At 66.1% G+C, this 57671-nt stretch carries 49 protein-coding genes and 1 tRNA gene (2 of these 50 only partly in view); 24 read left to right on the plus strand and 26 right to left on the minus strand.

All coding sequences use genetic code 11. The features are described from left to right. From LZC94_21955 to LZC94_21985, 7 genes are all read left to right on the plus strand, one after another. Positions 1 to 418, plus strand: the end of a protein-coding gene (locus LZC94_21955; GenBank protein WXB19876.1) for a type I 3-dehydroquinate dehydratase. It extends 1112 nt beyond the left edge of the window; the window shows 418 of its 1530 coding nt (coding positions 1113–1530); the start codon falls outside the window, past its left edge; the stop codon is at positions 416 to 418. A gap of 17 nt (positions 419 to 435) precedes the next feature. Continuing rightward, complete coding sequence (locus LZC94_21960; protein WXB19877.1) at positions 436 to 936, plus strand: hypothetical protein; 501 nt, start codon at positions 436 to 438, stop codon at positions 934 to 936. Beyond that, positions 914 to 1393: a hypothetical protein gene (locus LZC94_21965; GenBank protein ID WXB19878.1), complete on the plus strand. Its 480-nt coding sequence runs from the start codon at positions 914 to 916 to the stop codon at positions 1391 to 1393. Before LZC94_21960 ends, LZC94_21965 begins: the two co-directional genes overlap by 23 nt. A gap of 7 nt (positions 1394 to 1400) precedes the next feature. After that, positions 1401 to 2585 (plus strand): acyl-CoA/acyl-ACP dehydrogenase, encoded by a 1185-nt coding sequence (locus LZC94_21970; GenBank protein ID WXB19879.1) that lies wholly within the window; start codon positions 1401 to 1403, stop codon positions 2583 to 2585. Positions 2586 to 2801: 216 nt separating this feature from the next. Further along, on the plus strand, positions 2802 to 4496 hold the full coding sequence (locus LZC94_21975; protein ID WXB19880.1) for an amidohydrolase: 1695 nt from the start codon (positions 2802 to 2804) through the stop codon (positions 4494 to 4496). Between the two features lie 746 nt (positions 4497 to 5242). Beyond that, positions 5243 to 6697: a hypothetical protein gene (locus tag LZC94_21980; protein WXB19881.1), complete on the plus strand. Its 1455-nt coding sequence runs from the start codon at positions 5243 to 5245 to the stop codon at positions 6695 to 6697. Positions 6698 to 6716: 19 nt separating this feature from the next. Next, the gene (locus tag LZC94_21985) at positions 6717 to 7574 is read left to right on the plus strand and encodes a methyltransferase domain-containing protein (protein ID WXB19882.1); all 858 of its coding nucleotides are present in this window, start codon (positions 6717 to 6719) and stop codon (positions 7572 to 7574) included. Here the strand turns inward: LZC94_21985 and LZC94_21990 are convergent. From LZC94_21990 to LZC94_22005, 4 genes are all read right to left on the minus strand, one after another. Beyond that, the gene (locus LZC94_21990) at positions 7548 to 7949 is read right to left on the minus strand and encodes a hypothetical protein (GenBank protein ID WXB19883.1); all 402 of its coding nucleotides are present in this window, start codon (positions 7947 to 7949) and stop codon (positions 7548 to 7550) included. The genes LZC94_21985 and LZC94_21990 overlap by 27 nt on opposite strands. A 15-nt stretch (positions 7950 to 7964) precedes the next feature. Beyond that, positions 7965 to 8327, minus strand: coding sequence for a 6-carboxytetrahydropterin synthase QueD (gene queD, locus LZC94_21995; protein ID WXB20226.1), 363 nt, complete (start codon positions 8325 to 8327; stop codon positions 7965 to 7967). A 17-nt stretch (positions 8328 to 8344) separates the two neighbouring features. Further along, complete coding sequence (locus LZC94_22000) at positions 8345 to 8776, minus strand: dihydroneopterin aldolase (GenBank protein WXB19884.1); 432 nt, start codon at positions 8774 to 8776, stop codon at positions 8345 to 8347. Positions 8777 to 8907: 131 nt separating this feature from the next. Next, on the minus strand, positions 8908 to 9717 hold the full coding sequence (locus LZC94_22005) for an SDR family oxidoreductase (GenBank protein WXB19885.1): 810 nt from the start codon (positions 9715 to 9717) through the stop codon (positions 8908 to 8910). 298 nt (positions 9718 to 10015) lie between these two features. Between LZC94_22005 and LZC94_22010 the strand changes: the two genes are divergently transcribed. Both LZC94_22010 and LZC94_22015 read left to right on the plus strand, forming a co-directional pair. Continuing rightward, positions 10016 to 11410 carry a DEAD/DEAH box helicase gene (locus tag LZC94_22010; GenBank protein ID WXB19886.1) on the plus strand — a complete coding sequence of 465 codons (1395 nt, stop codon included), beginning with the start codon at positions 10016 to 10018 and terminating at the stop codon, positions 11408 to 11410. Positions 11411 to 12235: 825 nt separating this feature from the next. After that, positions 12236 to 12688: a hypothetical protein gene (locus LZC94_22015; protein ID WXB19887.1), complete on the plus strand. Its 453-nt coding sequence runs from the start codon at positions 12236 to 12238 to the stop codon at positions 12686 to 12688. A 120-nt stretch (positions 12689 to 12808) separates the two neighbouring features. Here the strand turns inward: LZC94_22015 and LZC94_22020 are convergent, their stop codons facing one another. Together LZC94_22020 and LZC94_22025 are read right to left on the minus strand one after the other, a co-directional pair. Continuing rightward, positions 12809 to 13570, minus strand: a complete 762-nt coding sequence (locus tag LZC94_22020) for a hypothetical protein (protein WXB19888.1) — start codon at positions 13568 to 13570, stop codon at positions 12809 to 12811. A gap of 17 nt (positions 13571 to 13587) precedes the next feature. Then, positions 13588 to 14028 (minus strand): hypothetical protein, encoded by a 441-nt coding sequence (locus tag LZC94_22025; protein ID WXB19889.1) that lies wholly within the window; start codon positions 14026 to 14028, stop codon positions 13588 to 13590. A 477-nt stretch (positions 14029 to 14505) separates the two neighbouring features. Between LZC94_22025 and ilvD the strand changes: the two genes are divergently transcribed. Then, positions 14506 to 16362: a dihydroxy-acid dehydratase gene (gene ilvD, locus LZC94_22030; protein ID WXB19890.1), complete on the plus strand. Its 1857-nt coding sequence runs from the start codon at positions 14506 to 14508 to the stop codon at positions 16360 to 16362. On the opposite strand, the gene LZC94_22035 is transcribed toward ilvD, so the two are convergent. Together LZC94_22035 and LZC94_22040 are read right to left on the minus strand one after the other, a co-directional pair. After that, the gene (locus tag LZC94_22035; GenBank protein ID WXB19891.1) at positions 16274 to 17008 is read right to left on the minus strand and encodes an HINT domain-containing protein; all 735 of its coding nucleotides are present in this window, start codon (positions 17006 to 17008) and stop codon (positions 16274 to 16276) included. The two genes, ilvD and LZC94_22035, sit on opposite strands and share 89 nt — an antisense overlap. 541 nt (positions 17009 to 17549) lie before the next feature. Next, positions 17550 to 17702, minus strand: a complete 153-nt coding sequence (locus tag LZC94_22040; GenBank protein WXB19892.1) for a hypothetical protein — start codon at positions 17700 to 17702, stop codon at positions 17550 to 17552. A 39-nt stretch (positions 17703 to 17741) separates the two neighbouring features. Between LZC94_22040 and LZC94_22045 the strand changes: the two genes are divergently transcribed. Both LZC94_22045 and LZC94_22050 read left to right on the plus strand, forming a co-directional pair. Then, complete coding sequence (locus LZC94_22045) at positions 17742 to 18482, plus strand: hypothetical protein (GenBank protein WXB19893.1); 741 nt, start codon at positions 17742 to 17744, stop codon at positions 18480 to 18482. A gap of 107 nt (positions 18483 to 18589) precedes the next feature. After that, positions 18590 to 20116, plus strand: a complete 1527-nt coding sequence (locus LZC94_22050) for a hypothetical protein (protein WXB19894.1) — start codon at positions 18590 to 18592, stop codon at positions 20114 to 20116. A gap of 81 nt (positions 20117 to 20197) precedes the next feature. Here the strand turns inward: LZC94_22050 and LZC94_22055 are convergent, their stop codons facing one another. Then, positions 20198 to 24412 carry a tetratricopeptide repeat protein gene (locus LZC94_22055; GenBank protein WXB19895.1) on the minus strand — a complete coding sequence of 1405 codons (4215 nt, stop codon included), beginning with the start codon at positions 24410 to 24412 and terminating at the stop codon, positions 20198 to 20200. 524 nt (positions 24413 to 24936) lie between these two features. Here LZC94_22055 and LZC94_22060 point away from each other — a divergent pair. Beyond that, on the plus strand, positions 24937 to 25818 hold the full coding sequence (locus LZC94_22060; GenBank protein ID WXB19896.1) for a hypothetical protein: 882 nt from the start codon (positions 24937 to 24939) through the stop codon (positions 25816 to 25818). 176 nt (positions 25819 to 25994) lie between these two features. Here LZC94_22060 and LZC94_22065 read toward each other — a convergent pair whose 3' ends face one another. Then, positions 25995 to 26504 (minus strand): hypothetical protein, encoded by a 510-nt coding sequence (locus LZC94_22065; GenBank protein WXB19897.1) that lies wholly within the window; start codon positions 26502 to 26504, stop codon positions 25995 to 25997. 250 nt (positions 26505 to 26754) lie between these two features. On the opposite strand from LZC94_22065, the gene LZC94_22070 reads away from it, so the two are divergent. From LZC94_22070 to LZC94_22085, 4 genes are read left to right on the plus strand one after another with little or no spacing between them, the layout of a single operon-like run. Then, positions 26755 to 27960, plus strand: a complete 1206-nt coding sequence (locus LZC94_22070; protein WXB19898.1) for a TolC family protein — start codon at positions 26755 to 26757, stop codon at positions 27958 to 27960. 25 nt (positions 27961 to 27985) lie between these two features. After that, positions 27986 to 29203 (plus strand): efflux RND transporter periplasmic adaptor subunit, encoded by a 1218-nt coding sequence (locus LZC94_22075; protein WXB19899.1) that lies wholly within the window; start codon positions 27986 to 27988, stop codon positions 29201 to 29203. Between the two features lie 47 nt (positions 29204 to 29250). Beyond that, positions 29251 to 32301, plus strand: a complete 3051-nt coding sequence (locus LZC94_22080) for a multidrug efflux RND transporter permease subunit (GenBank protein ID WXB20227.1) — start codon at positions 29251 to 29253, stop codon at positions 32299 to 32301. Between the two features lie 7 nt (positions 32302 to 32308). Next, a complete protein-coding gene (locus LZC94_22085) occupies positions 32309 to 35422 on the plus strand; it encodes a multidrug efflux RND transporter permease subunit (GenBank protein WXB19900.1) in 3114 nt (1037 codons plus the stop codon). A gap of 412 nt (positions 35423 to 35834) precedes the next feature. Here the strand turns inward: LZC94_22085 and LZC94_22090 are convergent, their stop codons facing one another. The 8 genes from LZC94_22090 to LZC94_22125 all read right to left on the minus strand — a co-directional run bounded on the left by LZC94_22090 (position 35835) and on the right by LZC94_22125 (position 43870). Next, entirely contained in the window at positions 35835 to 37070 is a 1236-nt protein-coding gene (locus LZC94_22090; protein WXB19901.1) for a VWA domain-containing protein, read from the minus strand. Positions 37071 to 37737: 667 nt separating this feature from the next. Beyond that, positions 37738 to 38433 carry a ribosome biogenesis GTP-binding protein YihA/YsxC gene (gene yihA, locus LZC94_22095; protein WXB19902.1) on the minus strand — a complete coding sequence of 232 codons (696 nt, stop codon included), beginning with the start codon at positions 38431 to 38433 and terminating at the stop codon, positions 37738 to 37740. Beyond that, positions 38430 to 40175 carry a murein biosynthesis integral membrane protein MurJ gene (gene murJ / locus LZC94_22100; protein WXB19903.1) on the minus strand — a complete coding sequence of 582 codons (1746 nt, stop codon included), beginning with the start codon at positions 40173 to 40175 and terminating at the stop codon, positions 38430 to 38432. Before murJ ends, yihA begins: the two co-directional genes overlap by 4 nt. Then, positions 40175 to 40531, minus strand: coding sequence for a DUF971 domain-containing protein (locus tag LZC94_22105; GenBank protein WXB19904.1), 357 nt, complete (start codon positions 40529 to 40531; stop codon positions 40175 to 40177). Before LZC94_22105 ends, murJ begins: the two co-directional genes overlap by 1 nt. A gap of 1 nt (position 40532) precedes the next feature. Then, a complete protein-coding gene (locus LZC94_22110; protein ID WXB19905.1) occupies positions 40533 to 41423 on the minus strand; it encodes a carbohydrate kinase in 891 nt (296 codons plus the stop codon). Continuing rightward, the gene (gene recO, locus LZC94_22115; protein ID WXB19906.1) at positions 41420 to 42139 is read right to left on the minus strand and encodes a DNA repair protein RecO; all 720 of its coding nucleotides are present in this window, start codon (positions 42137 to 42139) and stop codon (positions 41420 to 41422) included. Before recO ends, LZC94_22110 begins: the two co-directional genes overlap by 4 nt. Before the next feature lie 55 nt (positions 42140 to 42194). Continuing rightward, a complete protein-coding gene (locus LZC94_22120) occupies positions 42195 to 42650 on the minus strand; it encodes a helix-turn-helix domain-containing protein (GenBank protein ID WXB19907.1) in 456 nt (151 codons plus the stop codon). A gap of 380 nt (positions 42651 to 43030) precedes the next feature. Next, positions 43031 to 43870 (minus strand): Crp/Fnr family transcriptional regulator, encoded by an 840-nt coding sequence (locus tag LZC94_22125; protein WXB19908.1) that lies wholly within the window; start codon positions 43868 to 43870, stop codon positions 43031 to 43033. Positions 43871 to 44130: 260 nt separating this feature from the next. Here LZC94_22125 and LZC94_22130 point away from each other — a divergent pair, with 260 nt between their 5' ends. Continuing rightward, the gene (locus LZC94_22130; protein WXB19909.1) at positions 44131 to 44589 is read left to right on the plus strand and encodes a hypothetical protein; all 459 of its coding nucleotides are present in this window, start codon (positions 44131 to 44133) and stop codon (positions 44587 to 44589) included. A 9-nt stretch (positions 44590 to 44598) separates the two neighbouring features. On the opposite strand, the gene LZC94_22135 is transcribed toward LZC94_22130, so the two are convergent. From LZC94_22135 to LZC94_22170, 8 genes are all read right to left on the minus strand, one after another. Continuing rightward, positions 44599 to 46053 (minus strand): S1 RNA-binding domain-containing protein, encoded by a 1455-nt coding sequence (locus tag LZC94_22135; protein WXB19910.1) that lies wholly within the window; start codon positions 46051 to 46053, stop codon positions 44599 to 44601. Positions 46054 to 46223: 170 nt separating this feature from the next. Then, positions 46224 to 46307 (minus strand) — tRNA-Leu (locus tag LZC94_22140). A 55-nt stretch (positions 46308 to 46362) separates the two neighbouring features. Then, positions 46363 to 47586 (minus strand): ATP-binding protein, encoded by a 1224-nt coding sequence (locus LZC94_22145; GenBank protein WXB19911.1) that lies wholly within the window; start codon positions 47584 to 47586, stop codon positions 46363 to 46365. 213 nt (positions 47587 to 47799) lie between these two features. Continuing rightward, positions 47800 to 49119 carry a hydroxymethylglutaryl-CoA reductase, degradative gene (locus tag LZC94_22150; GenBank protein ID WXB19912.1) on the minus strand — a complete coding sequence of 440 codons (1320 nt, stop codon included), beginning with the start codon at positions 49117 to 49119 and terminating at the stop codon, positions 47800 to 47802. Between the two features lie 54 nt (positions 49120 to 49173). After that, a complete protein-coding gene (locus LZC94_22155) occupies positions 49174 to 50073 on the minus strand; it encodes a hypothetical protein (protein ID WXB19913.1) in 900 nt (299 codons plus the stop codon). Continuing rightward, positions 50070 to 51062 (minus strand): diphosphomevalonate decarboxylase, encoded by a 993-nt coding sequence (gene mvaD, locus LZC94_22160; GenBank protein ID WXB19914.1) that lies wholly within the window; start codon positions 51060 to 51062, stop codon positions 50070 to 50072. The genes LZC94_22155 and mvaD overlap by 4 nt, the downstream gene beginning before the upstream one ends. Beyond that, complete coding sequence (mvk, locus tag LZC94_22165) at positions 51059 to 52210, minus strand: mevalonate kinase (protein ID WXB19915.1); 1152 nt, start codon at positions 52208 to 52210, stop codon at positions 51059 to 51061. Before mvk ends, mvaD begins: the two co-directional genes overlap by 4 nt. Then, the gene (locus LZC94_22170; protein WXB19916.1) at positions 52207 to 53298 is read right to left on the minus strand and encodes a polyprenyl synthetase family protein; all 1092 of its coding nucleotides are present in this window, start codon (positions 53296 to 53298) and stop codon (positions 52207 to 52209) included. The genes mvk and LZC94_22170 overlap by 4 nt, the downstream gene beginning before the upstream one ends. 242 nt (positions 53299 to 53540) lie before the next feature. On the opposite strand from LZC94_22170, the gene fni reads away from it, so the two are divergent. The 6 genes from fni to LZC94_22200 form a co-directional block, all read left to right on the plus strand. Further along, entirely contained in the window at positions 53541 to 54602 is a 1062-nt protein-coding gene (fni, locus tag LZC94_22175; GenBank protein ID WXB19917.1) for a type 2 isopentenyl-diphosphate Delta-isomerase, read from the plus strand. A gap of 14 nt (positions 54603 to 54616) precedes the next feature. Further along, positions 54617 to 55534, plus strand: a complete 918-nt coding sequence (locus LZC94_22180; GenBank protein ID WXB19918.1) for a GAF domain-containing protein — start codon at positions 54617 to 54619, stop codon at positions 55532 to 55534. Then, positions 55531 to 55914 carry a response regulator gene (locus LZC94_22185; GenBank protein WXB19919.1) on the plus strand — a complete coding sequence of 128 codons (384 nt, stop codon included), beginning with the start codon at positions 55531 to 55533 and terminating at the stop codon, positions 55912 to 55914. Before LZC94_22180 ends, LZC94_22185 begins: the two co-directional genes overlap by 4 nt. A 103-nt stretch (positions 55915 to 56017) precedes the next feature. After that, positions 56018 to 56668: a Uma2 family endonuclease gene (locus LZC94_22190; protein ID WXB19920.1), complete on the plus strand. Its 651-nt coding sequence runs from the start codon at positions 56018 to 56020 to the stop codon at positions 56666 to 56668. Continuing rightward, on the plus strand, positions 56665 to 57291 hold the full coding sequence (locus LZC94_22195) for a phosphoribosylanthranilate isomerase (protein WXB19921.1): 627 nt from the start codon (positions 56665 to 56667) through the stop codon (positions 57289 to 57291). The genes LZC94_22190 and LZC94_22195 overlap by 4 nt, the downstream gene beginning before the upstream one ends. A 54-nt stretch (positions 57292 to 57345) precedes the next feature. Further along, positions 57346 to 57671: the 5' portion of a hypothetical protein gene (locus LZC94_22200; GenBank protein WXB19922.1), read on the plus strand. Its footprint extends 181 nt past the window's final position; only the first 326 of its 507 coding nucleotides appear in the window; its start codon is at positions 57346 to 57348; its stop codon lies off the right edge, out of view.

A 57671-nucleotide genomic window follows, 5' to 3' on the forward strand; every position in this document is an offset into this window, starting at 1 on the left:
CGGGGCGGGTCGCGCGGCGGCGTGGACGCTCCTCAAGTCCGGCGTGCGGCCCGACGTGATCAACCGCGGCGCGGAGCGCGGTCACTACGCCGCGCAGCTGCTCGGGCTCACCTACGTTCCCCTGCGGAATTTCGCGCCGGAGAACTATTCGCTCATCGTGCACGCTACCACCTTGCGCGACGAGGCGCCGTTCGCCGTCGAGCAGCTCTCGGAGGGCACCGTCCTCCTCGATATGGGCTACGGGGCCAAGGAGACCGCGCTGGTGGCGGCGGCCCGCGCGCGGACCGATCGGCGGCTGGTGATCATCGACGGCTGGGCGATGCTCTCGGCCGACGCCGCCGAGCAGTTTCAAAAGATGACCGGGCGGCGCATGCCCGTCCGCGATGCCCGGATCGTGCTCTCGAGCAATGGCAACTGAAGAAAGGAATTCCACCCATGGAAACGAGTCGTGTAGACGTCCCAAAGGCACAGGTCGATGGGCTTGCTCTGCCCTTTCTGCGGAGCGAGGATCTCCCGGCGAAGGCCGGACCTCACGAGATGCGACCCCCTTCGGAGCTCGATCGGAGCCCCATCCTCGGCATTTGGCAAAACGCCGACGAGGGCGAGTCGGGCGGGATCCTGCGCATGGATCTCACCGAAAAAAAGGGCGGTCTTCGGGTGCGCGCGCTCGGCACCGGCTCGCCCGAGCCCAAGGATTGGGGTGAAATCGAGGCCGTGGCGTACGCCCCCGACGTGTCGTCCCGCGAGGCATGGGGTTTTACGGCCACCTACGATTTCGGTTTTCTGCGAACGACGATTGTCTCGTACATCAAATTGGGCGATTTGGTAACGACCACCTACAACGTATTCCTCGATCGCAGCGGTCGCGCGGATTATTGGACCCGCGAGTTCTTTTATCTGACGGAGGTGCCGCATGCATCCCAGCCATCCCGTTGATCCTGCAAACCCCACGGGCCCCGCCGGCTCCGTGAGCCGGGAGCGCGATCGCTTCGCTCGCCCCGTGCACATCGGCACCAACCGAAGAGAGACGGGCCCCGTGATCGAGCTCGCGCCGCTGCTCGGCACCTGGGTCAACTTCGATCGAACCTCGCGCGGCATCCTCCGCGCCGAGCTCGCGCGCGCGGGCGACGCGCTCACCGTTCGTCCTTTTGGCGCGAGCGACAGCGGCCTGCTCGAATGGGGCTCCGCCGCGGCCACCGTGCTCTCCGACGATGTCGCGCGCACGCGGGCCATCGGCCTCATCGCCGCCTTCGATCTTCGATTCCAGCGGGTGGTGCTCTACGGCTATGTCAACCGGGGTCTCTTGACCTTCGAGGCCGCCACCACCTTTACCGACGACAGCCCCCGCGCGCGCTACCTCACGCGGCAACACTTCTACCGTCTACCGCGGTGAGGACACCATGATCGCCAACATCCACGAGGAGCACGCGCGGCTCCTCCGACGACTCGGCTCGCTCACCAAAGCGTTTGCCGCGCGCGCGGACGGTTACGACCGAACCGCCTCGTTTCCCAAGGAGGACTTCGACGATCTGTTCGCCGCCGGCTTGCACGCCCCCACCGCGCCCCGCGAGTACGGCGGCCTGGGGCTCGGGCCGCTCCAGGGAAATACGTATGTCCTATGGAGGATGACGCGGCTGCTCGCGACCGCCGATCTTTCGCTGGCCCGCTGCTGGGAGGGGCACGCCAACTCCATGGTGCTGCTGGACGCCATGGCCTCGAGCGGCCAGAAAGAGCGCTGGTTCCGCGGCGTCGTGGAGCGCGGCGAAACGTGGGTCGCCTGGAGCGGGGAGCCCAAGCCTGGCAAGGGCGAGACGCGCCGCATCGGCACACATGTTCGCCGGGAGGGCGACGACTGGATCGTCGATGGAACGAAGATCTTTGCCACCAGCGCGAACGGCGCCAACTGGGCGATCCTCTTGGTCGACAGCGCAGGCCCCGGCGGGGCGCGTCACTCCGAATCACCGGAGACGGTATTCATGCTGGCATGTGATCTGTCCGATCCCAGCATCTCCGTGGATGGCTCGTGGTGGGACCCCATCGGCATGCGCGCCACCGTGAGCCATCTCGTCCGCTTTCACCAGACGCGCATTCCCGACGCCAACCGCATCGGCGAACCTGGAGCGTATATGCGCGAGGGATGGCAAACCGCCTTCATACCGCATTATGCCGCGAGCTTCCTCGGCGCGGCCGAGGCGGCATACCGCGAAGCGTTGCAGTACATTGCGCAGCAAGACAAGAGCAGCGATCCGTATGTCCAACAGCGTGTGGGTGCCATGTCGGTCGCGGTGGAGACGGCCGATTTATGGCTACAGCACGTGGCCGATCTCTGGGACCGAGGGCCGCGCGCCGAGGCGCAGCTCGCGGGCTCCCGCGCGCGCCACGTGGTGGAGCACCTGGCGCTGCAGACGGTGGAGCACTGCATCCGCGCGTGCGGCGCGCGCTGCTTGATCCGTCCCAGCCCGGTCGAGCGCATCCTTCGCGATTTGTCCTTTTACGTCCGCCACGACAACGACGATCACATTCTCGCCACCATTGGCCGCGCGCGTCTCGGCAAAGCCCACGATCTCTCCTTCTACAAGCCATAGCCGTCGCAATCGCAGTGGCACTCCATCGCATTTCCGATTAGGTACGAAAGGAGAAACCTCAACGAGATCGGAATAGCCGCTGCAATGGTACCTACGCAACCACATGCAACGAGCAGCACCTCCTTTTCCACGCGCGCGCGGTCGGTCCTGGGCATTGCGCTTTCGCTGTCGACGTTATCGACGCTGCCGTTGGCCGGCTCTCTCGGCTTGCTTGGCGTGCTGGCTAGCGGCTGCGAAGGCCAAACCGCACCGACGGGGACCCCAACGGAGACAATCGCCACGCGCCCGGCTTCGCTCGACCCGCACCCCGCGGGCGGCGGAGCCGCGTGCACCTTGTACCACCATGGCCGGATCTTCACGGGGGATCCGCGGCAGCCGTGGGCCAACGCCCTCGGGGTGTGCGGGGAGTGGATCGTGTTCGCCGGCTCGGACCACGGCGCGGACGACGGCGCGCGCGGATCGTGGTTCGAGCGCGTGGATCTCGAGGGGCGAACGGTGGTGCCCGGGATCCATGACGCGCACACGCACGTGCTGGGCATCCCCGGCAAGCGCCTGAACGACACCAGCTTCGTACCGGGTCCCGGGCCACGCCTCGATGCCGTGCTCGCGCTGGTGCGCGATGGCGTGCGCGCCAACCCGCCGGGGACCTTGCTGGTGGTCATGATCGGGGATGCGATCCTGGCCGATCCGACCGCCACGCGCGCGGCGCTCGATCCGGCGTCGCCCGATCACCCCGTGATTCTTCGCTCGTGGACGGGGCATGGAACGGTCATCAACACGGCGGCGATGCGGATGCTGGGCATCGACGAGACGGAGCCCGATCCCTTTGGCGGCCGCTATCTGCGCGCCCCGGGGACCCAGGTGATCACGGGCGTCGTTCAGGAATATGCCGAGCATGGGTTGAATCGACGATTGTTCGACCGCATGCGCGACGACGAGCTCTTGACCGTATACCGCACCTACGCCGAGCGCGCCGTGCAGTTGGGTTACACGAGCATTCAAGACATCCCATTGGGGCTCACCCATGCCCGCACGGCGAGCGTCCTGCGCGCGGCCAATCTTCCGCTGCGCGTGCGCTCCATCTGCTTTCCACTGACCCCGAACGAGCCCTGCGAGACGGCGCCGTCCGACGCGCCCCGCGGCAGCAAGCTGACGTGGGGCGGATTGAAATGGATCACCGATGGAACACCGCTCGAGCGGAATGCCTTCTTGCGCGAGCCCTATGCCGACGCGCCGGACTTCTTCGGCATCTTCAATTTCTCGGAGAGCGCGCTGCACACCCAGCTCCGGCGCAGCCTCGGGCACGATCGCGCGCGCGACCAGCCGATCTTCCACGCCGTGGGCGACGCGGCGCTCGACGAGGTCCTCGACGCGGCGTCGCGTTTTGGCGCGCGCGCATGGCGCGGGCGGCGGTTTCGCATCGAGCACGGCGATCTCATTTATGCGGATCACATCGCGCGATTGCGTCGCTTGGAGGCCATCGTCGTTCAGAATCCCCTTCATCTCGGCATTCCGGATTTGATGCACCAGCGCCTCGGGCCGGCGCGCGCGGAGATCATGCAGCCTTTGCGCACCCTCCTTCGCACCGGGGTCGGGCTCGCGTTTGGAACGGATGCCATCGGCGCGGTGCAAACGCCGTGGCTCGATCTACTCCTCGCGATCACGCACCCCACGAACCCCTCCGAGGCCCTCACCCTGGAGCAGGCCCTGACGGCCTATACGCGCGGCGCCGCCTTCGCCGAGTTTACCGACGATCGCAAGGGGACCCTCGCCCCCGGCATGCTCGCGGACTTCGCCGTTCTCTCCCAAGACGTATTTCGCGTCACCCCCGCCCAGCTCCCGGCCACGCGCAGCGTGCTGACCGTGATTGGCGGAAAGGTCGTATGGGACGCGGGGGCGTTGCATCGTTAGCCTATCGTTCCGATCGCACGAATCCGACTTGCAGCGCGCAAACACGCCATTCAATCTTTTTCTCGACTTCGCATCTTCGAATCCATCGACGTAGTCCGATATCCATCGATCGCTCCGCTCCGTCCCCCACGGGATCCGTGAGCGATGGGATCGCGCCTGAGGTCGCGAAGAACCCACGCCGGCCCGATCGAGCCAGCCGTGGGTCTTCGCGGAAACGCTCCCGGACGTGCGCTCGAGCCGGTCGAAACGGATGGGCAAAGCTGGACTCGTCGATGTGCAAAAACGATTCGATGCATCAATAACATCCAGCATCTCCAATCGGCATATCCAACGTCCACGAAGTGCAGTGAGCGCGTCGGCCGGTGATCCTGCAAACGTCACCGGCGCGTGACGTTAGGCAAGTAAGCGGCTCAGGTTCCCGATTGCGCGGAACGCAAGCAAGATGTCTTGCGTTGCACGAATTATCGAACTACGGTGCTCGCGAATCTGCTTGCGACGTTTATCGTTCTCGTTTTTCGTTTTCTCGCTGCAGCCCGGGGGCCTTACGTTCGAACGAACGATGGGCGCCCGTTGCCGTGAGCACAGGTTTCGTGAAGCGCGCGTACGACGCTGATTCGATTTGGCTGGCTTTGCGCCCCTGTCGAACACCCCGAGCGACGTAGGCTCGAATTCATCCCGCCCCTGGGCAGTTTTGCGTTCGATGTCGATTCGCGACCACCAGAAAGGTGTCAACGACCATGTCTCGCATGTCGACTCTCCTGATGCATGGCGCAGCGCGCGACGAGGGGCTCTTTGCGTCGTCCCTCGTTTCGGATATGCGCCGTGCTCCACCGGTCGCGCTGTCCGAGCTCTTCACGCTCGTCACGGGGGACCACGCGCAAAAGTCCGAGAAGGCGCCGTCCATCCTCGGTCCCATCGGCCTGGGTACCTCGGCGGCCCGAGTGGTTCGCGCCGCACACGGCGAAGCGGCGCCAATCAAGCCAACCAAGCCCTCCACATCACCCAACGCGTTCGGTGCGCCCGGTGCACCCGCCATCACCGGCCCCCGGGGTCTGGGGGGTCTGGGAACCTCGGCGGCTCGACTGGTTCGGAGCGCGCAGGAGCAGGCCGCGGCGGCCGACGGCGGCGAGCCCCTTTCCAAACTGGAGTTATCTGCGCGGTGGGTGAGCCCCCATCAGCCGGAGAGCCCCGAGCTGTTCTGTCCGGGCCCCGTGCGCGACGATCCCGCATTGGGGCAGCTGGTCAACGATCAGCTGGTGGCATGGGCCGACCAAATGGGGATATACCACGGCCAACTCGATCATTTGCGAAAGTGTGATTTTGGTCGGCTCATGATGCTCACGCACCCCGCCACCAACGATCCGGATCGATTGCTGGCGGCCGCGAAGGTGGTCGTCGCCGAGTGGGCGTCCGACGACTATTACCTCGACGAAGAGAAGCTCGGCGCCGACCCGACCAAGGCCGCCGCCCGATTCGGGCTGCTCTACGGGGTGGTGGACCCCGTCGCGCTCCCCGTGAAGTATGCGCCGCAGGTCGACGAATACATCGCGAGCCACCCCATTGCGCGCGCCTTCCGCAGCGGCATGGAACATCTCGCCAGGTACACCACCATCGCGCAGTTGGGCCGGTTTCAGCACCAAATGGCCATCTTGTTCACCACCCTCGACCAGAACGCCAGCTGGCGTCTGACCGGGGAGCACCCGTCCGTGTGGGAGTATTTGGTGCACCGGCAACACAACAGCTACCTGCCCCCGATGATTTTGGTCGACCCCATCGCGGGTTACGAGCTGCTGCCGCACGAGTTCTATCACCCCGGGGTTCGGCGCGCGGTTCTGATGATCGGCCTCGCCGCGGTCTTGATCAACGACATCCACTCCGCGGCCAAAGAGTCGGACGACGATCTCAGTCTGCCCGAGGCCATCGTCGCCGAGGAGAAGTGCACGCACCGCGAGGCCATCGCCCGCACCGTGGAGATCCACAACGAGTTGATGCGGGCCTTCGTCGCCGAGGCGGGAGCGCTCAGCCTGGCCGGCTCGCCCAACCTCCGCCGCTTCTTCGCCGATCTCTGGGCGTGGTGCGGCGGCAGCCGTCAATGGCACGCCACCACCCTTCGTTACCACTCGAACGACGCGAAGCAATCCGCGGATAAACCGCACCAGGCCGACAGCCCAGCACCAACGGATACCCGCTCCGGTTCCTAGAGAAAGGACAGCAGCCACGATGACAACGACCACCGAAACCCGTCCCGTTCTGCGAACCGCCTACCAGAAGTCCATCGCCGCGTATTGGAACGCCGAGCGCGATCCGGTCAACATTCGGCTCGGTGAAGTGGACGGCCTTTTCCATCACCACTACGGCATCGGCGAGGTCGATCCGTCGGTGTGGGAGGCCCCGGAGAAGACCCGCGACGAGCGGATCATCACGGAGCTGCACCGGCTCGAATCGGCGCAGGCCGATTATCTCCTCGACCACCTCGGCGACATCGGGCCGTCCGATCGCCTGCTGGACTCCGGATCGGGGCGGGGCGGCACGAGCTTCATGGCCAACCGGCGATTTGGTTGCCGGGTCGACGGGGTCACGATTTCCACCAGCCAGGTGGAGTTTGCGAACAACCAAGCCGGGCAGCGCGGGGTGGCCGACCAGGTGCAATTCCACTTTCGCAACATGCTCGACACCGGCTTCGACTCGGGCTCGATGCGCGCCATCTGGACCAACGAAACGACCATGTACGTGGACTTGTTCGAGACATTTCGCGAGTTCGCCAGGCTGCTCAAGTTCGGCGGCCGCTATGTGTGCATCACCGGCTGCTACAACGACCTTACGGGCGGGCGCTCCAAGGCCGTCATTCAAATCGACGAACGCTATACGTGCAATGTACACGCACGCAGCGAATACTTTCGGGCGCTCGCCGCCAACAACCTGGTGCCCATCAATGTGGTCGATCTCACCGCGGCGACCCTCCCCTATTGGAAGCTGAGGGCCAAATCGTCGGTGGCCACCGGGGTCGAAGACGCCTTCCTCACGGCGTACCGCGAGGGCAGCTTTCACTACCTACTCATCGCCGCCGACCGCATCTGACCGAATCCCCGCCGCGCGCGCGAGGTGCAAAAGCGCCCCCGCAATGCTCGTGGAGAGCTCCGCCAACGGCGGCCCACCGGGACGCTCGAAGACCAGGTAATCCCGGGCGATCACGTCGTATCGACCGCGGTGGCGAAGCATGCACAGTGCACGTCCATCCCCGAGCTCGATGCGCGGTCCGCCCGGCACCACGCCCTCGGCGAGCGGCTTTCCGTAGCGCGCCATCACCTGCTCCAGCACGGCGATGGGGAGCTCGTGGTCGAGGGCACCATCGACCACGAGCCGAAGCGCGCGCCCCTCGTCTGCCGCCGAGACATGGGTTCCTACCCGGCTGCCGTCGGGTAGGAAGTGCTCGTCGATGGTCAGCGGTACCACGGTTACGTGCCGCGCCTACTTGCCACGATAAATGCAACCGGACGTGCAGGTCTCGCGCACCACCACGTGGCTCAAGCTGCCGAGCCCCGGCTTGAGGTGGTCCCAGATCCAGCGCGCCAGGTTCTCGCTCGTGGGGTTCTCGAGCCCCTCGATTTCGTTCAAATAGCGATGATCGAGCCGCGCATGCAGGGGCGCGAAGGCCTCGGTGATGTCGGCGAAGTCGGCCACCCAACCCTCCGGCTCCACCAGCGGCCCCTCGATGTGGATCTCCACCCGAAACGAGTGACCGTGCAACCTCCGGCACTTGTGTCCCTCGGGGGTGTTCGGCAGACGATGCGCGGACTCGAACCGAAACTCTTTGAAGATCTCCACGTTGATTTCTCCATTCCCCGCGTTCAGCCAGGCTCCGCCCTGCGTTGAAGGTCGGGCGTCCCGAGCGCCGCACCGTGGCGCTCGATCTCGATGCCCGCCGTCGAATCCGGAAAAACGTCCAGCTTCTCGAGCCGGACCCGCGCAAGGTGAACGCGCGCGTCCTCCAAGCAAATGGCCATGATTTGCTCGGCCAAGGTCTCGAGCAGCTTGACATGCGCATTGCGAACGCACGCGCGCGTCTTCTTGACGATCTTTTCATAGTCGACCACCGAGTGAAGCTCGTCGGCCAAAGGTCCGGGCTCCTCGCGCACCGCCAGATCGAGGTTGATCCGCAATCGCTGCGCCTGCTCGCGCTCGGGCGCGGGCACACCGATGAAACAAGGGACCATCAGGTCACGAATGAACACGTGACGGAGCCTTTGCCGTGCGTCGGCCAATGTCGTTCGTTCATCCATCGTGGCTTCGTCCTCGTTTCATTCGACTCTCGGTCTTCTCGGCCTTCGCGTTCTTTTCGGTCTTCGCGTCGTTCGCGTTCTCGGTCGTCGCGATTCACCGTTTGCTTGGTTGGGGGCGGGATCGAGCGCGGTCAATCGCGCGCGGCATCGTCCGGCCCCGGTTGCGCCCACCCCAGATGCTGCCCCCCGTCCAGGGCGATCATTTGCCCCGTCATGGCCGGGGCATCGAGGAGAAAATTCACGGCGTGGCTGATCTCTTCGGGGCTCGCCCCCCGCTGGAGCGGCAGCCGCTGAACCTGACGCGCGAACTGCTCGGGCGACTGATGGACGCTCGGCAAGGTCGGACCCGGGCCGATGGCGTTGACCCGAATGCGCGGCGCCAGCGCCAGCGCCATGGTTTGCGTGAGCGTCCACAGCGCGGTCTTGCTCACGGTGTACGAGACGAAGTGCGGGGTCAGGTTCCAGACCCGCTCGTCGAGCACATTGATGATGCAACCCGAGTGGGCGGGCGGGAGCTCCCGCGCAAAGGCCTGCATGAGCACGAAGGGCGCCCGCAGGTTGGTCTCCAGGTGCAGATCCCACGAATCGCGGGTGGCGCTGAGCGCGCTGTCGTACTCGAAGCGCGAGGCGTTGTTCACCAGGCAGCCGATGGGCCCCAGCGCCTCGATGGCGCGCTCGAGCAAGGTGCTCACCTCGGCCTCGCGCCCCAGATCGGCCCCGAGCGCCACCGCCTTTCCCCCCTCGGCGGCGATCTCGGCCACGACGGCCTCGGCCTCCGCCTGCGATTGGCCGTAGTGCACGGCCACGCGAAACCCGCGCCGCGCGAGCCCCAAACCAATGGCTCGACCGATGCGCCGACCTCCCCCGGTGACGAGCGCAGCGCTCGGCGTCGTGCCCTGCACCTGCGGCTGCGGCTGCGGCTGCGGACCTGTCTCGTGCATGGCGCAGGCATATAGCATCCGCCGGTGGCGAACGGGACCCCTCGTGCGCCCAAGGATGCCGCGCCGCGCTACAGGCCCCTTGACGGCGGCTGTGCCGTCGGTTAAAGGGAGCGCGCAGTATCTCGCTGGCGCGGGCGGTTTTCTTTGCCCGCTTCCATCGCACCCGTTTCGCGAGGCTTGCGCTGGGTCAGCAGGATGTGACGTAGCCATCGGGCTACTGTTACCCCTTTCCCATGCGGTGGCTCCGAGGGAGCCGCACCCGCGCCCCGCATACCAACAGAGAGCGAGTCATTCTCCATTGAGTTTCCACAGTTCCCGTCGCGACCACCGTCCCCATGGCACGGGCGGTCGCGCTGCACGCCGCGCCCACAACCACCACGACACCGATCCCCAAGCCGCCAAGGCGCGCGGCGCCCTCGCACCGCGCGAGCCCGTATGGGCCCCGAGCCCCATCACGCCCGAGATCGCGCAAGCCATCGCCGCCTCTCCATTCGCAGCGCTGGGCCTCTCGGAGCCCATCGTTCGCGCCATCGTGGACGAGCGGTACGAGAGCCCCTCTCCCGTTCAAGCGGAGGTCATCCCGCACGTGCTGGCAGGCCGTGACGTGCTCGCGTGCGCGCAAACCGGCACCGGAAAAACCGCCGCCTTCGTTCTGCCGATTCTGCAGCGGCTCGCGGCCGAGGCCCTACCGCAAGGCCCAAAACCCATCCGCGCCCTCGTTCTCACGCCCACCCGCGAGCTCGCGGCGCAGATCACCGAGCGCGCCACCGTCTACGGCCGCTACCTTCGCTTGCGGCACACCGTCGTCTACGGCGGCGTCAACCAGCACCGTCAAGAGATCGCGCTGCGCGCGCAGCCGGATCTTCTGGTGGCCACCCCGGGCCGATTGCTGGACCTGCTCCGGCAGGGCTTGGTCAAGCTCGACGGCGTGACCCACTTCGTGGTGGACGAGGCCGACCGCATGCTCGACATGGGCTTTCTGCCCGACGTGCGCCGCATCTTCGCCACCTTACCGAGCGATCGTCGCATTCTGCTCTTCTCGGCGACCATGCCGGCCACCATCGAAGCGCTCGCCAAGACGATGCTCCGCGATCCCGTGCGCATCGCCATCGCGCCCACGGTGACCACGGCCGAGAGCGTCGATCAGTCGGTCATGTTCGTGTCCCGCGCCGACAAGCGCGCCCTGCTCGAAACCGTCCTACGGGACGACTCCGTCCAGCGCGCCCTCGTCTTCACCCGCACCAAGCATGGCGCCAGCCGCCTCTCCGAGCAGCTCGACCGCGCGGGCATCACCGCCCTGGCCATTCACGGCGACAAGACCCAGAGCGCCCGCGAGCGCGCCCTCGACGCCTTCCGCCGCGGCAGCACCCGCGTCCTGGTGGCCACCGACGTCGCGGCCCGCGGCATCGACGTCGATGGCATCTCCCACGTCATCAACTTCGACCTCCCCAACGTCGCCGAAAGCTACGTCCACCGCATCGGCCGCACGGGCCGCGGCGGCGCCGTCGGCCGCGCCATCTCCTTCTGCGACCGCGAGGAGCGCTCCCTCCTGTCGGACATCGAGCGCTACATCCGCCGGCGCCTCCCCGTCAGCGGCGGCGAACCTCCGCCGGAGCCCGCGGCCACCCCAACGCCGTCCCCGGCGACAAACGCGCGGCGACCAAGGCGGTATCGCGGCACGCGCTTTCGCTGATTTTCGAGGCGCAAAACGGGGGGCGGTCCGGATTTCCGGCGGATGCGGCGGGCGCTCCGGATTCGGGCACATGCAGCTGCGGACACGCTCCCGCCTCCCAAGGGGCGGGTTGGGCTGTTGGAGCCGCACGACCGGCGAAGCACCAAGCTAGGACGAATTCGCCCAGCGAAGGTTCCTATGTGATTCGTGTGCGAATCATTTGATGATCTCGCCGAACACCCGCATGTGATTCGCTAGCAAACGATTTTGCTCCGCCGGAGCACAAGCGTCTCGCCCGATGCGCCCGCATTCGCCCATCGCGGGCCACATCATTCGTATGCAAACGATTCTGCCCGGCCGGAGCACAAGCGTCGTCGGCGCACGAACGCCATTTCCGCCGGAGCCGGCGCGCGCCGTATCCCAGCCCATTTCCTGCTACGGCGAGCCGACGCTGTCGGCCCAACGAACGATCGTTCGAGCATGGTTTACCGAGTTTGAATCGGTAGCACGCCGGTTGAAACCATTTCAATCCAATTTTGGGGATTCCACGACATCGAGCGACCTCGCAATCGCCCTCGAGCTCGAACCCACGGCGCGCGCCCCCGGCGTCATCAAGCCATCTACGAAAAGTAGAGAGCGCGCGGAACCGATCCCAACGAGCGAGGACCAGGGCCGCGAACTACGATAACGACGCGAAAAACGCGATACCCGATCATGAAAATGGATTTGTCGCGCCACGGCGCGCGACGCGACGCACGCGCTTCCAAAAAGAAGCGTATTGAATTTTTATTTCACGTATCCATATTTGCACGGTATGCATCATCACTTCTCGCAAGGAGGTATTCGATGAATCTTATGCATTTTGCGAACTTCGGAGCCGTGGGATCGTCGCTCAAGGTGGCCGCTCTCGCAGCTGTCGCAGCCACGCTCGGCCTCTCCGCCTGCGCCGCGCAATCGGATTCGCCCGAAGGGCAATCGCCGGCCGCCGACGAAAAAACGGCCGCAGCTTCGTCGCAGCAGAATGTCGAAGCGGCCGCCGCTCCCTGCTGGCAAAGCGGCGGCAAATGGTGGTGCAACAACCGTGTTCCCACGTACCTCTATCAGAACGACGCCCGCGTGGATCAGCTGAACACCAATCCCAGCTGGTTCTACTGCCGCAAAGAGGCTGGAAGCTCCGGCGGCGGCCCGCACCCGAATCGATGGATCAAGACCATCGGAGACGTCGCCGGCGTCGTCGGGTACGCGCGCGACATCGACATTGCGAGCGAGACCAACTCGCTCCCCGTATGTAACGAATAGCGCTCGCGCGGCCCCAATCCGCACCAGGGCTCGGAGCGCCCAACTCCGAGCCCTTGTCCTGCGAAGCGCCCGACCGTCACCGGCCGCGTAGATTCCCGGAGGCGCGCCGGGAGAGACGCCTCACCAAAGTGCGAATTGGCCGTCGAACGCTCGGAAGTGCCACGTAACCGAAATGCCCATGCCATAACTGCGGGGGTGGATCACATCTTTTGCCACGTACGCGCTCCACGAGACGTTCTGCGTCGCCCAGACGTCGGCCGCGATGCGCGGCTCGATCACGAGCTGGACCGCTTCGGATTGCACCTTGTTGCCGTCGATGCGTTGCCTCAGCTGCACCCAACCGGCCCCCCCGAAGATCTCCGCGCGGAGCGAGAGGAGCCCGAGCGGCAAGCGATAACCGACGTGGGTGCCGAAGGTGGCCATGGTCATATCCAAGGTTCCGCGACGGCCAACGCGGTGCTCGTCCACCGTGAAATCGTCGGCATGCGATGCGCCCCACATCACGGCCCCGTCGCCTCCGACATAGAGTTGGTCGCTGACGAAACAACTCACCGCGAGCTCCGCACCGAGCCCGCGAAACGACGAAACGCCGAGCGCGCGACCGGGATACGTGTAGTCGTACCGATCGAGTCGCTTTTCGTGCACCGTCCCTTCGAACGTCATGTTGTCCGGGGTCATTTGGCTACCGCGCATCCCGAACCGCACGACGAACGGCGGCAATCGTTGGATCGACCACTTGGCGCCATACCGAGAGCAGCGCTGCTCGCCCACGATCGAGCTGACCTCGACGCACGCCTCCGACGAACCTTCGGGGGCCGCCTTTGCCTCGGGGGCCAGACACCAAAGGCCGAGCGCCATCACCGATGCCCGAAGCCGATTCACGACGACGAATCTCCCCATCACGTTCCGCTCCCGGATGACAAACAAATGGGCGCAGGGTGCGCGTGCGGCGCATCCGGCGCGATGGCCGAGACATCCAGGCACACCTCGGGTCCCAGCTCTGCCCCCTCCCCCACGTCGAGCCGAATCTGCTCATGGCCCCGCGTGCACCCGCCGACATCCAACTTCTCGATCTCATGGCGCGGATCGTGGAGCACCACGGACACGGCGCGCCCGTCCGCCTGCGTCGTCCCTATCCGCAGCTTCGTCAGATCGAGCGGATGGGGTTCTTTGCAGTGATTGCCAACATGAAGATCGAGCAGCCCGCCCTCCGGCCGCCGGGTTACCGCGAAGCCCACATCGAGGCATCCCAAATTGCGAACCGCCGCGGGCGCGAGCTCCTCGGCCAGCCTGCCTTGAAGGTAGGGGCTCGCGGTCGCGATGCACGCGAGGCCCGGCATGAAAAGGAGCCCTCCCACGAGAGCGCGCATCCACATGCCCGCGCACTCAGCGGGAAGCGTGCCATCGCTCCCATTTGGAAATCCGTTCCGCAGCATCCGGCGAAGGACGCCACGCCACCCATCAAATCGGCATTAATGGATTCGCCGCCGCACCGCCTACATTGGGAATGCACGCGATGAAGGTGCGGCCCGTGTACCCGTGTGGTGCGGGGGGCACGTGTACCACGGTCGACAGGCCACGCCTGCCGAGCCATGTCGTTCGTCGTCCGCGGATCCCAGCTCTGGAGATGGGTGGACCACCTCCGTCGTGAACGCGAACGGAGACCAAAGCTCGGCGAACGCCTCGTCTCACTCGAACAAAAGGGCCGAGCCCGCCCCCATGGGTTCCAACGACAAGCTCGTCCGATTCGGCGGCCCGCACGCGGCACCCGATGCGCTCGCGTGGCGCGAAAATGGGCTAGTCTAGAGCCACCCGACATGCCCCAATACCGCTCCCGCACCTCCACCGCCGGCCGCAACATGGCCGGCGCCCGCGCACTTTGGCGTGCAACCGGAATGAAAGACGGCGATTTCGACAAGCCGATCATCGCCATCGCCAACTCGTTCACCCAGTTCGTTCCTGGCCACGTGCACCTACAGGATCTCGGCCAGTTGGTAGCGCGCGAAATCGAGCGGGCGGGCGGCGTCGCCAAGGAGTTCAACACCATCGCCATCGACGACGGCATCGCCATGGGCCACGGCGGCATGCTCTACAGCTTGCCCAGCCGCGACCTCATCGCCGACTCGGTCGAATACATGGTGAACGCCCACACGGCGGACGCGCTGGTGTGCATTTCCAATTGCGACAAGATCACCCCCGGCATGCTCATGGCCGCCTTGCGCCTCGACATCCCGGCCGTCTTCGTGTCGGGCGGCCCCATGGAGGCCGGCAAGGTGAGCTGGGGCGACAAGACCCGCCACCTCGATCTGATCGATGCCATGGTCGACGCCGCCAACCCCAAGGTGAGCGACGAGGAGGTCGCCGCCGTCGAGCGCTCGGCCTGTCCGACCTGCGGCTCGTGCTCGGGCATGTTCACCGCCAACTCGATGAATTGCCTCACCGAGGCGCTCGGCCTCTCGCTGCCCGGCAACGGCTCGGTGCTGGCCACCCACGCCGATCGCAAAGAGCTTTTCCTGCGCGCCGGCCGCCTCGTGGTGGAGTTGGCCAAACGCTATTACGAACAAAACGATGCATCGGTATTGCCGCGCAACATCGCCACCTTCGAAGCCTTCGAAAACGCGATGAGCCTCGACGTCGCCATGGGCGGCTCGACCAACACCGTGCTTCACCTCTTGGCCGCCGCCTTCGAAGCCGGCGTACCCTTCAAAATGGCCGACATCGATCGCGTCTCCCGCCGCGTGCCCTGCTTGGCCAAGGTCGCTCCGGCCACCGCGAAGTACCATATGGAGGACGTGCACCGCGCCGGCGGGGTCATGGGCATCCTGGGCGAGCTCGATCGCGCGGGCCTCCTGCACCGCGACGTGCACACCGTCCACAGCATCTCCATGGGCGCCACCCTCGACGAATGGGACGTGATGCGGCAATCCGCGGACTCCCCGGCCGTCACCTTCTACCGCGCGGCCCCCGGCGGCGTACCCACCCAAACGGCGTTCAGCCAATCGAGGCGCTACCCCACATTGGACACGGACCGCGCCGCCGGCTGCATCCGCAGCAAGGAGCACGCATACTCGCAAGACGGCGGCCTCGCCGTGCTCACGGGCAACATCGCCGAGCGCGGCTGCATCGTCAAAACCGCCGGCGTCGAAGAGTCGATCCTGAAATTCTCCGGCCCCGCCCGCGTCTACGAGAGCCAAGACGCCGCCGTCACCGGCATCCTCTCCGGCGAAGTCGTCGCCGGCGATGTCGTGGTCATCCGCTACGAGGGCCCCAAGGGCGGCCCGGGCATGCAAGAGATGCTCTACCCCACCTCCTATTTGAAGTCGCAAGGCCTGGGCAAAGCCTGCGCGCTGCTCACCGACGGCCGCTTCTCCGGCGGCACCTCCGGTCTATCCATCGGCCACGTCAGCCCCGAAGCCGCCGAAAAAGGCACCATCGCCATCGTCGAAAACGGCGACACCATCGAAATCGACATCCCGAACCGCACCATCCGTTTGGCCATCTCCGACGAAATTCTCGCCGCCCGCCGCACCGCCATGGAGGCCAAAGGCCGCACCGCATGGAAACCGGCGCACCGCGACCGAGTCGTCAGCCCTGCGCTGCGCGCATATGCGGCCATGACGACCAGCTCCGATACGGGCGCCGTCCGTGACGTGAGTCAGGTGGAACGGGAATAATGTATGGACGCAGAAGCTGCTGCACCTTATTCCAACCACCTGGACCTACGTCGTGAATTGCACCATCAGGCAGGTTCGCCATCCTAGCTACGCCCAAGGTACGATTGTTTAGCGTCACCCACTGCCCATTCAACTCCATGACTTTCAGGGTGAGACCTGCCGGCAAGCGTTGGTGCAATCGCGCCTGCGCTACCGCATCCTCCAGGCTTCGCCCTGCCCAATCGCCGTTACTGAACGTTGGCCCATAGCTGTCCTGCGTGAACAACACGTCATATGGGTCGACGTTGTGCACGAGAACCGGTGTATTCCCTGCAACAACGAAGAACGTGTGCGTCCCCTCGACGCTCAGGTTGAACGTTGCCGCGTCGCGCGATTCCGCCGCGATCGAGCGAATGAAGACAGAACGTCCCTCGTCGTCCATCAGCACATCGCTCGTCGTAAGTTCTTCCGCGACAGTCCAACCGCGTTGAGTCCAGAACGGGTGACGGCCTGTCGCAACGACTTCGCCGTTGCTTGCCCCGACTATCTCAATGTGAAACAGTCGATATGTCGCGTTGCGATGAATCTGAATCACTCGATGCGCGTCCGCTCGATCCGCATCTTGGGGGTTCGCATCGCGGGCCGCAGGAATCGACTTACTCATCATTACGGAAAAGACATCAACGACGGCATGCTGTTACGCCGGCATCGTCCCGTACCTCGACACCCCACGCCCGACGGAGATGCACAGCGTCAGCTTGAATGCGGCGTTTCGACTCTCCGGACCTGCGGCTCCTCATCGCGATTTTCACTGTCGGGTGCCGTCGAGAGCCTTTCGCCCCCCGAGGGAACCTGATTCGCCGAGTTGCTCAGAGCGCCGAGGACGCCGCCAAGGGCATGTACGCGGCAGTCGCACACGAGCTTGCGCAAGCATCGTCCTTCCGCGGCGCCGCGACTCAACGTCGTCGTCATCCGCTACGAGGTCCCCGTGGCGGCCCGGGCGTGCCCGAGACGCTCTACCTCGCCGCGCCACGATCGGGAGGTTCGAGCGACGTGTTGCACCGCTGCGCCGTCACGCGGCGTGCTCGTGGGCGCTCTCCGGTTTGCCCGAGCGGGCTTGCCCCACCTCTTTTCTTCACAGGATCAGGAGCGCGTCACCGAAGCGATAAGAGTTTCCTGAGTCGTTCCGGATCCCACTTCGGCGATTCTTACATGTCGTCGAAGCACAGTTGGCCCGAGAGCCCATCTTCGGGTGACATCAGGGTCGAGTGGGATCGATCGAAATGCAGCCCTTCGGTAAACTCCAATGTTCTTGGCCGCAGCAGCTCGCCCTCGTATTGTTTGCCGCGGGGTGCCATCACGAGGCATCCGTACGCCCCGATGAGCCCAGTCATCACGCCATGATGGGGATCGACGCAGCGGCGCCTACGATGGGCGATGCCCGCGACGTCGCGGGCGATGCAAAAGACGGCGGCAGGCCGCAGGCCAAACCTCCTCGGCCCAACGTGTGCGCGAAACCCAACGGTGCTCCGCAGAACGCAACGTGTGAAGGCTGGGCTCATTATCTCGTCGGGGCATTCAACCCCGCGCAGCCCTGGAGGGGCGCGGGCCGCACGGTCCATGGCAAGGCGGCGTTCTATCAAGCCCTCACGACGGCCGGGCCGCCACCCGTGGTGCGCTGGGGCGCCGCGTCGGACGCCACCTTGGATCGTGTCGAGGAGGTCGATCCGGGCGGAGCGGTGGGGACCTGGCTCATCGAACTGCGCGAAGCGCTGAGGGTCGCCGCGTCCGAGGGCACGTATGAAGAAGCGTCGCACGAGGACAACGACTTCTACGGAACGAGGGTCCGGTTCGAGGAGGTTCGGCGCGTGCACGCCAGGGCCGATGGCCGTGCCGGATATCGTCTCCGTGTGCGGCTCGAGATCGGGGCGGGTGGTCACCATGCTTGGAATGCCACGACGGCCGTCATGCACCTCCAGGGAGACGTCACGACACGATGCGACCTCCTGGACGGCGCCATTCTGAACGGGGCCATGAGCGTTCGGCTGCCCGATGACTTCGAAGGCAAACATTGGAGCTCCTCGCGGGAGTCCGTGACCTTCCGGCTCTCCGGAAGTTGTGACATTCCCCCAGAAGACTAACGTCGACGAGGCGCGCGCACGCGGCGCGGTGCGATGCTTCGGTAGGCGCCCTTCGGCTCTTCTTTCGCTTGTGCGGTCGCCCTCGCACTGGTACCGACCTCGAAGAGATGCCCCCGCGACGAGCCGAATCCCGATTTCTCACCGTTGCCGCCTTCGCGACCGTGCTCGTTGGGGTCCTGCTCGCGCTCGGGGTTCAGACGGTTCCCGTGGGCCGCTACGAGATTCACGACAAGGGGATGCTGGGCACCCTCGTGCTGGTCGCTGCGGCGTTTGCGCTGCCTCTGTGCGCGCGCATGGTCGCCGCGCCCCACCCGTCGAACACGGCGCTCGCGCGCAAGGTCGCGATCCTCGTCGTGACGGGGTTCGCGCTGCAGCACGGCCTCGCGCTGGCCGAGAATCGGGGGTGGAACGGGATGCGCGACCGCATGGTGGGCAGAGGGCACGCCGAGTTCGCGCTCGAAGCGGGAAAGTTGCAGAGTGCATGGGCTGCGTTGCGCGACTACGAGACGATTGCGGCCGAAAAGAGCTTTCTTCCCTCCAAGCCTCCCGGGCAATTGCTGTTTTACATGGCCGTCGCGGACCTGGCGGACGCCGTGGTGCCGGATCGGTGGTCGGTGCCGCCGCCGGATCGGCCCGAGGTCGAAACGAGCCGGCAATGGCGCTTGATAAACACGGCGTTGTTCGTTTACCCGCTGCTGTCGATGCTCACGCTCCTGCCCCTGACGTATTTGGGGCTCGCCCTGCTCGGACGCGATCTGGCGCTTTGGCCAGCGTTTCTTTACATGCTTTGCCCGCCCGTGCAGTTGGTGACGTTGCACCTCGACCAAACGCTTTATCCGCTATTGGTCACCACCCTCTGGGCGTTCGCCGTGCGCGCCGTGTGCGTTGCGGGCGCCACGCGCGACGACCCAGGCGCCGCTCGCAGCGTTGCGCGAACGCGGGCTCTCTGGGCAGGCGCCGGCGCCCTCGCGTGGCTCGCACAATTCGTATCGTTCTCCGTGCTCCCCGCCTTTCCGCTGACGGCCGTCCTCGTGTGGGCCGCCCGGGCCACCATCCGCAAAGTCGACCGCCCCCTGCCCTGGCGCCCGCTACTTCGCGGAGCGCTCCTCGCACTCGCCGTCTTCGCGCTCCTAACGGCGCTCCTCGCCGCAGCGGCAGGTTACAATCCGCTCCACGCATTTCAGCGCTCGCTGGCGCACCACCACCGCTGGATGCGCTGGAACGAATCGCTGCGCTGGCCCGCCGCCCGATTGAACCTGCTCGAGTTCTTCTACTGGATCGGCCCGCCCATCGTTCTGGCCTTCGGCTGGCAATGCGCCAAGGGCATCGCGTCCCTCGTCCGCCGTCGCATCGACGGACGCAGCACGCCAGCGATGGGCACCGCCGCCATCCTCGCCGCGACGGCCATCTTCGGCGCAACCTACGGCGAAGTCGCGCGCCTCTGGCTCTTCCTCGTCCCCGCCGTCATCCTCTCCGCCACGCCAACCTTCGCGCACCTGGTCGCCGATGCAAACACCGACACCGGCGCAGACGTCAACGCCAGCACCGCGCGCAGACAGCGCATGCTCCTGGTCACCGCCGCCCTGCAAGGCGCATGGATGTTCTGCCTGAAAGCCATGCAAGACTTCGCATGACCGCAGCCGCCGACGTACCCGCAGCGGCCGCCGCACCCCGCAGCCGCCGTCATATCCCGCAGCCCCGGCCGCCGCTTCCCCTCACGCCGCGACGGCAATCCCCAGCGTTTCACGCAAATTGAAATACGGCTCGCTCACGCTGAAGAGCACCAACTCTTTCAACTTGTCCTGCGGCGCCATATCCCCCGGAAGCTGCGGCTCGGCCACGATGATCTTCTTCGCAATTTCCAGATCGGCGCACAGCAAGAGCCCCGCGCGCATGGCCGTCACTTCCACGGTCTGAGCCCACTTCTTCAGGTCGACCTTCATCCCCTCTTCGATGAACCGCTCGACAATCACCCGCAGCGAGTCGCGCTGAATGGGCTGCATGTATTTGACCAGCTCCGCCGCGGCACCCTTCACGCCCTCCGCCACGTCGGAAGGAACATTGAAGTTGGGTTTCACGATTTTGACGGCCGCGAAGAGCATCACCTTCAGCTCGTTGAGCGACGGGAACAAATTCCGCATATAGTGTCCGCCGCGGTAGTACGTCAGGTGCTTGCCGACGATGAAGGTCAGCTCCTGCGGCGTAAACCCGCTGAGGATCGTCTGCCCCGCCACGCTGGCCGGCGGCGAATAGGGCACGGCCAACAGCGAGCCGGCGATGTCGGTCCGCACGTAGAGCTCCGGTGCTTGCACCCCGAGCACCTGCGCCGCCCAGCCGAACGTCTTCGCCAAGGTCACCGTGCTGGTCGCGGGATCTTGCCGATACCTGCGATCGAGCGCCGGCAATTGGTTTGCGGCCTTGAGCTGATTCAGCTTCGCCACGATGGCGGCCGGGATGATCATCTCGAAAATCTTGTCGATATACAGATTTTCTTCTTGGTGGAACAGGTTCTTGATCCAATGCTCGGCGCACAGCCGATTTCGAACTTGGAGCATGCGCCGCGGCCGGTAGCTCTCGAAGAACTGCTGCTCGTTCGGGTCGGCCTGGTGCATGAAGGAGAGCGCCGCGCACATGCACCACGCGCGATCGTACTCGTGCCGCGCCAGATACAGCTTGCAGAGCGAGCGGTAGGGGCCGGCCTGCGTCGGGTTGGCCTTCAAGACCTCCGTGTGCTCGACGATGGCCGCGTCGGTCTGGTTCGTTGCTTCGAAGAGCTCCGCCAGAATTTGGCGGTCTTGCGTGTGCTCCTGCCCCGCGCGCGCCGCCATCTTGAACGCCTCGATGGCGCTCGGTACGTCGTTCAGACGATCGCGGTAGATGACGCCCAAATTGTGCCACAAATTGTGCAGGAGCTCGGCGTTGGTCGAGTGGGTGAGCCGCCGCAGCATTTTGCGGAAGGAGCGCTCGAGGCCTTTCCAATCTTTGTTGGCGGTGAGCATCTTCACGATGCGCTCGAACGCCTCGAGCAAATTGGGATTGAGATCGAGCGCCTCGTTGTAGACTTCGATGGCGCGCGCCTCGTCGTTCATCTTTTCGCGGTAGATCTGCGCGACGGTGGAGATGTATTTGCTCTTGCGCGTGGGATCGCGATCGAGCGACGCCATTTGCAGGACCATCTCGATCACGCGCGGCCAATTTTCCGCCTGCTGATAGAGCATCACGATGCGGTGGAGCAGCGGGTGCAGGTTGGGCTTGATGGCGCGCGCCTCCTCCAGCGCCTCCAGCGCCTTTTCGAGGTTCTTCGCCTTGTCGACCCAGATGTCGGCCAGCTCCTGCAAAAGGACGAACTTGGCCTCGGGATCGCGCTCGCCGTCGACGATCTTGCGCTTCAGGGCGGCGACTTGTTTCCAGTCCTTGGACTCGGTGTACAGCGAAATACAAGCCTCCAGGGTCGGCTTGTGGACCTCGTCCGAGGTGAAGGCTTTTTCGAAGTTGGCGATCGCCTGCTTGGCGAATCCTTGTTCGCGTTTCATGCAACCCAACTTGAAGTAAACGTCGGCCCGGATTTCTTTTTCGTCCGGCGGGAGCGACGTCAAGAGTTTGTGGTATTTGGTGAGGGCCGCGTTCCAATCGCGCAGACGGAACGCAGCGTCGGCCATCCCGCGAACGGTCACCAGATCGGTGACGTCGAAGCGGTAGGCTGCGGTAAATGCTTTGAGGGCTTTATCGTCTTTGCCGAGCGACAGGCAGACGTGCCCCAACTTCTTGTGCAGCTCCAGCTGCTCGTTGCGCGGCTTCTTCGTCGCTTTTCGGATGACGAGCTCCAGCGGTCCCTCCGCCTTTGCCCACTCCTTGCGATCGATGTAGTCGTCGATCAGCTGCAGCGCGGCCTCTTCGTTGTCGTCGTCCGCTTGGTACGCCGCCTCGAAGGCCAGGATCGCGCTCTCGTGGTTGCCGAGCTTCTCCTGGTGCAGCCGCCCCATTTCCATCAACAGCCTGGAGCGGGTTCGCGCGTGCGGGGTGTGGCTCTGCTCCTGATCCAGGTAACGCACCGCGCGCTCGTAGTCGCCGTTCTCGGTGGCGATGGTGCGCGCCGCGGCCAGGGCCTTGATGTGCGACGGATCGAAGCCGATGGCCAGATCGTAGCGGTCCTGGGCCGACAGGCGATTGCCATGCTTTTGCTCGATGGCCTTGCCGATGCGGTAATAGGCCTCCGCGCGCTCCTGGGGATCGCGCGTCAGCTCGGCCAGGCGGGTCATGTGCTCGATCGATTGATCGGAGTTCCCCTGGCTCTCGTACAGCTTCGCCAAGGCGCCGTTGGCCTCGACATTCGAATCGTCGAGCGCCACCACGTGCTCGTAGGCCTCGATCGTCTTTTGCGGATCCGGCACCTCCTCGGTGTGGATTTGCGCGATGGTCAGGTAAATCCGAACCTTCGTCTGCCGATCGTCGGTGATGCGCAGATGGCGCTGGTACGTCTTGACCAGCTCCTTCCACTTGCGCAGCTTCTTGTAGCTGCGCTCCAGCGCCTCGTAGGCGTCCTCCGAGGTGGGATCGATCTCCAGCACCTGCTCGAGCCTCTGGGAGACCATCTCCGGGCGAACGAAGTGTTCGTCGTCCAGCCTGGCCAGGCGCAAAAGAACGTCGATGCGCTCGCGCTCCGTGGTCGCGCCCTCCAGCGCCGCTTCGAGCACGCGCGCCAGATCGTTCCACTGATGGAGCGCCTCGTGGATGCGCGCGCAGCCCATGAGCGCGTGCATGTTCGTGGGATCGGCCTTCAGGACCTCGCGGTACACCTCGAGCGCGTTCGCGTTCTTGGGGACCAGCTCCTCGATTTGCGCGTAGTACGCCTGGGCGTATTCGGCGTGCCCCGCCTGGGCGTTCCAATGGGCGAGGTGGAGCAGAATGCGGATCTTCTTCTTTGGATCGTGCTGCGTCGCCTCATCGTCGAGCCAGCCGGTGGCCGTTCGAATCAGATCGTCCCAGAGCCCCGTCTTGCCCGCGACCCGCTCGATGTGGCGCACCGACGACACGTCGTGGACGTCCTCTTCGAGCGCGCTGGTGAGCGCCACGAAGGCTTCGTTGGGATCGTCGAGGCCGTCCTCGCAGACCTGCGCGATCTTGTGCAGCAGCGCGATCTTCTCGTGCTTCTCCGGCCCCGAATCGAGGCGGGAGATGAGCAAGTCGATGAGCTGTGGCCAGCGCGAGGCCCGGCGATGGGCGCGCTCCAGCTCGCCGAACGCGTCATGGTTCGACGGATCGATTTGCAGGATCTTTTCGTAGACGCCCGCGGCGTCCTCGGGCCTTCGAAGGGTCGACGTCCAAATCGCCGCGACGCTCCAGTACTCGTCGATCTTGGCGGCGGGAACGGTCAGGGCCTCCGCGCGCATCATCTTCACATCGATGACCTCGAGCCAACGGCCCCCGCTGCGGTACAGATTCTCCAGCGCATCCATCGCATCGGGATCGGGCTCGATCTCGAGCAATTTGCGCCAGGCTTCGGCCGCGTCCTCCGGGCGTCCGAGCACGCGGAGGTAGGTCATGGCCAGCTCGCGAAAGACGTCCTTCAGCTCCTCGGGATCGAGGATGTGCGACGCGCGGCCCACGATCTGATGAAGCGCGAGCACGAGCTGGTTGGCATCTTGCTGGCGGCGCCAGATCGTGGCGATCGAGCGAAGCGCGACCAAATTGGCGCGATCGATCTCCAGGATGCGCTGGTAGTCGGCTATGGCCTTGTCGTCGCGCCCGAGCTTATCGATGAAGATACGCGCGCGACGGGTCAGGATATTGAGCCGATCGTCTTCGTTTGGAACGATGGCGAGGGTCCTCTCGAGGACCTCCACCAAGTCCCGCCACATCCCTTGTTTTTCGTAGAGGTTCGCGAGTGCGGCAAGCGCCTCCGGATCCCCCCACCTTAGGTCGAGAGCCACTCTATCTCGTTCGATGGCGCCCTCTGGCTACAGGGTGCGACTCTGCGGCACATCTTCTTCTCGACCGACGCCTTTTTGCTTCACTTGAGGCGCTCGGGCAACGACGTGAGTGAACCGCTAGGACGCGAGGGTCGCCAGGGGTTGCGCGATTCGTCGCGCTTCGTCCCTCTTACCCTCCTCCTCTTCTCCTCTCTTCTCGTGGCGCCCCCGGCGCCCTGGCGGTTGATCCTTTTCCCGACTCTCCTCTCTCGTGACGACCCCTCGCGCCCTGGCGGTTGATCCCATGGATCGCCTTCCCGACGTGGGGTCTCGAGCCAACATGGGCAAACGGTCGCGGCCGGCGTGGCATCGCAGCGGGCGCGTTCGAGCGTGCGCGGCGGCCGGCGGCCGGGAGACACCTTCGTGACGAGGGAATCGTCTTGCCGGCGGCGGCGTAACTACCCAAGATGTCGGCCGCGAGGTTGTCGTTAGATCGAACGCCGTAGTGGGCCGTAGGCACGCTTGATGTCGAGGTCGAGGTTCCGATGATAAAGTTCTATGTCATCGCGAGTGCAATCGGTGTTTTGTCGACGATCGCATTCTACGAAGGCAAAAACGCCCTGGGCAAGGCGCCCCACCGCGGGAGCGCGACGGCCAACGCCTCGTGCAACGCAGGCAAAGGGGCGGCGAACGCCAACGACGAGGCCATCGAGTCCGCGCGCCAGTCGCTGGCCGATTCGCTGATACGGTGTCAGGAGCGCCTGCAACAGAAAGAGGGAGAAGAAGCGGAGCGCCTGTCGTCCGAGATGTTCACCGCGGGGGGCGCGGGGAACGTCGCCTCCACCGAGCTGACGAATGCGACCGACGAAGCCGCTGCCCAGGCAACGAACACGGTGGAAGATCGCTTCGATCCCACCAGCGAAGAGTGGAAGGAGCTCGCCAAGCACGGACAAGTGAAACTGAGCCGGCCATGTGCCATGGGCAACGACTGGTTCCCCGGCGTGGAGGAGCTCCAATCCGTGGGGCTCAAAGAGAGCGACGCGCAGACGGTGGCCGACGCGTACAAGCAAGCCAACGCCCGCGCATGGGAGACCACCCGCGCCAACTGTGCCGAGTGGCTCGGGGCCGACGCCAAGGTGGTCGAACGAATCGGCGCGGAATACTGCGAATCGATCCTAGACGCCGAGGCCCAAAAGGACGCGAACATCTTCAAGCACGTCGCCGAGGTCCGCGCGGGCACGCGCGCCGAAGACGGCTCGCGCCTCGATCCCATCGAGCGCTACTACCTGGCCAAGACCCGGGAGCTCAAAGCCTTCGAGGCCGACCTCTCCCGCCGCGTCGGCGCCGACCACGCCCGCCAAATCACACAGTCGTCCACCTTCTGCATGATGCGCGAACAGTGGCCCGAACCCGCCGGGCACGACTGACCGCCCGCGCACCGAACACGCCCGCGCACCGAACACGCCGCCGCCCCCGCACCAAACACGCCGCCGCCTCACGCCTTGCGAAGCGCCAAATTCTCGACCACCGTCGCCTGCGGCATCCGCCGAAACACTTCGAGCAGCTTCGTACCGCGGCTGCCGCCCCCAAACACGCCGCCGCCTCACGCCTTGCGAAGCGCCAAATTCTCGACCACCGTCGCCTGCGGCATCCGCCGAAACACCTCCGGATCCACGCGCAGCTTCGTACCGCGGCTGCCGCCCCCCACGATGACACGAGGACGCGCCATCACGGCAAGGTCCACCAAGATGGGCAGCTCGGCGGGAAGCCCGAACACGGTCACACCGCCGATGATCATCCCCGTCAAACGCACGGTCTCGTCGGCGTCCGCGAACGACGCGCGCTTGCAATCGAGCTGACGGCACACGGCCTTGTTCACGTCCAGGCGCGTGTTCGCGAGGAGCAGGCACACAGCGTATTTGCGCGGCTCGCTCTTGCTCGCCACCAGGATGGCGTTGGCCGAGTCCCCGAGCTCGAAGCCGTAGTGCGCGCAGAACGCCGCCGTGTCGGCCAGCGCGGGATCGCAGGGCACCACGTCGAAGTCGGCCCCGAGCGAGCGAGCATGTGCGGTCACGCGGTCCTCGAGCGCCAGAATGTCGTTTTCGTGGCTCATGAACCCTGCGAATTAGGGTGAACGGGCCGCTTCGCCAAGCGAAAAACCGTTCGCCACCGAATTCGCGCCTTTCGCCATCGAGCGGGAACCCTTCGCCGTTCTTCACTCGACAGGCTCGCTTCGTCATGGTTTTTCGGACCGCATGCCCGCGGCGCTGCTTTTACCCATCCTTTTGGCGCAAGCCATCTCTACCGTTCCCTCGGAACCCGTGCATCCTGCACCTTCCCGAGTCCTCACCCTTCGCGAAGCGATGGACACCGCAGCCGCCCATCAGCCAGCCATGCGCAGAGCCCGCGCCACCACCGACATATCGAGGGCCCGCGTGGAGCAAGCGCGCTCGGGCTACCTCCCCCAGTTGACCGGTACGGCCACCTACCTGCGCCAAACGCGCAACACGGTGCCCACGGGCGCGTCGACGGGGTTCGTGCCGCCGAGCCCGAGCAATCGAAGTTACGACGCGTTCAACTTCCGGCTCTCGGCCAGCCAATTGCTCTACGACTTCGGCCAAACCGATGGGCGCTGGCGCGCGGCCGACGCCACCGTGGAATCATCGCGGCAGAATGAGCGTACCCAGCTCATCGCGGTGCAGTTGGGCGTCAAGACGGCGTACTACGCGGCCCGCGCGAACAAAGGGCTGGTCACCGTGGCCGAAGAGACGCTCGCCAATCAGCAACGACGCCTGCAACAGATTCAAGCCTTCGTCCTGGTCGGCACCCGCCCGGAGATCGACGTGGTGCAGGCGCGCACCGACTTTGCGAACAACCGCCTCACCCTCATCCAGGCGCAAAATGACTATGAAAACTCCAAGGCCACGGTCAATCAAGCGATGGGCGTGGTGGGCGGCACCGACTTCGACGTCGCCGACGATGACAGCGGCTCCATGCCCGACGAGGACGAGCCGCTCGAGAACCTGGTGAAGAAGGCCATGGGGCAAAGGCCCGAGCTCTTGGACCTCTCCAAGCAGCGCCACGCGCAGGAGCTCACCGTGCGCGCCGAAAAAGGCGCGTACGGGCCCAGCATCTCGGCCAACGCCGACGGCTCCGCGGGCGGGGCGGAGCTCGGCGGTCTGGTTCACAACTGGAGCGTGGGGGCCACCCTCACCTGGCCCATCCTATCCGGCTGGAAAACCCATGGCGTGGTTCACGAGGCGGAAGCCAGGCTCACCGACATCGACGCCCAAGTTCAAACGCAACAGCTCCAAATTGCGGTCGACGTTCAGAAGGCATGGCTCTCCGTCAAGGCCAGCAAAACCGCGATCGCGGTGGCACACGAAGCGCTAACCAACGCGCGCGAACAGCTCCGCCTGGCGGAGGGGCGCTACAACGCGGGGACCGGCAGCGTGATCGAGCTCGGAGACGCACAAGTGGCCGCCACCAAGGCGGGGGTGGGGGTCGTACAAGCGGATTACAATCTGGCGACGGCACGCGCTCAGCTTCTCGCCGCCCTCGGTCGATGATGGATCGTTCATGAATGGAGATCGCATGCGTGCGTGGCGATGGATCGTAGCGGTGTTGGTGCTGGGCGGGCTGGTGTTCGGGTACACGCGGTATCGCGCGTCGAAGAGCGCCGCGGCAGGAGGCCCGGCCGCTTCCGCCTCGGCCTCGGCCGCAGCCAATCGCCCGGTGCCGGTGGTCCTCGCCACCGTGGAGTCGAAGGACACGCCCATTTACCTCTATGGCTTGGGCACGGCCACGGCGTTTTACACGGTGACCGTGAGGACCCAAGTCGACGGGCGCCTCGATCGGGTGCTCTTCAAGGAGGGGCAGTCGGTCAAGAAGGGCGACGTGCTGGCGCAGGTCGATCCGCGCCCGTTCGTCGCCAAGCTGCACTCCGCCGAGGCGACCCTCGCCAAAGATCAGGCCACGGCCAAGAACGCCAAATTGAACCTGGACCGCTACGAGAAGCTGGTCGGCCAGAAGCTCATTTCGCAGCAGGACTACGACAACCAACGCGCCACCGTCGACCAGAACGACGCCCAGGTCCGCACCGATCAGGCCGACGTGGAGAACGCGCGCCTGCAGGTCGAGTACTCGCGCATCACCTCCCCCATCGACGGCATCACCGGCGTGCGCCAAGTCGACCCGGGCAATGTGGTGAAGCAAGCCGACGCCAATGGCATCGTGGTGATCACGCAGCTCGATCCCATCGCCGTCTTCTTCACCCTTCCGCAAGACGATCTGCCGCGCGTCTCCGAGGCCATGTCGCGCGGCCCGCTCACCGTGGAGGCCTTCAGCCGCGACGGCGATCAAAGCCTGGGCGCCGGCACCGTGACCTTGATCGACAACCAGATCAACACGGCCACCGCCACCATCCGACTGAAGGCCACGTTCCCCAACCCCGATCGCAAGCTCTGGCCCAACCTGTTCGTCAAGGCGCGCCTTCTGCTCTCGAACAAGCGCGGCGCCCTGGTCATCCCCGCGGCGGTGGTGCAGCGCGGTCCGCAAGGGCCATTTGCGTATGTCGTGAAGCCCGACCAGACCGTGGAGATGCGACCGGTGGAGGTGGAGCTCACCCAAGGCGACTCGGCCATCATCGCCAAGGGCTTGAACGCGGGCGAGCGGGTGGTGGCCGACGGGCAGTTCCAGCTCAAGCCGGGCTCGAAGATCGCGCCCCGGCCGAGTGACAAGAGCGACAACAAGGCGGCTACGCGCGCGGGGGATGCGCCTGCTCCCGCGCCGAGCGCCAGCGGGGCGCCGTGAACATCTCCGAGCCGTTCATTCGACGTCCGGTGGCGACGTCGCTCTTGATGGTCGGCCTCTTGCTCGCGGGCATGATCGCCTTTCGGCAATTGCCGGTTTCGGCGCTGCCCCAGGTCGATTATCCGACCATCGTCATCTCCACCTTGCTGCCGGGCGCCAGCGCGGAGACGATGGCCTCCGCGGTGACCACGCCGCTGGAGCGCGAGTTCGGCCAGATGCCGTCGCTCACGCAAATGACATCGGTGTCGAGCTTTGGCAGCTCGCAGATCACCGTGCAGTTCGCGCTGGATCGCAACATCGACGCGGCCGAGCAAGACGTGCAGGCCGCCATCAACGCCGCCTCCAGCCTCCTGCCGAAGACCTTGCCCATTCCGCCGACGTACAGCAAGAGCAACCCGGCCGACACGCCCATCCTGACCTTGAGCGTCAGCTCGGACACCATCGCGCTCGATCAGGTCAACGACTACGCCGACTCCATCCTGGCGCAAAAGATCGCGCAGGTCTCCGGGGTGGGCCTGGTCACCTTGAACGGGGCGCAGAAGCCCGCCGTGCGGGTGCAGGTGGATCCGGTGGCCCTCTCGGGGCTCGGGCTGGGCCTGGAGGACGTGCGCCAAGCCATCCTGGCCGCCAATGTCAACCAGCCCAAGGGCAACATCGACGGCGCGCGCCAGGACTTTACCCTGGCCACCAACGACCAACTGTCGAACGCCGCCTCGTTCCGGCCCATCGTCATCGCCTTCAAGAACAACGCGCCGGTGCGGCTGTCGAACGTCGCGCAGGTGATCGACGGGGTGGAGAACGCGCAGCTGGCCGGGTGGGCCAACGACAAGCGCGCCATCATCCTCAATGTGCAACGGCAGCCGGGCGCCAATGTCATTCAGGTGGCCGACGCCGTGAAGGCGCTCCTTCCGCAACTTCGGGCCACCCTCCCGCAGGGCATCGAGGTGAAGATCCTCAGCGACCGCACGGAGACGGTGCGCGCGTCGGTGGAGGACGTGGAGTTCACCTTGGTGCTCACCGTGGGCCTGGTGGTCGCGGTCATCTACCTGTTCCTGCGCAATTTCCGGGCGACCATCATCCCGGGGGTGGCGGTGCCGCTCTCCTTGGTGGGCACCTTTGGGGTGATGTACCTGCTCGGCTACAGCCTCAACAACCTCTCCTTGATGGCGCTCACCATTTCGACCGGCTTCGTCGTCGACGACGCCATCGTCATGATCGAGAACATCGCGCGCTACATCGAGGCGGGCGAGCCCCCGTTCGAGGCCGCGCTCAAGGGCGCCAAGCAAATTGGGTTCACCATCCTCTCGCTGACGGTGTCCTTGGTGGCCGTGCTCATCCCGCTGCTGTTCATGCAGGGGCTCATCGGCCGGCTGTTCCGCGAGTTTGCCATCACCTTGAGCGTGGCCATCGCGGTGTCGGCCGTGCTGTCGCTCACCTTGACCGCCATGATGTGCGGGCACCTCTTGAAGCCGCACCAGCCGGGCAACGAAGGGCGCTTCTACCAAGTCTCGGAGCGCTTCTTCGAGCGGATGATCGGGGTCTACGACGTGGGGGTGCGCTGGGTGCTGCGGCATCAGTTCTTCACCTTGATCGTCACCCTGGCCACCGTGGCCCTCACCGCGTACCTGGCGGTGCTCGTCCCCAAGGGGTTCTTTCCGCAGCAGGACACCGGCATCATCACCGGTGTATCGGAGGCGCCGCCCGATGTGTCGTTCGGGCGCATGATGGACCGCCAGCGCGCCCTGGCCGACGTGCTCCTCTCCGATCCCGACGTGGTCTCCGTCGCCTCGTTCATCGGCGCCGATGGGACGAACGCCACCATGAACAGCGGGCGCATGAACATCACGTTGAAGCCGCGCGCCGAGCGCGAGGCGAGCGCGGAGGAGATCATCGCGCGCCTCTCCCCCAAGCTCGCGCACGTGGAGGGCACCGCGCTCTATCTCCAGTCGGTGCAGGACCTGCAAATCGACAACCGCATCGCGCGCACGCAGTACCAGTACACGCTCGAAGACGCCAGCATCGAGGAGCTGCGCGCCTTTGCGCCGCAGGTGCTGGCGAAGCTGAAGACCCTCCCCGAGCTCCGCGACGTGGCCAGCGATCTGCAAGTGTCGGGGCTGCAGGTGGCGCTCACCATCGACCGCGACACCGCCTCGCGCCTGGGGGTCTCGCCGCAGGCCATCGACGACGTCCTCTACGACGCGTTCGGCCAGCGCCAGGTGTCGACCGTCTTTACGCAGCTCAATCTGTACCGCGTCATCCTGGAGGTGAAGCCGGAGTTCCAGAAGAACCCCGACGCCCTCGATCGCATTTACGTCAAGGCGCAGAGCGGGGTGCAGGTGCCGCTCAGCGCCTTCACGCATTTCGAGCCCAAGCCGGTGGCGCTCTCCATCATGCACCAGGGGCAGTTCGCGGCCACCACCCTGTCCTTCAACTTGGCCGAGGGCGCATCGCTGGGCCGCGCGGTAGAGGCCATCCACGAGGCCAACCGCGAAATTGGCTTGCCGCCCGGGATCCACGCCGAGTTTCAAGGGACGGCGGCGGCGTTTCAGGAGTCGCTCGCCAGCGAGCCGGTCTTGATCCTGGCGGCGCTCATCACCGTCTACATCGTGCTGGGCATCCTGTACGAGAGCTACATCCACCCCATCACGATTCTGTCGACCTTGCCCTCGGCCGGCGTGGGTGCCCTCTTGGCGTTGATGCTCACCAAGACGGAGTTCAGCGTCATCGCGCTCATCGGCATCATTTTGCTCATCGGCATCGTGAAGAAGAACGCCATCATGATGATCGACTTTGCGCTGGAGGCCGAGCGCGACGAGGGCCTCTCGCCGGAGGAGTCGATCCACAAGGCGTGCCTTCTGCGCTTTCGCCCCATCATGATGACCACCTTGGCGGCCCTCTTTGGCGGCATTCCGCTGGCGCTGGGGCAAGGCACGGGCTCGGAGCTGCGGCGGCCGTTGGGCATCGCCATCGTGGGCGGGCTGCTCATCTCGCAGGTGCTGACCCTCTACACCACGCCGGTCATCTACCTTTACATGGATCGCTTCGCCCGCTTCGTGCGCGGTGGGCGGCGGACGGCGGCCGAGGTCCGCGCGGAGTGATCGAGCCATGAACATCTCCGCGCCGTTCATTCAAAGGCCCATCGCCACCTCGCTCCTGGCGGCGGCGGTGCTCATCGCGGGCATCGTGGCGTACTCGTTCTTGCCGGTGGCGCCGCTCCCGCGCGTGGATTTTCCCACCATCGCGATCTCGGCCAACCTGCCCGGCGCCAGCCCCGAGACGATGGCCTCCGCCGTGGCCACCCCCCTCGAGCGGCGCTTCGGGCGCATCGCCGGGGTGACCGAGATCACCTCGAACAGCACCCTCGGCAGCACCAGCATCGCCTTGCAGTTCGACTTGGACCGCGACGTCGACGCCGCCGCGCGCGACGTGCAAGCCGCCATCAACGCGGCCGCCGGCGAGCTGCCCACGAATCTTCCCTTCCGACCCAATTACCGCAAGGTCAACCCCTCCGACGCGCCGATCCTCATCATCTCGTTGAAGAGCGACACCATCCCGCTGGCCCAGATCTCCGACGTGACGGACAGCATCCTCGCGCAGAAGGTCGCGCAGGTGCCGGGGGTGGGCCAGGTCTTCGTCGGCGGCGGCCAGTCGCCGGCCGTGCGCGTGCAAGTGGATCCGGTGGCCCTCGCGTCCATGGGCCTGGGCATGGAAAACGTGCGCACGGCCCTGGCGCAGGCCACGGTGAATCAGCCCAAGGGCGGGCTGAACGGCGCCGATCAAGCGCACTCCATCGACGCCAACGATCAGCTCTTCAAGGCGGACGAGTTCGAGTCCTTGGTCCTGGCCTACCGCGATGGCGCGGCCGTGCGCCTCAAGGACGTGGCGCGGGTCGTCGATGACGTGGTCAACACGCGGCTCGCGGCGTGGGCCAACAACGAGCGGACCGTCTTGATGATCATCCGCCGCCAACCCGGCGCGAACATCATCGACGTCATCGAGCGGGTCCGCGCCATGCTGCCAACGTTGGCGGACTCCGTCTCGCCCGCCATCAAGATCGACGTGGTGCTCGATCGCAGCCAGACCATCCGAGCCTCGGTGCGCGACGTGGAGCAGACCCTCCTTCTCAGCGTGGGCCTGGTGGTGCTGGTCGTCTTTGGCTTTCTTCGCGACGTGCGCGCCACGATCATCCCCACGGTGGCCGTGCCGCTGTCGATCATCGCCACCTTCGGCATCATGTACTTGCTCGGCTACAGCCTGGACAACCTGTCGCTCATGGCCCTCACCATCTCGACGGGCTTCGTGGTCGACGACGCCATCGTGGTCACCGAGAACGTGACCCGCTTCATCGAGCTGGGCGATCCTCCGATGACCGCCGCCCTCAAGGGCGCCAAGCAAATCGGCTTCACCATCGTCTCCATCACCGTGTCGCTGATCGCCGTGTTCATCCCCATTTTGCTCATGGGCGGCATCATCGGGCGCCTCTTTCGCGAGTTCGCGGTGACCTTGAGCATCGCCATCGCCGTCTCGGCCTTGGTGTCCCTCACCTTGACCCCCATGATGTGCTCGCGCCTGCTCCGCGCAAAGGGCGACGAGGACCACGGCGCCCTGTACCGTGTGTCGGAGCGCTTCTTCGACGGGTTGCTCCGCGGCTATTCGCGCGGGCTGCGCTGGGTGCTCGGCCACCACCGGCTCACCCTGCTCGTCACGTTGGTGACGGTGGGACTGACGGTCGCGCTCTACATCTTCGTGCCCAAGGGCCTCTTTCCGCAGCAGGACACCGGCTCGCTGAGCGGCTTCTCCGAGGCGTCGCAGGACACCTCGTTCCCTGCCATGCGCGAGCGCCAGGAGCAAGTCAACGCCATCCTCAAGGCCGATCCCGACGTCTCGCAGGCCATCGCCTTCATCGGCGGCACGGTGAACACGGGGCAGGCGTTCGTCGATCTCAAGCCGAAGCCGCTCCGCCAATCGACGGCCGACGAGGTCATCGCGCGGCTGCGCCCGAAGCTCGCGCAGATCCCGGGCCTCGTCCTCTATTTGCAGGCGACGCAAGATATCCGCATGGGCGGTCGCGGCTCGCGCACGCAGTACCAGTACTCGCTGCAGGACGCGAACATCCAGGAGCTGCGCCTCTGGGGGCCGCGGATGGTGGAGCGGCTGAAGAAGCTCCCGGAGCTGCGCGACGTGGCCACCGATCAGCAGACCGCGGGGATCGAGCTGGCGCTCGACATCGATCGCGACACGTCCTCGCGCCTGGGGATCACGCCGCGGGACATCGACGCGGCCCTCTACGACGCGTTCGGCCAGACGCAGGTAGCCACCACCTACACGCAGCTGAATCAGTACCGGGTGGTGCTGGAGGTCAAGCCGGAGCTGCAGAAGACCGCCGATGGCCTGCACGCGCTCTTCGTGAGCGCCCCCGACGGGAGCCAAGTGCCGCTGAGCAGCTTGACCAAGAAGGCCATGCGCCCGACGTCGCTCTCCATCCCGCACCAAGGTCAGTTCCCCGCCACGACCCTCTCCTTCAACCTGGCGCCCGGGGTGGCGCTGGGGCAAGCGGTGGACGCCATCCACCGCGCGGAGCTCGAGATTGGTCTGCCGCCCAGCGTGCACGCCGATTTCCAAGGCACGGCGCAGGCGTTTCAGTCGTCGCTCTCGAGCCAGCCGCTCTTGATCTTGGGCGCGCTGCTGACGGTCTACATCGTGCTCGGCATCCTCTACGAGAGCTTGGTGCACCCGGTGACCATCCTCTCCACCCTGCCCTCCGCGGGCGTGGGGGCGCTGGTGGCGCTCATGGTGTGCAAGACGGAGCTGAGCATCATCGCGCTGATCGGCATCATTCTGCTCATCGGCATCGTAAAGAAGAACGCCATCATGATGATCGACTTCGCCATCGAGGCTGAGCGCGACGAGGGCCTCTCGCCGGCCGACGCCATCTACAAGGCGTGCGTGCTGCGCTTTCGGCCCATCATGATGACCACCTTGGCCGCGCTCCTCGGGGGGCTTCCGCTCGCCTTGGGCCATGGCATGGGCTCGGAGCTGCGGCGGCCGTTGGGCATCGCCATCGTGGGAGGGCTCTTCTTTTCGCAGCTGCTGACCCTCTTCACCACGCCGGTCATTTACTTATATATGGACCGCTTCTCCCGTCGAAAGCGCCATCCGCTCAAGAGCGAGCCGGCCGATCCAAGCGCCACGGCCATCCCTGCGTCCTCCCGGGTGTGACACGGCGATGCGCGCGACGCGCGCAAACGCGGCGACATGCGCGACGCGGTGATGCGCGCGACGCGGTGATGCGCGGCGACGCGCGCAACGTGCTGATGCGCGCGACGCGGCGACGTGCGCGACGCGGCGACGTGCGCAACGCGGCGACGTGCGCGACGCGGCGACGTGCGCGACGCGGCGACGTGCGCGACGCGTGACGCGGGCGACGTGCGCAACGCGGCGACGTGCGCGACGCGGCGACGTGCGCGACGCGTGACGCGCGCGACGCGGGGACGTGCGCGACGCGGGGACGTGCGCGACGCGGGGACGTGTGCAACGCAGGATGTGCACGACGCGGTGATGTTGCACGACGCAGTGACGTGCGGGACGCGGTGATGTGCGCGACGCGTGACGTGCGCGATGCGCGGGGGAATTACTTCGATACGTATTCGATGCCTGATTTGGCGCCGGCCTTGCGCAAGGAGTCGTAGACCTTCGTGTCGAAGGCGGCCGTTGGCGCGGGCTTGGGGGCGCTCTTCAAGTACGAGTCGCGCTTCTCGCTGGCCGCGCGGATCTGCGCCAAGATGGCCTCGCGCTCCTTGCGCTTGTCTTGCACGAAGCGCTCGCGCTCGTCGGCGCTCATGGTTCGCATCTCGGGCGGGAGCTGATCGGCCGGCATGGCCGCGAGGGAGGCGCCGGTGGGGCCGGCCGCCGCGAGATCCTTTTTGAGGGCGCGCGGCTTGCCGGGGGCCGAGCCGAGCGAGCCATAGAAGCCGGCGCGATCGGCTTGGGTGGCGGCGGGCGCCTCGAGGTTCCTCTTTACGGCCTCGGCGGCCTCGCGCTGCTCGGTGGCGTCGCCGTAGTGCACCTCGGTGGCGGCGAGGGCCGCGTTCAAGCGCGCCAGCTCGGGATCGAAGGGCGTGCTCACGGCGACGACACCGCCGCCGGCCTTGATGGTCGATACCTCGCCGTCGGTCTGCTTCGACACCTTCGTCCAGAAGGCGAGCGTGTCCGGATCGTCGCCGCAGCGGATGGCGCTGATGCGGACGCCGCGCTGGTTCGCGTCGCGAAGGACGCCCGCGAGGGTGATCCCGTCGCTGTAGTCGGTGTGCGCGGGGGCGTCGCCCACCAGGTAAATGAGCTTCACCGCCTGGGCGTCGCTGGACCAATGGACCTTGTTGAGCGCATCGTTCAGGCCCGCGAGCACATGCTCCGGACCATCGCCCCCGCCGTTCGCGCGAAAGCCGGTGAGCGCGGCGTAGACCTTGTCGAGATCCGTCGTGAGGTCGGTCACCCGGGTGACGTAAGCATCGCCCTTGTCGCGGTAGGCGACCAGGCCGACGCGCAAGGTGGGCGACGGCTTGCCTTCCTGCGCCAGCCGCGAAATCTCCCAAATCTTCGCCTTGGCGCCCTCGATCAGCTCGGCCATGGAGCCTGTGGTGTCGAGCACGAACACCAGGTCGACCTGCGGCCGCTGCTCGGGTTTGGCCGGCGCTTGGGGCTCTAGGGATTTCGGCTCTTGCGCCGCGGCGAGCGGCTGCTGCGCCGGCGGGGCGTTGGTCGCGACATGGCTGACCATCGCGTGGTTCGCGGCCGACTGCCGCCACAAAAAGAGTCCCCCGAGTGACACCGCCACCATCGCAGCGGTCACACGCCAGCTACGTTTCACGACGCGCCTCCTTGTTTCCGCCAGGGCGCTTCACGCGGTGCATCTCCGCGACGTCCCGGCCAACTTCCGGCGATACGGCCGGGCGCCGCGAAGGATCTTACCGTCCGAAAAAAACGCGACGCGCCCGCCGACGGTCGTTCGCGCCTGGACGGCACGTCGCATCCGAACGACTCGTCGTATCCAGACGACTCACCGCATCCAGACGGCACGCCGCCGTGCCCTGACGACATATCGTCACGTCCGGACGACAGGCCGTTCGCATCCGGACGACTCGCCGTATCCGGACGACTCGCCGTATCCGAACGACTCACCGCATCCAGACGGCACGCCGTCCTATCCGAACGACACCTCGTCGCACCCGGACCACACGTCGTCCGAATCCGAACGACAAAAAGAAAAAGGCACCACTCAGGGGCCCGGGGGGGGAGAGCCGTCCAAGCGATGCCGACTTTCCCTATTGCGAACGCGATGCCAGCCGCTCACCTGCTATTTTCTCGAGAATAGCCAATGTAGGTGCCGTGCGCTGCCTTCCAACTCTGAGATCCGACCTTCCACCTTTGCGATCTCGAACCGCTTTGTGCGAGCGAACGCGGGCGCGGGAAGTTTCCTGATGACTTCGATCTTGAAGCGGATGCGCACCCGCACGCGTATCCTGCAGCGAACGGGCTCAGCGCTCGTTCTGAACCACGGCCCGCAAGCGCTGCCACAACGAGTCACGACCATCGCCCGTCACCGAGCTGAACCCGATCACGGGCCCTCGGAACTGGCGCTTCACCTTTTCGACGGCCGGCTTCTGCTGGGCGCGCGAAAATTTGTCGATCTTGGTGGCGGCGAGGAAAATCTGCGGCGGGTTCTCCAGCGACTCGAGGAACTCGATGAGCGCGAGATCGTCGTCCTCGGCGCCGCGACGCGCGTCGATGAGCAAGGTGACGGCGCGCAGCACCTGGCGCGTGGCCAAGTAGCTCTCGATGAGCGGACCCCAGCTGATCTTTTCGCTGCGGGAGCGCTTGGCGTAGCCGTAGCCCGGAAGGTCGACCAGGTGCACGCGCAGGCCGTCCGTCCACCCCACCTCGAAGATGTTCACCTGGCGGGTGCACCCCGGCGTGCGGCTCGTTCGCGCGAGACTTTTCCGCTGCATCATCGCGTTGAGCAAGCTCGATTTGCCCACGTTGGAGCGCCCGGCGAAGGCCACCTCGGCCAAGGTCGGGGCCGGCAGCGTCGAGGCATCCGTCGAAGCGCCCACGAAGGCGGCGGACACGATGCGCGGCGGCGGCGCAGGCCTGGCAGACGCGTTGGACGCGTTGGACGCGTCGGATGCGACAGGCGCGACAGGCACGTTGGGCGCGGCAGGCAGCTCGGTCATCGGGGAGCCTTACCACGCCGGAGCCTTCGGCGGAGCCCCGATAGCAGCGATTCGAGCTCGGGCGAGCCAAAGAGGTGCGCCTCCACGATGAAGACGGCGCAAAATGCCGCCACCGCGGCCACCCCCGGCCAGACGAGCCGGAGCGGCCACCCCGCGCTCCACCCCTCCACGAGGTGCGCGGCCAGCCAGCCCCCGGCCGACGCCACCAGCGACGCCGCCAACGTGCGGAGCGCGGAGCCCGCGATTTCCGCCGCGTGCACGTTCGGCAGCTGCAGCTTCAACGCTGCGAACAGCAAGAGCATCTGCACCGCGCTCGACCCCGCGACCGCCGCGCTGATCCCCGCGTGCCCGAGGGGACCGCGCAAGACCACCGCCAGGCCGACGAACGCCACCAGATCGATGGCGCTGACGATCACCGGGGTGCGCGTGTTCCCCATGGCATAGAACACGGGAACGAGCTGCCGCACGGCCGCCACCGTCCAGATGGCGCCGCCCTGCCACGCGAGCGCGCGCGCCGTTTCATGCGCCGAGGCGGCGTTGAACGCGCCGCGCTGAAGGAGGGTGGTGACGATGGGCTCCGCGAGGAACACCAGACCGGCGCTCGCCGGGATGGCGACGAACAGGGAGAGCCGCATGCCCTGGGCGTACGTCTTCCCGAGCTCCCCCAGCTCGCCGCGCGCCGCGAAGGTGGACAGCGAGGGCAGCGCCGCGGTGGAGAGCGCCATCACGAAGATGCCCTGCGGAAAGTCGCAGAGGCGCATCGCCCACGCAAAATAGCTCTGCGCGCCGGGCCCGAGCTCGGACAGAAAGCGGCGCGAGAGCACCAGGTCGATGTAGTAAACGCCGATGCCGAATGTCATCGGGCCCATGCGCCGCAGCACCTCGCGCACGCCCGGATCGGAGAAGCGAAACCTCGGGCGCCCCGCGTAGCCAATGGCGCGCAGCGCCGGCCACTGCGCCGCCACTTGAAGCAAGCCGCCCACCAGCGCGCCGATTACCATGGCGTGCCCGGGATCGATCCCGGCGCGTGCCAGCGGCCCGGGCAGGAGAAACGCCGCCGCCAAGAACGCGACATTGAGCAACCCGGGCGCGAAGGCCGCGACCGCAAAGCGCCGCTTGGCGTTGAGGGCGGCCATGCCCAGCGCCGCCGACCCCATGAAGAAAATGTACGGGAAGACGATGCGTGTAAACTGCACGGTTCGCTCGAAGTCGAGCGGGCGCGCGCGGTACCCTCCGGCGAAGAGATCGGTGAGCTCGCGCGCGAAGATCATCCCGAGCACCGTCACGACCACCAGCGCGAGCAGCGACACGCCGCGCACGCTGGCGAAGAACGCGCGCGCCTCGCGCTCGCCGTCGCCGCCCTCGTCCTTTTTCGCCAGCTTGCCGCTCAGAACCGGGACCACCGCGCTCGACACGGCGCCCTCGCCGAGCAGCTGCCGGAGCGCATTGGGGATGGTGAACGCGACGAAGAACGCGTCGGTCTCCCGGACGGAGAAGAGCGCGGCAAACGCCATATCGCGCCCGAGGCCGAGGACGCGCGAGAGCAGCGTCCCCGCCCCCACGATGCCCGCGCGCGCCACGAGCTTCTTGCGCTCGTCCCCGGCGCTCCCCGCGTCCCGCGCGTCTCCGGCGTCCTGCGCGTCTCCGGCGCCCCGCGCGTCTCCGGCGTCCCGCGCGTCTCCGGCGTCCCGCGCGTCTCCGGCGCCCTGCGCGTCTCCGGCGTCTTGCGCGCGCTCCGCCATTAAAGACGCGCGAGCTCGGGTCGCTCCTTGGTCGTCCGATCCGGCTGGCACGTCTCGCACTGGCAGAGCGCACGCAGGTAGCGGTACGAGTACAGGCCGCTGCTATGCCCATCGAACCACTTCAGTAAGAGCGCGTAGTTGCCCACCGGCTCGATGTCCTCGAGCTCGAGCTGCACCCCCGAGCACGCGATGAATTGAATGGTGGTGCCGTGCCCCTGGCAGCCCGCGCAGGGGCAGTAGCCGCGCAGGATGTCGTGCGGATAGATCCCTTTGTGGCCGTCACCCCAGTCAATCTCGGTGACGGAGGCTCCGCGCGGGGAGCGCACCTTGAGGCATTTGATTCTCGGATCCACCACGTTACGAACCTCCAAGCTTGGAAACGGCGAGCGCGCCAAGGCTATGCCCCTGTGCGAGCGCCTGCGTCCAGAGATTTGCGTCGGCCCACTCGGGCGAGCTCGGGGTTACCTCCCGACGCACCAGGTGGGCGAGCACCCCGGCGATGAACGAATCCCCCGCCCCCGTGGCATCGATGCACTCGGCCGCCTGCGCCGGGAGCGAGACCTCCCCGTGCGCGCCGTACGCGGTCGCCTCGCCCGGGCCGCGGGTCAGCACTAGCACCGCCTCGGGTGCCATCGCCCGTAGCGCAACCGCATCCAAGCCGAACGACTCCAGATCGCCCAAGGACGCCTTGATCAGCGCGCTACCGGGGGCGATGCGCCGGAGGGCGGCCACGGCGGCCGAGGGGCTCTCCCAGAGGCGCGGGCGCGCGTTCAAATCGAGCGACTTGAGCGCGCGGTGCTTGATGGCGTGCGCCTCGAACGCGCGCGTGGCCTCCGAGAGCCCGTGGGTGAGCAAGGTGCTCGTGCCCAGATGCACCCAGGTGGCGTGCGCCATGGCCGGCGTGATGTGCCGCGCGGAGAGCGCCATGTCCGCCGAGGCGTGGCGGTAGTTCATGAAGTGCGGCTCGGCGTCCTGGCCGCGCGCGATGAAGGTGAGCGCGGTGCGCTCCGGCAGGCGGGCGAGCAGAGCGGTGTCCACGCCCAACGCATCGAGGCGCGCCGCCAGCTCGTCGCCGAATCGATCGCGGCCGATGCCGCCCACCACCGCCACACGAACGCCTTGCCGCGCCAACGCCACCGCCACATTGGCGGACGAGCCCCCCACGAAGCGGCGGTAGGTGTCCTTGCCATCTTCGAACAGATCCCAGAGGACCTCGCCAAAGGTGATGACCTCGTAGTGCGTCTTCATCCTTCGCCTCCCGCGTGGGCCCGCATGGCCGCGTCGACCAGCACGAGCAGCTCTTCCGCGTCTTCGTCCGTGAGCTCGGGCTCCTCCCCGCGGGTGATGTCCGCCGCCCGCGCGCGAAGCTCCCCGCCGATGCGCGCGGGCGCGCCACCGCAGCTCTGGCAAATCAGACCGCCGCGCGCGGCATCGATGAACGCCGGCTTGCCCGGCGGGCACCCACGTCCACAGCGCACGCAATGTTCGAACTCGAGGGCATACCCCACGTCGGCCAACAGACGCAGCGCCGCGATGGCCAGCGCAGAGCGCGGCGGATGCTGTCGCGCATCGAGCGTGTCGAGCAAGCCGGTCACCGTGTCCCATGCGCGCGGCTCGGGGATGCGCGGAGGGCAGACATGACGGAGCCAGCGCAGCGCTGTGCCTGCGGCATCCAGCGCATCGAGATCCCCGACGAGCCCGAAACGCTGCACCACGACGCGCGCTTCTTTAAGTGTCCCCAGCTCGCGACCGCGATCCTCCAACGACACGTGCAAGGTGTGCATCGGTTCCATCGCGCCACCCACTCTTCGGGCGCTCTTGCGACCCGCGGGAACGATGGCACCGATCTTTCCATCGGTGCGCGTAAAGAACGTGGCTATGACATCGCTGTCACGGTACGCGACGAAGCGAAGAAGCAACGCTTCGCTTTCAATCCTGGTTTGCGTAGTTCGCGCCGTTGGCACGCAAGAAGCTTATCGCAATCGCACACAACACGAGGAACGAACACCCAACGCGTCGTTACGCGTTTCTTGGCCGCTCGAAGTCGAGCGAGCTACCTTCTACCGACGACAGCTCCTTCGGCATGTCGTGGCCGCGGGGCTTGAGCACGATGGATAGCGCCAACGTAAAGAGAATGAGCAGCAGCACGAAAGCGATGGCCACGCCAAAGCGGCGTCCTTGGCCTTCGCGGGCAGCGTGGAGCGGGGTCGGCGTGGGAAGCGGGGTCACGAACACCACACGGCGGCTCGAGGTGTAGCGAGCGAGCACTTCGTTGGGAACCACCCCGACGGCTTGCGCGTAGGACCTCAGAAATCCACGGACGAAAACTTCTCCCGGCAGATCGTCGAAGTGGTCGCTTTCAATGGATGAAAGCGTCGCCGCCGGGATGCGCGTAACGCGCGAGACCTCCGCGATGCTCATCGCCTTGAGTTCCCGTTGGCGCTTGAGAAAACTGCCGATCGATTCCGTGGTCACTCCAACCTCCGGTACTTCGGACACATCCTGGAAAAAAGAGTCGAGTACACGCGCATTCCGCTAAGGCGCTCCCCTTGTTTTTCGCGGCTTCCGGATTAGTCGAGCGGCCACGGCGCGTCAATCTCGAAAACTCGGGATAAAAATCCACGAAAGTGGTCGGAATTACAAGACAAAGAAGCAATTTGCATCCGAACGGTGTCGCATTTTTGCAACATGCGCTCCGCTTCGCTTGATGTGAACCGCCGCTTACGGGGCCCGACGAGGGTCGTTGCGGAGAGGGTGAGAACGGGTCCAGGACCGAGCCCGCGGGCGGCTCGCTGCCCTTCTATGACCACATCTCGGGGCGGGTACCCCGAAGCATCACCCCCGGGCTCACTTGCTCATCGCACCGTACGTTCTCGGCCATCGCTGCTGTCCCGGCCGTCCCGCCCATCCCCGTGAATCTCGTCCTTGGTGCCCAAAAGAACGTACAGACGGCGCAGGGCCTCGACATCGGGGATCTCGATGCGCTCGCCCACGATGCGAACGTACTGCTGCTCGCGGAGCCTTTGAACCGTTCGCTTCACGGTGTCGACATCGAGCCCCACACGGGACGAGAGCTCGACGGGCGACATGGCGATTTCGGCCGCCCCCAGGGCACGCTGGGCGAGCTTGAGGAGCGCGCTCACGATTTTGAGCTGGGTGTCGCGAAGGAGCATGATCTCGATCTGGTCCTCCGCGTCGCGCACCCGGAAGACGAGCTGCTCGATGACCCGGGTGGCGATGCCGGGGTAGTTCTCGACCAGGCCGCGAAAGGCACTTCGGCCGAGCACCAGCAAGGTGGCGTCGGTCAGGGCCACCGCGGTGGAGTTGCGGGCCACCTCCCCGCCGGGCGGCACACGCGCCGGGGACTCCTCGATGGACACGGTCCCCGATGGGCGGAGCGCGCCAATGGGATCGCTGTTTCCGAGGAGCGCGGCCTCGCCAAAGAGATCGCCCGGCTTGAGGAGCAGCAAGCTTCGCTCGACCATCCGCACCCGTTTGAGCAGGCGGATGCGCCCCTCTTGAACGAGGTAGGCCTCGGAGGCGGGCTCGCCCTCCCGAAAGATGGTCTCGCCGGCCGATACCCGGCGGCCGTAGCGGCTGATGAGTCGCGCTTGCTCGGCGGGCCCCAGCTCGCCATCGACCACCGATAAGCGGTCGCTATGCCGCGGAAGCGTGTTGTCCAGCCTGCGCTCCATCCGCTCGACAGACTAGCGGATTCGGATGGGGTTGACACGTGCCACGCTGGGCATTTGCATATTGCGAGGGGGAAACAACCCACCTTGGGGGCCAAAGGTGCGGAGCGGCTGGGATCTCTTGCCTGCGGTTGAGCGATCTGATTCGCTGGGAGGTCTCGCATTCGCCGCGTACGGGCCGCGCTTGCCGGCGAATGCGACGGCAAGGGACCGGGCATAAGGGGCACAACGGGACAAAAGCGACGGGAAGAAAGGGGGCGCGCGTGTACTCCGTTAAGAATCGGGTGGGGCGGCTCGTGGAAGCATGGGTTGCGACACCGGTGTCGCTGGAGGATGCCAACCGTATTTTCATCGACGCGCGCACCTGCGTGAGCTCGGTCGCTGCGAACGGCTACAAGGTGGTCGTCGTCGCCGATATGACCCAGGTGAGCCTTTTTCCGCCGGAGATCTCGGACAAGCTCCTGCAGATCATGCGGGGCGACACGCCGCACTTGGAGCGCGGCGGCTACTGGATCGGCGAGGCTTTGCCCATGTTCAGCCTGCAGATTCAGCGCATGATCCGCGAGGCGGGCAGCACACAACGGCGCATCTTTACGCGGCGCGCAACGATGGAGACGTGGCTGGCCGACATCCTTGCGCCGCATGAGCGGCGGAGGCTGACGGACTTTCTCGACGGGCGGGAAAAGGAGCTCGCCGCCCTCTCGACGGGCGGCACCGGCTGAGCGCGGCCGCTACTTCTTGCCGCGGCCCTTGAGCAGATCCGCGAAGGTGCCGAGCGACGCCGGCGCCCCCGCCTTGCCCTTGGCCGCCTCGAAGAGGCCGCGCTCTTCGTCGGCGACCGCGCCCTTGATGGACAGCCGCAGGCGGCCCTCGCCGGTCTCGAGGACCTTGGCGGTGACCTTCTTTCCCTCGGGGAACGACTTTCGCAAATCGGTCCCGCGGGGCACGCCCAGCTCGGCCGCCGGGATGAGACCGCGGCCCGAGCGCCCCTTGGTGCCGTCGATCTGAACGAACACGCCGTACGACTCGATGCGCTCCACCGCGCCGGTCACGATGGCGCCCACCTTCACGGCGTCGTTCGTGGCCACCACGCCGCCGACTTGCGCGCCCTCGGGCGCGAGCACCAGCGCGATCTTGCGCGCGGCGCGGTCGATCTTCTTCACGACCAGGCGCAGCGACTCCCCTTCCCCCGGCTTTTTGCCGCGCCCCAGCTCGGAGACGTGCACCAGACCTTCCACCCCCGGCGCGAGCCGCACGAAGAGGCCGAAATCCGTTTCGCGGGTGACCGTACCCTCGATCACACGGCCCTCCACGATGGCGAGCTCCGCCCACGGATCCGCCATGAGCGACTTGAGCGACAGGGTGATCTTCTTCGCCAAGGTGCCCGGCCGCGCATCGGCCACGTCTTTGACCTCGCGGACCTGCACCTGGACGGTGTCACCTGCCTTGAGCGCGTCCTCCACGGAGACGTTGCGGTCGTAGCCGATCTCCGAGCGCGGGATCATGCCCTCGACCCCGCCCAGGTCCACGAAGGCGCCGAACTCGCGCACGCTGGAGACGGTGCCTTGCAGCACGGCGCCCGGCTCGATGGCGCTGAGGGCGCGGGCCGCGTTCTCGGAGCTCTCCTGCTGGAGCAGCGCGCGGCGCGACACGACGATGTTCTTGCCGCCGTCGCGGATGTCGGTCACCACGAAGCGCAGCATCTGGCCGATGAGCGCCTTGACGTCGGCGTCCTCCACCCGGCGCACGTCGACCTGCGACATGGGGCAAAAGGCGCGCATGCCGCCCACGTCCACGTCGAGGCCGCCCTTGTTCACGCCCGTGACCTTGCCCTCCACCCCGAGGCCCGAGGCCTTCGACTGCTCGAGCGCGGCCAGGCTGCCCGGTTTGCCCAAGGAGCGACCCAGGCGGATGATCCCCCGCCCCTCGTCGACCTCGACCACGTGCGCGGAGACCTTCTCGCCCTCGGCGACGGACACGGTGCCGTCGGGCGCGCGAAGCTCGGAGGCCTCGAAGAACGCCTGGCGCTTGCCGTCGAGCTCGACGAAGACCGAGTCGCGGCCGATCTGAACCACGAGCCCCTCGACCCGATCGCCCACGCGGGGCGTCTTGCCGCGCTTTTTGGGGGCGGTGGCGGCTTCGCGTTCGAACAGGGCGGCAAACGAGTCTTCTTTTTCGCTGCTCATGGGGACACGCTTCCTAAGTCAGGGCGTACGAACAGAAAACACGAAAAACGAGGGAGGCTCAAAACCAAAGGCTCCGAGGGGCGAAGCCCCTACCTGAGACCGGAAAATACGAAAGGCCCCGCAGGGTTTGCCTGCGAGGCCCGTTACAGTCAGGTTCAACCAGGACTTTGTGCGAAGGAGGGGACTTGAACCCCTATGCCAATTACGGCGCTAGCACCTCAAGCTAGTGCGTCTGCCAGTTCCGCCACCTTCGCGTCGCGGTGTCGTCGTTGCTGTGGGCGCGAAAAGAACAATATCCCGACACGTAAGTCAAGCGTGCTTTCGTCGAGAAAGTGCTTCGACGACTTCCGAGACCTCGAAAGGCTTACGAACGCAGTGAATTTGCCCTGCAAGATGCTCGGGGAGGCGATCGACGCTTCCGGTAATAAAAACGACCGAGGCGTGGGGCGAGCGGGCTCGGAAGGCCGCCAGGGCACCCTCGACGTCTTTTTGGATGGGCGAGAGGTCCAGCAGGGCGGCGTCGTGATCCCGCCGGTCGATCGCCCGCGCCAGGTCGGCGGCGTTGCGGGCGATGGTCACTTGTGCCCCGCGGGCCCCCAGGGAGGCCTCGAGCAAGGTGCACACGTCGTCGTCGTCCTCCAGGACCAGGATGCGAACGCCCTCCAGGGTGCGCGGGCGGGCCGTGGACGGTGGCACCGCCACCTGGCCGTCCAGCGGCCAGAAAATGCGAAAGCACGCGCCGCGCGGCCGCACCGGGCGCGCTTCGCCGTTGGCCTGACCGGCGGCCACGGGGCGCGCGGGCGGAGGCTGCGGCGTGCCGGCGCCCGAGCGCGCCGTTCGCGGGGGCGCGTCGCTGTCGGGGGCATCATCCGGAGGCGCCGGGGAGAGCAGGATCAAGTCGCCGCCGTTGGCGCGGGCCAGGGCGCGCGCATGGCGAAGGCCCACCCCTGCCCCGCCGGCGCGGGTCGAGATGCCCTCGAAGAGCGTCTTGCGGCGCTCCTCGGTGATGCCGGGGCCCTCGTCCTCCACGTCGATCTGGACGCCGCGCGGACCGGGCACCGCGCGCACGCGCACGGTGGCACCCGGCGGCGAGTGCGCCATGGCGTTGAGGAGCAGGTTGGTCACGATCTGGGCGAGCTCGGACGCGCCCGTGACCCGCGCACCGCTGGGCGCGGCCGCGAGCTCGAGCGCCACATGAACGCGCTGCGCTTCGACCGTGAGCGCGTCGATGGTCTCGCTGAGGGTGACGTCGACGAGCTCGTAATCGTCGGCGCGCGGGAGCTCCACGCCGATGGCCCGGCGCGCAAGATCGCGCGCGGCGCGGCCACGCTGCTCGATGATGCGCAGCGCATAGCCGACCGCGTCGGAGGAGACGCCCGGGAGACGCGCCTCCGCGACCCATCCGAGCAAGACCGTGAGCGCGTTGGAGACATCGTGCAGCGCCCCGGCGAGATCGCGTCGCGCGTCGGGGCTCTCCGAACGGCGAACGTCGGGATTCGACTCTCGACTGCTTATGTCGTCTTCTTGCGCCAACCAATTCCTCCTCGAGGAAGGATACACGGTGTCACGCACATGCCACACGTCTCCTTCATTTTCATCCCATAGGGACGAAAATAGCCGAAAGCAGAACCTCGGCACGTCCACGAGGGGGGCGCGGGTGACGCGCGCGCCACCCTCCTGCGCTCCGTCCCTCCTGCCCCTCCTGCCCCTCCTGGACGAGGTCGGGCATGGACACCCGCGCGCCGGTCAGTCTTCCTCGACGCTGCGAGCCCCTTCCGCCGACTCGGTCAGCAGATCGAGCGCCCTCTTGGCAGCCTCGAGGGTGATATCACGCGCTTCGACGATCATGGCGGCAACCCGCTCGACCACGGATCCCTCGGCGCCGGCAGCGATGGCCACCGAGCGCGCGTGAAGGGCCATGTGGCCTCGTTGAATACCGTCCGTCGCCAGCGCGCGAACGGCGGCCAGGTTGGACGCCATGCCCACCGAGGCGGCGATGGCGGCCAGCTCGCCAGCCGTCGGGGTGCCCAAAAGGCGCAGCGCCAGGCGCGCCGCCGGGTGAACGCGCAAGGTGCCTCCCACCGTGCCGAGCGACATGGGCACCTCCAAGTGGCCGACCAGGTTCGGCAGGCCCGGGCCCTCGCGCCGCCAGGTGGCCAGCGGGGAGTAGCGCCCGCTGCGGGCGGCGTACGCGTGGGCGCCCGCTTCGACGGCGCGCCAGTCGTTGCCCGTGGCAATGACCACGGAGTCGATGCCGTTCATGATGCCTTTGTTGTGCGTGGCCGCCCGGTAGGGATCGAGCTCCGCGAAGCGCGACGCGTTGACGATGCCGTCGATGACGTCGTCGCCATCCATGTCGTCGGTCGCCAGCTCCAACGCGGCCACCGTGCAGCTGACACGCACCTTTCGCTTGTCGCAAAGGTTCGAGAGGATGCGCAGCCCCAGCTTGGCGTTCGCGAGCTGCGCCAGCCGGTCGCCCACCGCTTCGGCGGCGCCGTTGACCAGGTTCGCGCCCATCGCGTCCTTGCAGTCGATGATGACGTGGACGACGAGCATCTCGTCTTCCTTGGTCCCGATGCGGCGCACCTCGAGATCCCGGGCGCCGCCGCCCCGCGCGACCAAGCCCGGGATCGCCCGGTCGGCCATCTCCAAGATTTCCGCTTTTCGCTCGAGGATCCGCTGCTCGGCGCCCGCTTGGTCCTTGACCCGCGTCAGCTGGATTTGGCTGATCATGAGCGGCGGATCGATCTCCGCCACGAAGCCTCCCCCGCTGCGGATCATCTTGGCCGCGTTCGATGCGGCGGCCACCACGCTGGGCTCCTCCACCACCATCGGGACCACGTAGTCCTTCCCGTTCACGCGGACATTGAGCGCCACGCCAAAAGGAAGCGCGTAGGTGCCGAGCACGTTCTCGACGAACTTGTCGGCGGTCTCCGCCTCGAGACCACCGAACTCGAGACCGCGCTCGAGCTCGTCCACCTCGGTGCCAGTGACGTCGGCCACCAGGGCGCGCCGTTCGTTGACGGTTACTTTGTAGAAGCCGGGCAAGCGGGAAGTTCGTGCCATGACGAGGGTTCCTCCTCTGGTGATTCAGGTGGGCGTTTGCGAACGCCCGGTAATTCAGGCGGGCGTTGCACAAACGCCCTTTCGGTCGATAGCCAATGTCAAAGGGCGCATGCCAAGCTGCAAAGCCCGCTGAATGAAGTTTTCCGAAGGCGGCGCCTCGCCGAGAAACACACCGATGTCGCCACCACCGGCGCCCGAAGGAAGAAACGTCGCCCGCTCCTCGGCCGCCGCCACGGTGAGGCGCTTGAACGCGAGGGGTACGATAGGGCTATCGGCCGCCTCGCCCAGCTCCTCGAGCGCTTCTCCAAAGGTGCGCACCGACGCGATGAACTCGCGCGCCGTGCCCGCCTGGCACTGGCGCACCGCAAACTCCGAGGCGCTCGCCAGCGCGATCAGACAACGCGCGTGTGCTTCGCGATCGTGCTCGCGAAACGCATTCACCTGCGCGACCAAGTCGCTCGTTCGCGCGCTGGTCCCACTGAAGTACACCGCCATGTGCAGACCGTCCGGAAGCTCGGCGGAGAGCACGCACGGCACCCCCGAGAGGAGCGAATAGCGCAGCACCCCGCCATAGGTGCTGGCCGCCACGTCGAAGCCACTTCCGCCGCCTTGCACCTGCATGTGCGCATCGCGCGCGCGGCTGAAGATGGAGCCGCGCACCTCGGAGCTCTCCAGATCCGCCCCGCGCGCCGCCAAGGTGGCACCGAGCGAGGCCACCAGCACCGCCGCGCTCGACCCGAGTCCGACCTTGGTGCCGTCTTGGTAAAGATCGCTGCGATCGCAGTACGGCGCTTGGTCGCCCAGCGCGTGCGCGACCTCCGCGGTCGGATCCTCGGCCGGCCGCGACGTGTCCGCGTGCGCATACCGATCGACGGCCACCACCAACGCCGGCGCCCCCTCGAGGACGGCGTAAGCACCCGTGAGAAGCACCTTTCCGGGTGCACGTACCTTCATGTCGTTGCCTCGGGGCTGGACGCGATGACGGTGGCCCCCTTTCCAGGTCGTGTATCGAGCACGCGCAGCACACCGGGCACCTTCGACAAGACGTCCGTTGCCCGAGCGACATCACCGTCGCGGACCAGCACCTTGACGTGCGGGCCTGCGTCGGCCGTGAAGTAAGCGAGAATGCCGCTCGCGCGCAGACCGCGAACGGCGGCGAACAAGTCGAGGGAGATGCCGCGCACGTAAACGATGCCGCCCGCCATCGCGCACGCGTGCATGGCCAGCGCGCTCTTCTCCGAGAGCTCGCCCAGCGCCTCCCAGTCGCGCGCGGCCAACGCCTCCTTCATCGAGGAGAAGATGACGGGCGCGGTCGAGAGCCACGAGTCGAAGTACGGACTGAGAAGCGCGGTCGTTTGCATCCCCGACGTGGATCCGATGCTCTTTTTTTCCTCGGTAACCACGCATACGAGAATATGCAAGTCGATATGCTCGGGCGGCGCGATGGATCGCGCGGGGCGCTCGGGCTCGAGCTCCACGAAACCATCGAACAAACTGCGCGCCGCGCTCGCAGAGCTTTGCCGCGCCAGATCGCTCACCTGCTCGAGGCTCGCATCGAGACCTGGAATGGCACGAACCGCCGCCAGGGCGAGCGCCGCAAAGCCCGAGGCGCTCGATGCAAGACCGCTCGCCGTTGGAAAATCGTTTGCCGACTGGACGAACGCGCGCCGCGTATCCCCCGCCAGCGCGCGCACCCGATCGAGCAACTCCACCACGCGCAGGTGCGCGCGATCGCTCTGGGCCGCCTCCGTGCCATTGAGCACGACGCGGTCGACCTCCAGGCTCGAATCGAAACGCACCACGGTACGTGTCATCATGCCATCGAGCGTAACCGAGAGACTTGGAACGGCCGGATAATTGCCTGGGATTGGCTTCTTTCCCCAATACTTCGCAAGTGCGATATTCGGATGGGCAATGGCGGTAGCTTCGGAAATACGACTCACGGTGCGGTCTCCGCCGCATGATCATGCGCCTTGGAGGGCGCATGCAAAGGCTCGTGGGTGGACGCATCGGCCAAGAACCCTTCGAACCCTGCGGTCTTCCACGATCGGAGCACGCGTGCGGCCACATCGCGATCCTCGACCAGGGCGGCCACGCAGCCTCCCCCGCCCGCGCCCGTGAGCTTGGCGCCGAGCGCGCCCGATTCGCGCGCCAGGCTGCACATACGCTCGATCTCTTGTGTCGAGACGAAAAGACCGCTCAATAGCATTTGGTTAAGATCCATCAATTGACCAAGCGCGCGCATGTCACCCGCTTCGATGGCCAGACGCGCATTACGTACCAGCGCGCGAATGGCATCGAACGATTTTTCCACCACCGCGGGCTTTCGCTCGCGCAGCCGCGCCACCGACTCCACCATCGATTTGGTGCTCGATACGGTGCCGCTATGTCCTACGCACAACAACAAATGAGCGCCCGAGTGACCCGCGAGGTGACTGGATGCCCGAATGCGCTCGAAGCCGCGTCCCCGCTCGAAGAAGATGCACCCGCCGCCCGCGGAGACCGCGGTATCGATGCCCGACGGATTGCCGTGGAAAACGCGCTCCCAGCCAAGTGCACGCTCGGCCACCAGCTGCGGATCGGCATACGGATCGAGCGCGCGGGCAATCGCGACCCCGAGGGCGGCCGAACATCCAAGCCCCGCGCCAGGAGGCAAATCGGTGCGAGCTTCCACGAGGGTTGGGACCTTGATGGGGATGGATTCGAGGACTGCACGAAAGCTTCGTGCCAAATCGCGCTCCTCGTCGTCGGCGCGAAGCTCGATGGGCAGCCCCTCGAGGCGCAAAAGGCTCGGCCCTTCCTCCAGCTGGGTCGCGCGAGCCACGGCGCCGCGGGAGATTCCGACCGCGATGGCCGGCACTCCGTATACGACGGCGTGCTCACCGAGCAAAATCACTTTGCCGGAAGCGCGCGCCCATTTGTCGTGGAGCCCTTGCTTGTCGTGGAGCCCTTGTGGCGCTTGTTGGCCATTCTGACCGTTTTGGTCAGTTTGACCGTACAAGGCATTTTGGCCATTTGGGCCATGTTGACCATTCTGACCGTCCTGGCCGCGTTCGCGCATGTCCGTCATCGAATCCGTCCTGGTCGTCATTGTTCGCGTTCCCCAAGCGCGGATACGGCCCCCGCCAAGATGGTCCGGGCATTGGGCTCCAGATCCATTTTCGCGAGCCGCGCGTGGGCGTCTTCGAGCAATGTGCGAAGTCTCTCCTCCACGCGCAACTTGGCACCGCTCGATATGAAACGATCGACCACGCGCGCCACATCGTCGGCCGATGCGTCGGCGACACCGAGCACCCGCTCGATGATGGCGCGATCTTCGCTCTTGCTCTCGGCGTCGCGATGGCTGTCACCCGCCAAAAGCTCATGAACGAGGGCGGTGCGTTTCCCCTGCCGAAGATCGTTGGCGCTCGATTTGCCCGTCTTCTTTGGATCACCAAATGTCCCGAGCAAATCGTCACGAAGTTGGAATGCAATACCGAGTGGCCACGCAAAGGCCTCGAGCTCCGCACGCTGCATGGGGCTGGCCCCTGCCAAAATCGCGCCGAGGAGCAGCGGACCGCGAACCGTGTAACTGTTCGTTTTCAGATCGTGCACGGCATCGACATCTTCGTCTTGGTAAACATCGAGCGTTTGCCCGAGCACCACATCGACTTCGATACGCGCAAACTCTTTCAACGATTCCGCGAGCCGATCGGGCGATGTGCGCGTCTCCACCAGCGCCTCCAAGGCGTAGCTCGCCGTCAGATCCCCCGCCAGAATGGCGCCGATTTCACCCCGGCGCAGCGAGCCGAAATGATCCCGCAACATGGCGTGCACCGTGGGACCGCCGCGACGCACCTCGTCCTCGTCCATCCAGTCGTCGTGCATCAACAAGTACGCGTGGAGCAGCTCCACGCTGAGCAGGGCGGGGAGGATGTCCAGCGCACTTGGCGGCGGCGCGCCGGCGACGGTTGGCGCGTATCCCTCGTAGGCCGCGGCCAGCAGCACCGCCCGCACCCGCTTGCCGCCGCGCGTCGCAAACTGCGCAATCGCATCGGTCACGGCCGCGCTGGAGCGGCCAAGTTTCGTGGCCCGCGCGACGCGCGGTGCCAGCCATTGCCCGAGCTCGCGATCGACCGCATCCTTGATGGCGAGCGCGAAATCCCGAAATTGCGTTGGGCGACGTACCAAGTTGGTCATGCGCTCGCGCTCATATCATCGGTTCTTGCGGCAGAGTGTCCGTCGTGAGAGTAGAGTTGTAAAAAACTGGCGTCAAGCCGGGCTAGCCTCGAATTTTCTTTGCAGAACAACGACTTTCAATTTTCTCTGAAAATCCAAAAAGTCTCGAGGGCTTGCGCGCTCGGGCAATGCAATGGCTGGCACCGCTCGCATCTCCTGCCGCGCGTGCCGTACGCCCTCAACTTTTGCTAGGGAGCACGACCATGGCCGGTTCGATCGGCGACCGAAAGAGCGACCACTTGACCCTTTGCGCGACGGAGAACGTCGGCTTTCGCACCCGTTCCACCTTGTTGGAGGGCGTGAAGCTCGTTCACGACGCCCTGCCCGACCGCACCACCGACAGCATCGATCTCTCGTGCTCGCTCTTTGGGAAACGGTTGCAAGCGCCCCTCGTCATCGCGGCGATGACCGGTGGAACGGAAGAAGCGGGGCGGGTCAATCGCGGGCTGGCGCGCATCGCCGAGGAGCGCGGCATCGCCTTCGGGCTGGGGAGCCAGCGCGCCATGCACGTGCGCCCCGGCAGCAAGGACACATACAGCGTGCGCGCGATCGCGCCGACCACCGCCATCCTCGGCAACCTCGGGGTGGTGCAAGCGCGCGCCATGTCGACGGGCGAGGTGCAGGACCTCATCGGGCAAGTGCAGGCCGATGCACTCTGCATCCATCTCAACCCGGCCATGGAGATGGTGCAACCCGGCGGCGACCGCGATTTTTCGCGCGGCCTGGAGACCATCGAGCGCCTGCGCTCGGAGCTGTCGGTGCCGGTGGTCGTCAAGGAAACCGGCTGTGGCCTCTCGCGCGGTGTGGGCGCCCGGGTTCGGGACATCGGGGTGCTCGACGTCGATGTCTCCGGCGCCGGAGGCACATCGTGGGTCGGCGTGGAGACCTTGCGGGCGGAGAAGGCGGGCGACGTGGCCTCCCAGAACCTGGGGGAGGCCTTCTGGGACTGGGGCATCCCCACGGCCGCCTCGGTGGCCGCCCTCGCCCCGCTCGGCTTTCGCACCTTGATCGCCACCGGCGGGGTCGCGACCGGGCTCGACGTCGCGCGTGCAATCGCACTCGGTGCGACCCACGCAGGCATCGCCCGCCCCATGCTCAAAGCCTTCTCCGAGGGCGGTCACGAGGGGGCGATGGCCAAGCTCGATGGGATCCTCGCCGAGCTCCGATGCGCCATGCTCCTCACGGGCAGCAAGGATGTAGCGACACTTCGCACCGCCAAGCGCGTCATCGTTGGCGAGCTCGCGCTGTGGATCGATCAAATGTGATACGTTAGCCGGCCATGGCGGAACGAAAACCTGGGGAGAAGGTGGCACCCGAGCCTTCCGCCGAGGTCAAGATGGAACGCGACTCGTTCGTCCACACCTTCTTCAAGAAGGGGGCCGAGTTCACCGACGAGCTCTTGCGCGAAAACGACCGCCTTCGCAAGCGGCTCTTCGACCTCGAGAGCGAGAACGCCGCGCTGCGCACGCATCTGGCGAGCGACGAAGCCATCCGGGAGCTGCTCCGCAAGATCGAGTATCTGGAGCGCGAGAAAGAGCAGCTCCTCTCCCATGTGCGCGAGGCCGAGCGAAACTCGTCCCACCTCTTTACGCGCTACTCGGAGGTGGAGGAGGAGCTGAGCAACCTCGCCCACCTTTACGTGGCCAGCTACCAGCTGCACTCCACCCTGCACCTTCGCGAGGTGCTCCGCCACTTGAAGGAGCTGCTCACGCAACTGGTCGGTTCGCGGGCCCACGCCTTCTACATGAAGGGCTCGAACGAGCTGGTTCCCATCGCGAGCGACGGCATCGAGCTCCCCGAGCTACCGCGCCTGGCCATCCACGCAGGCTCCCGCAAAGAAGAGGACCGCGGCTCGCACGACCGCACGGGCGAGTTGATCGAGCGCGTGTTCATGACCGGGGTAGCGCACATCGAAGAGGGCGACCTATCCGTGGTGCCGCGCGACCAGCCTGCCGCGTGCGTTCCGATGCGCATCGACGATGCCGTCGTGGGGGTTATCGTGATTTATTCGGTTCTCGACCAAAAAGAGCAGTTTTTGCCCGTAGACTACGCTCTCTTCAAGATGCTCGGGGCACACGCCGCCACGGCCCTCATGGGCGCGCTCCTCTTCGCGGACTCGAAGGGCAAGTTCCCTGGCCTCGATACGATCGCCGCCATCACGTGGCACGCGGCTCGTGCGGGAGGAGACCTGAAATGAGCGCCGAGTACACATGCCTGGTGGTGGAAGACTCCCCCATGATGCGGCAGCTTCTCGTCTTCGCCCTATCGCGCGTGAAGAACCTGCGCGTGACCGAGGCCGACGACGGCGTGGACGGTCTGCGCAAGCTCGCGGCCGGGCGCTTCGACATCATCCTGACCGACATCAACATGCCCATCATGGATGGCCTCAAGTTGGTGAAACGAGTCCGCACCGATCCGATTCACAAGGACACCCCCGTCATCATCATCACCACCGAGGGCGCCGCGGAGGACCGCAAACGAGCCATCGAGCTTGGCGCCAACGCGTACATCACCAAGCCGATTCAAGCGCCGCAGGTGATCGCCAAGGTGAAAGAGTTGCTCAAAATCGCGACCTGACCGGTTCAAGGCTCTTTCTCATACGGGAAGAACTAGCTCATCCGTGGCTGAGCGCGCGGTCGAGAAGCGAGATCCCGCGAACCGACTGCGGTAAGATTCAGCCATGGTGGCGCACGCGAATCCCCGCTTGATGACCCTCGAAGAATGGGCCGAGCTCGATGACGGCGAGTCGGGCGAGTTGGTCGATGGGTATCTCGAGGAGGAAGAGATGGGGAGCTTCATCCACGATTTCGTCGTTCTGTGGTTGGGCAGCCTCCTGCTCCAATGGATCGCGCCGCGCGGCGGGCATGCGGCGGCCTCCGAGGTGAAGTTCGGCGTCACCACGAACCGCGGACGAAAACCCGATCTCACCGTCTTCTTCCCGGGGAGAAGACCCGAGCCACGCGGGCTCGTTCGCCTTCCACCCGATATCGCGGTGGAGGTGATCTCCCACGCCCCGCGTGACCGGCGGCGGGATCGCGTCGCCAAGTTGAGTGAATATGCGGCCTTCGGCATAAGGTACTACTGGCTCGTCGATCCCGACGCGCGCATCGTCGAGATCTTCGAGCTGGGATCCGACGGCCGCTATGTCCTCGCGCTCGGCGCGTTCGAGGGACGCATCACCTCCGTGCCCGGCTGCGAGGGGCTCGAGCTCCATCTCGACGATCTCTGGCTCCAACTCGACCGCCTCGAAGGCCACGACAGCCCCGAAGCCGCCGAAGCCGAAGAGATCCCCGCCCCGCCCGAAGCCGGCCCCCCCGAAGACGTGCAATGACCAAGATCAAGATCTGCGGCATCACCACCCCCGACGACGCACGCCTGTGCGCCGAGCTCGGCGCCGATGCCATCGGCATCAACCTGGTCCCCGGCACCCCGCGCTATGTCACCCTCGATGCCGCGCGCGCGATCGTGCGCGCCCTCGGCGAGAGCGCGCCGCACGTGCTCACCGTGGGCGTCCTCGCGAACATGCCGCTCTCCGACATGCTCGCGCTTCGCTCGGAGTTCGGTTGCCTGCAGCTCCATGGGAACGAGCCGCCGTATCAGCTGATCCCGCTATTGCCTCATGCATACAAAGCGGTGCGCATTGGCAACGAAGAAGACGTTGCTGCAGCATCGGAGTACCCCGGCGAATATTTGTTGGTCGACGCCAAGGTGCCCGGGGTCCTGGGCGGGAGCGGCAGAGTCTTCGACTGGAGCTTGGTGCAAAAGCTCGCGCGTGCGCGCAAACTAACCTTGGCGGGCGGGCTCGGCCCCGCGAATGTGAGGGATGCCATTCGCGCGGTTCGGCCCTATGCCATCGATGTGGCGAGCGGGGTCGAGCTCGAGGGGAATCCAAGAAAGAAAGACTCAGCTCGCATTCGCGATTTCGTGCGAGAAGCAAGAGCAGCGGATGAGTAGCCTGAGTAGGCTGTATCGGGGGCGAACGTGGAAAATCAGGAGAAGCTGTATCCCATGAGCACGGTGACGGTGGCTCCGGCGCGGGTGGACGCGGTCAGCCCCGATTACTGTCTCGCACGGTGGAACCAGTTCTACATCGATATCTGGCGCGTCAACACGACGATGGCCGGACTTCGAATCATGGCGAAAAGCTTCGAAGAGTTCACCAAAGGGTATCCCGAAGGCGTCGGTGTCATCACGATCGTGGAGCCCGGCGCACCGCTTCCGCCGGCCGAGGCCCGTCAAACGTTGGGCCAGTTTCTCGCCGACGCCGAGGGCCGCATTCGCTTCTCCGCCGTCGTCTATGAAGGAGGAGGCTTTCGTGCATCCGCCGTTCGCGG

Source organism: Sorangiineae bacterium MSr11954, from assembly GCA_037157815.1.
Lineage (GTDB): Bacteria > Myxococcota_A > Polyangia > Polyangiales > Polyangiaceae > Pendulispora > Pendulispora albinea.

What these genes read in the sequence shown, in the direction of transcription:
- ilvD (WXB19890.1), top strand. Translation starts at nt 14,506, where the DNA reads ATGCCCCAATACCGCTCCCGCACCTCCACCGCCGGCCGCAACATGGCC.
- LZC94_22045 (WXB19893.1), top strand. Translation starts at nt 17,742, where the DNA reads ATGATGGGGATCGACGCAGCGGCGCCTACGATGGGCGATGCCCGCGAC.
- LZC94_22065 (WXB19897.1), bottom strand. Translation starts at nt 26,504, where the DNA reads ATGAGCCACGAAAACGACATTCTGGCGCTCGAGGACCGCGTGACCGCA.
- LZC94_22170 (WXB19916.1), bottom strand. Translation starts at nt 53,298, where the DNA reads ATGACCAACTTGGTACGTCGCCCAACGCAATTTCGGGATTTCGCGCTC.
- LZC94_22075 (WXB19899.1), top strand. Translation starts at nt 27,986, where the DNA reads ATGCGTGCGTGGCGATGGATCGTAGCGGTGTTGGTGCTGGGCGGGCTG.
- LZC94_21965 (WXB19878.1), top strand. Translation starts at nt 914, where the DNA reads ATGCATCCCAGCCATCCCGTTGATCCTGCAAACCCCACGGGCCCCGCC.
- mvk (WXB19915.1), bottom strand. Translation starts at nt 52,210, where the DNA reads ATGACGACCAGGACGGATTCGATGACGGACATGCGCGAACGCGGCCAG.
- LZC94_22185 (WXB19919.1), top strand. Translation starts at nt 55,531, where the DNA reads ATGAGCGCCGAGTACACATGCCTGGTGGTGGAAGACTCCCCCATGATG.
- LZC94_22190 (WXB19920.1), top strand. Translation starts at nt 56,018, where the DNA reads ATGGTGGCGCACGCGAATCCCCGCTTGATGACCCTCGAAGAATGGGCC.
- LZC94_22135 (WXB19910.1), bottom strand. Translation starts at nt 46,053, where the DNA reads ATGAGCAGCGAAAAAGAAGACTCGTTTGCCGCCCTGTTCGAACGCGAA.
- LZC94_21960 (WXB19877.1), top strand. Translation starts at nt 436, where the DNA reads ATGGAAACGAGTCGTGTAGACGTCCCAAAGGCACAGGTCGATGGGCTT.
- LZC94_22035 (WXB19891.1), bottom strand. Translation starts at nt 17,008, where the DNA reads ATGATGAGTAAGTCGATTCCTGCGGCCCGCGATGCGAACCCCCAAGAT.
- LZC94_22060 (WXB19896.1), top strand. Translation starts at nt 24,937, where the DNA reads ATGATAAAGTTCTATGTCATCGCGAGTGCAATCGGTGTTTTGTCGACG.
- LZC94_22195 (WXB19921.1), top strand. Translation starts at nt 56,665, where the DNA reads ATGACCAAGATCAAGATCTGCGGCATCACCACCCCCGACGACGCACGC.
- LZC94_22085 (WXB19900.1), top strand. Translation starts at nt 32,309, where the DNA reads ATGAACATCTCCGCGCCGTTCATTCAAAGGCCCATCGCCACCTCGCTC.
- LZC94_22070 (WXB19898.1), top strand. Translation starts at nt 26,755, where the DNA reads ATGGACACCGCAGCCGCCCATCAGCCAGCCATGCGCAGAGCCCGCGCC.
- murJ (WXB19903.1), bottom strand. Translation starts at nt 40,175, where the DNA reads ATGGCGGAGCGCGCGCAAGACGCCGGAGACGCGCAGGGCGCCGGAGAC.
- LZC94_22110 (WXB19905.1), bottom strand. Translation starts at nt 41,423, where the DNA reads ATGAAGACGCACTACGAGGTCATCACCTTTGGCGAGGTCCTCTGGGAT.
- LZC94_22025 (WXB19889.1), bottom strand. Translation starts at nt 14,028, where the DNA reads ATGCCGGGCCTCGCGTGCATCGCGACCGCGAGCCCCTACCTTCAAGGC.
- LZC94_22150 (WXB19912.1), bottom strand. Translation starts at nt 49,119, where the DNA reads ATGGCACGAACTTCCCGCTTGCCCGGCTTCTACAAAGTAACCGTCAAC.
- LZC94_22015 (WXB19887.1), top strand. Translation starts at nt 12,236, where the DNA reads ATGAATCTTATGCATTTTGCGAACTTCGGAGCCGTGGGATCGTCGCTC.
- LZC94_22155 (WXB19913.1), bottom strand. Translation starts at nt 50,073, where the DNA reads ATGAAGGTACGTGCACCCGGAAAGGTGCTTCTCACGGGTGCTTACGCC.
- LZC94_22125 (WXB19908.1), bottom strand. Translation starts at nt 43,870, where the DNA reads ATGGAGCGCAGGCTGGACAACACGCTTCCGCGGCATAGCGACCGCTTA.
- LZC94_22005 (WXB19885.1), bottom strand. Translation starts at nt 9,717, where the DNA reads ATGCACGAGACAGGTCCGCAGCCGCAGCCGCAGCCGCAGGTGCAGGGC.
- yihA (WXB19902.1), bottom strand. Translation starts at nt 38,433, where the DNA reads ATGACCGAGCTGCCTGCCGCGCCCAACGTGCCTGTCGCGCCTGTCGCA.
- fni (WXB19917.1), top strand. Translation starts at nt 53,541, where the DNA reads ATGGCCGGTTCGATCGGCGACCGAAAGAGCGACCACTTGACCCTTTGC.
- LZC94_21980 (WXB19881.1), top strand. Translation starts at nt 5,243, where the DNA reads ATGTCGACTCTCCTGATGCATGGCGCAGCGCGCGACGAGGGGCTCTTT.
- LZC94_22080 (WXB20227.1), top strand. Translation starts at nt 29,251, where the DNA reads ATGGTCGGCCTCTTGCTCGCGGGCATGATCGCCTTTCGGCAATTGCCG.
- LZC94_21985 (WXB19882.1), top strand. Translation starts at nt 6,717, where the DNA reads ATGACAACGACCACCGAAACCCGTCCCGTTCTGCGAACCGCCTACCAG.
- LZC94_22180 (WXB19918.1), top strand. Translation starts at nt 54,617, where the DNA reads ATGGCGGAACGAAAACCTGGGGAGAAGGTGGCACCCGAGCCTTCCGCC.
- LZC94_22050 (WXB19894.1), top strand. Translation starts at nt 18,590, where the DNA reads ATGCCCCCGCGACGAGCCGAATCCCGATTTCTCACCGTTGCCGCCTTC.
- LZC94_22000 (WXB19884.1), bottom strand. Translation starts at nt 8,776, where the DNA reads ATGGATGAACGAACGACATTGGCCGACGCACGGCAAAGGCTCCGTCAC.
- LZC94_21970 (WXB19879.1), top strand. Translation starts at nt 1,401, where the DNA reads ATGATCGCCAACATCCACGAGGAGCACGCGCGGCTCCTCCGACGACTC.